Genomic DNA, 40,542 nt, shown 5'->3' with positions numbered 1-40,542 from the left:
GGGCCCGCCCGCACCCTGCGAGGGCGACGCCGGTGGAGTCGTCGCGCCGGGCTGTGGGGGCTCGGTCGGCTGGCCCGGTTCGCGCAGCTGCGGGGGTTGGGCGGCCTGCGCCGCTCCTGCGGGCTGGCCCACGGTCGGGCCCTGTCCCTGGATGTCACCTGTCGAACTCACGATGCTCCACCTTCTCGATGCGGTGTCCCTGCTGGTCCAGGATCGCACGTTCCCCGAGCACCGGGACACCGCGGAGTGGGACCGGAGCAATTCGGGGAGCACGAAAGGCGATGGACATCTCCTCGCGGGAGCCGGGTGACACCGGAGTGTTCCGACGGGCAGACGACACGCACCTCAGCTCTCCGAGGTACTGCTCAACTCCGACGCGTCCTGGGCTGGGTTTGTCGGGGGACAGAAGTGCATGCGTCGCAGTGGACAATGCTCCTACTCGGTCCAGTGGAAACTCTTCCGAACCTGGTACCCTGGGAGCGAAGAGAGGAAGACTGTGGAAATTCCGATGGTGGATCTGTTCGCCGGGCCCGGCGGTCTCAACGAAGGGTTCTCCCGGGCCAGCAGTGCAGTCACGTTCCGCTCGGCCATCTCGATCGAGAAGGAACACTGGGCCCACGAGACCCTGATCCTCCGCGCGGCCGTCCGGTCAGCTGGATTCCCGGACGAGTACTACGCCTTCCTCAACGGTGAGATCACCGAGGAGCAGTTCCGAGCCGTCCCCGAGATCGCAAGCGCGCTGAACGAGGAGCTCGCTCGCTCGCCCCGCATCGAGCTCGGGGAAGCGAACCGCCCCGAGAACGATGCCCTGATCGGAGCGGCGCTGAGCCGTGCTGGCATCGAGCAGGGCTCCGACCGGCCGTGGGCGTTGATCGGAGGACCCCCCTGTCAGGCCTACTCCCTGGCCGGCAGGTCCCGTCGCACCCACGACGAGACATTCGCCGAGGACAAGAAGCACTTCCTGTACCGGGAGTACCTCCACATCCTTGACACGTTCCGACCGCCGGTGTTCGTCATGGAGAACGTCCGCGGAATGCTCTCCTCCAAGAACAAGGACAGTCTGATCTTCCGCCAGATCAAGAGGGACCTGGAACTCGACGATGCCTACACCGTCTTCTCCTTGGTCAGCGACAAGTCTCCCGAGGACCTCGAACCGGCCGACTTCCTGATCCATGCCGACCAGTTCTGGATTCCCCAGGCGCGCCAACGCGTCATCCTGCTGGGAGTCCGGAAGGACGTGCTGGGGAGGGTCCGAACTGTACCGACACTGGTCCCGGGCGCCCACACCACGGTGCGGGATGCCATCGGCGACCTTCCCACCATTCGGTCGTCCGTCAGTCCGCGGCGCGCGGACTCCGATGTCCAGTGGTCGGACATCCGTCAGAGCTCTGCGAGGATCGCCGCGCGTCACCACTTGGGTACCCGGGCACTGCCAGCTTCGGTCCCTCCGCGGGGATCGGTTCGGGTTCCCAGAGGTCCAGCACATGTGGCCGACCCGGTCCTCCGGGAGTGGCTCGAGGACGAGAACCTGACGTGCGTACTCCAGCACGAGGCAAGGGCACACATGCCGTCAGACCTGTGGCGCTACTTCTACTGGGCCCGTTTCGTGGAACTGTCCGACGGCAGGGAACAGCCAAACGTCAAGAGCGTCCCGGTGGAACTGGTCCCCGAGCACAAGAACATCCAGCGGGAGGACACACCGTTCACGGACCGGTTCTGGGTCCAGGCCTGGTCCAATCCCAGCTCGACGATTGTCGCGCACCTGGCAAAGGACGGTCATCACTTCATCCATCCCGATCCCATGCAGATGCGGAGCTTGACCGTCCGCGAGGCCGCCCGGCTGCAGACCTTCCCGGACAACTACTACTTCATGGGACCACGGACCGCCCAGTACCAGCAGATCGGCAATGCCGTTCCGCCTCTGCTGGCCAGACAGATCGGTGAAGCCGTGGGCAGACTCTTGGTCGAAGCCTTCCCGACCACTGTGGTGCCGATGCCCGAAGAACCAGTTGAGAGCGCAACGTCCGAGAATGCGACCCAATCGGATGCAGCCTGAGGCACCAACTGACCAAGTCCGGTCCCGGATGGTCTCCCAGGCCAGGAGGGACACTTCGCCGGAGCTGGCCCTTCGACGCGAACTCTTCGCGATGGGACTGCGCTACCGCATCCAGTTCCCCGTTCCCGGACGTACCCGACGGACCATCGACATCGCATTCCCACGCGCCAAGGTGGCCGTCTTCGTCGACGGTTGCTTCTGGCACGGTTGCCCCACCCATTCGGTTCCTCCGAAGCACAACGCAGACTGGTGGAGATGGAAGCTCGAGTCCAACCGACAACGCGATTCGAACACGACGGCTCTGCTGCATGCAGAGGGATGGACTGTGCTCAGGTTCTGGGAGCACGAGGATCCCCGGGCCACGGCCGCACAGGTCAGAGCAGTGCTCAGGCCGCATCCCAGTACGGATCCCTGAACCCGTTCTCCTTGAGCCGTGCGAGCATTCTCAGAAGAACCCCGGTCTGTGCGGGGGACGGGAGCTGACCCGCGAGGCAACGGTTGACGATGCTCGTCTCCTTGGGGGAGATGCGTCCGACTCCCTGACCGAATGAGAGGAGTGCTCTCAGAGCTCTGTCGTCAGCATTGACGAACTTGAGTTGGTCACCGATCGAGTTGTCCACTGCTTGGATCCGACTCGCATCCCTTCCCTTTTCCCTGACAACGGTCTCATCGACCAGCCAGTCGGACAATGAGTGGTCGACGTGCGTCCGGCCCGCTCGCACCTGGGTCCAGCAGGACTCCTTCTTGGCCCACTCGGTCACGTTCTGGGTGGGCCTGCCGTCATCGGTGAGAACTGCCAGGACATCACGCCCGTACAGTTCCAAGCAGTCGAGGACCTGTTCCGGGGCAGCTTGGAGGTGCCAGATCCTCGCCCAATCGATTGACGCCTTGGAACGCTCCCTGCCCAGGTCGTGTGCCAGCTTTGCGATGGAGTACGTGACGATGTTGGCCAAGTAGCCCTTCGAGTACCAATCAGCGTTGAGTACGCGACGTCGCAGTGCGCGGAAGATGATGGCCTTGCAGACCAGCTGCTTGTAGTACTCCTCATTGACCCATGTGTCATCGCTGCCCAGCCTCCCTGAGACCGAAGCGGCGAAGGCGAGAAAGTTCTTCTGGCCACCGGCACTCACCACGTGGGGCTTCTGGTCCCACGTCAGCAGGTACTTTGCTGCGTCCAGCTTGGTGATCAACTGTCCCTTGGGATAGCGATTCATGAACTCTTTCCCTTTAGCGACCGTCCCGCGGTTGATCTCGTTCTGGTATGCGCCGCGCGTCCGCTCGTAGAACCAGCCGGTCTGGTGAGGATCCCCCGCCCTTGTCGGAGTCAGGATCCTCTTGGAGAGCTCTTCCAGACGACGGTGGAAGGGGCTGTTCGAGAAGAAATCGGCTTCGGAGACCGCATTCTGACTGTTGGTGTACCTCGAGATCTCCGGCACCAGGTCGACGGCGAACTCCGGGTCCACGACGACAATCTTGGCCGGCACCCCCACCAGCGACAGATCTGAGACCCCTCGAGCTGACGACTTCCGTGTGTAGTACAACGATGCGGTTGTCTGCCCACCATTGACGATCTGCAGATCCACGATCTCTCGGAGGTGGCCCTCGGAATCGATCTCGACCGAGCTCGCTGTCGCCGTCACTCCATTGTTGTAGGCAATGAATTTTTCCGGATGTCCCAGAATGGTCTCCTTGACCCTCCGGTTCACCTTGCCTCGAGCGCTGAGGTAGGATCGTACGTTCTGCTCCAGGAGTCGGGAACCGTAGGTCTCGTAGAGGTCCGCGAGCATCGATCCGGGAATGACCGTCAGGTAGGTCTCCATCTCCTCAGTCACGTAAGGCGACCGTACAACTTGGAGTCCTCCCTCCACCCACTTCCCCACGGAAGCGATGATCGGATCCCACTTGCGGGAGGAGACATCCTCCTGATAGCGACGGTCCAGGTCCCACACGTGGTACTCGACAGCTTTTCCACGGAGCATCTCCGAATGGAACGTTCTCTCGCGACCGCTCAGACGTCGGTTGGTGATGAGGAACAACTTGATCTTCGAGAATGACGAGAACTGCCTGTGGAGATCGGACGCGAGTTGAACAGCGGGGTCGCTCTCCTCACGCCCTTCGACGAAGTCACCCTGGACCGCGTCTTCGACGAAAGCGCGCAACTGCGCGAGCACACGACGCACCTCGGATGCGGGAATCGTCGTCTGCCCTTCCCCCTCATCCAGGTCACAGACCATGAACGAGGCCGACTCATCCGGGTCCTCGATGTCGTACCCGTCGATCGCCAGCCGTCGCCCCCGAGTACCGATCCCCATGAACTGAAGCGTGGTCATGTTGTCGACTTGGTCGCGATCGAGCAGGAGAGCAGCACAGCGTTCGGCGAACACGTCATGAGGGCTCTCCCCCACCGCGTATGCCGCCGTTCTGATGTCAGTCAATTCTCCCGCGCGGAAGTCGTCGATTGTCGGTTCAGACACTTGGCGTCCCCTCCATGGAATGTCCCAGCTCCCTGCCCCCGACTGAACGGGCCCCTCGTTCAGCTCTCATAGTCGGTGTCCTCCCCGTAGATCTGACGGACGAGCACCGTGTTCACTTGCATGATGAACCTGTAGTTCTTGCTGTTGGCTTCACCTGGCACCACCATCTTGACCCCCACCATCGGGACCCCTTCAACGAAACCACAACTCGCGACGCCTTCATCGGACTTCGGCGAGGGCTCCAATGGATAGATCATCATCGCGGGACGCGTGAAGAGCCGGTAGAAATCGGTCTCGGACACCTTCCTCTTCTCTTCACCAGGCACCGGTGCCCGCCCGTCCCCCGTGATACGGCAGAGTCTCTCGACGTCATCGCCACCCGCAAGGCGGCTTGATCGTCCTGAAACCCTCAGCTCCCTCCCGTTGCCCGGGTTCTCGTTGTCCGGATCCGTCATTGCCATGTGTCGAACCACCGACTTCAGGGTGACCCCACCCAGGGCTCGGGCTCCGCCTTCGCCCGGAACCAGAGCGACATCCCACTCCCGTGGGCAGGCTTCGTCCCGGACGAACTGCCTCACCGGATCCAGCGTCCCGAAGTATCTGTCGGTGCGTGGAGCCTTGTAGGCATTGAGGAACTCCTCGACGAGGTGACGTCCCACTCCGCTCCACACGATCAGTCGAGTGCTTCGGAGATCGGCCACGCGCGCGGCCTCGGACTCGCACCGGCTCACCAAACGGTCCGCAGCCAAGGCATTCGTCCGCTGCAGGTCGAGATCCGCGCAGAGCCGGGTGGTCTCGATCCGCTGTCCGGACAAGGTCACCACCCGCTCCAGGGTCTTGCTCGAGCGCGCCTTGTTCCGTGCAGTGATCAACAAGGACTCCGGCCGGGTGCTGACCTTGAGTCCGTAGTCCTTCGGCGTCAGGCCCTGCTCACGCATCGACCTCAGATCGCGGCGGAGTTCCTGAACCGACTCGCCGGTGTAGCGGAAGTTGTCGCACAGCTCAGGGTTCATCCACACCGAGAGGAGATCTTGGTAGCCGTCCCTGTACCCGAACCAGCGACCCATCTGCATGAGAACATCAGAGGCCGAGACATTGCGGTAGACGTAGCTGACCATCAGTCCGGGAAGGGTGAGCCCTCGACTGAGCTTGAGTCCTCCCACTGCGATTTGCACCCGACGATCCGACGGATCCTCCACGTGCTCGTCATTCCACTCATCCGCACGGCCGTTGTACAAGCGGACCTGCGCTGCGTTCAGAGTCCCCCCGACTCTCGAGGCGACCTCTTCCCAGGTCGGATATCGACCCGCCTCGACTCCCCGCGCGACACGACGATAGGCCTCGCGAAGCGCACTCCACACGGGTCCCGGTGCCTCGCTCGTGGCACGGTCCGGGTGGAGGTTCACGGCCATCCGGTACTCCTCCACCAACCCGCGCAGGCGGTCCGCCACCGACTCCTGGGAACTGGTGAACCGGGAGACGTTCACGAGCATGGAAGTCCCGCTCCGAGCCACTCCGCGAATGCCCGCGACTGTGGCTGCAACGACGTATGTCGCCACCGCGTTCTCGAGGGAAGTCGGGATGCCGAGAATCCGCTGTCCGTTCCGATGCTTGAGCGGAAGCAGGTCTTCCATGTCCCGGATCTCGTGCACGAGCGAGTTCCTCGGTTCATCCGGAGTCCCGAAGAAATACTCGACCCCGCAGTAATTCGAGGGGGATGCGAGGCAGAGAATGTAGTCCTTCGGGAAGAGGTCCTCCATGACCCCGGAGTTGTCAGACCTGTACTGAGCTTGGTCGTCAATGAAGATGTTGGCGAACGGTGTCGCAGTGACCGCCAGATAGCTCGATCGGCGGGAGGCATGGAGCAACGTCCGGATACCCGCGTTGATCGCGGTCGGGTTCTCGTCCTCCGCGGAGGTGTTCACCGAAGCGTTGTCGGACTCGTCGTCAATGACCACCAACGGCAACGACAACTCTCCCTCCCGATTCTCCGGCGCCAACCAGTTCGTGAGGGACCGAAGTGCATGGACGTTCTTCTTGATCACAGCGACATACACGTATCCAGACTCCTCAGAGGGCCTGGCAATGCCATCCTGTGCAGATCGCACAGCTGAGGTGAAGTCTCGTGAACGCGTCGTCAGTGTCATCGTCTTTCTCGGGATCTCCGGATGCCTGACCCCTATTCCGAACCCGTGCTTCTCCACCCGCTGGTGAAGTGCGTTCTCGCGCGTGCTGGATCCCACGAATCCCTCTTCGACCCGTTCCTGGGTCTGCCTCCGGAGTTCATCCGTGTTCGAGGTGAGAATGACGAACATCCTGTACCCGGCGTCCGCCGCCTTGTTCATGATGGCCAAGTAGTTGATGGTCTTGCCAGACTGGACTGCTCCCAACAGGAGGCCGCGACGCCTCCAGACTCCCGGGGCCGTCGGATCACCGAGAAGGTCCACGACACGATCCGTCTGCGTCTCAACGGTGGCCAGAACCTTCTGGGGGAGGCCTCCAGTGCCGCTCTGCTGCCAGTCCCGAAATGCCCTCCATCGAACCGGGTCCACGCGGCCTTCGGCCAGGGCATCAGCCAACCAAGGTTCGTGCTTGCCTCCTTCGAGGAGTTCTCCTTCGTCCTGCTCCGTGCCCATCACCACATGGAGCTCGTCCAGCATTCTGTCGACCTCACTCGGCTGGAGCTTCGAGAATCCGGGGAGGGCCTCCAGGGTGGGAATGCTCTGCAGGATCTTCTCGTCTGTGAGGGGACCAGTGCTGTTGATCATGGTTCGCATCATGCTGAAGGTCTGATCGAATGCCGAGACAGTCATTGCTCTCCCCCTCTCGCACGGAGCAACAGTTGCTCGATCGATTCCAGGTCCAGTTGGTCGAACGGCTCAATCGTCTGCAGCGTCGCGGCCATCCCTTCCTTCTCGATCCCGAACGACCGGAGCTGACGATTGAGACTCGTCACGAGCTCGAGGAGCGCACCGTCGTCGGGTGTTGATGGGCTTACCTTTTCATCCCCATTGACATGAAGTGCTGCATCGTGGATGGGAAACGTTCGCTCAATGATCCCGACCACGTTCTCGACCTCCCGACGAAGCCCGGGATCGACATCATCGAGAAGAGCCCGAAGTGCAGGATGGTCGCGGTTGATGTCGTACCTGAATGCACCGTCCCTGTCCGCCACGTACTGCCAGACGCGACCGGGCGCGTCTGCCTTCCTGCCGCGGAACGTCTGCGTTCTCCTCGAGGGTGCCCCCATGCGGTCCATGAATACCTTGAGCTGCTCGAGGAGCGCCCGCGGGGGTCGCGCAACTGATTTCTTGATGTCGAGCGACCATGCCGCATCCATGTCGTTCCCGACGTCGACGGCAACTCTCGTGAGCTTCGTCCGGTCGGCCGCCCGTTGTTGACCGAACCACTTTCCTCGGTGCAGGAGCCGATTCGCCCGGTAGACGTAGAACCCCTGGGTGTCGATCAGGTGCTCACCCCTGAGACCCAACCTCTCCCGCTCAGCACGACCGAGCTTGTCCTGGTGCGGCAGGGTCACCGGAGTGACACGCACCGGACCACTCGCAGTGCTGAAGGTCTGCACCGACTGGACCAAAGTTGCACGGTGTCCTCTGAGAAAGGGATCCTTGCCCAACACGGGAGCACCGTTGACACTGATGTTGATCCTCTCGACGTGATCACCGTTGAGGAAGCGGTGGAACACCAGCGACAACCAGTCAATCGCTCCGTCCATTGCCAGGTTGAGCGCCCTCTCCCCCTCTCCCCACGTCATTCGGATCGGTTCCAGATCGGTCCAGACCACGGTCGTTCCTCTGGGAGCGGGCACCCCGAGTCCGTGTTGGAGCTGCTCGTCCACCTCCTCATCCGCGAAGGTCACCAAGGACCAGCGCTGGGTTCGGGCAATCCGCGCCTGGTCCCACTGGGCACCGATGAGACCATCCGGTCCACGCGTGCAGACCGACAGACATCTGCACTGCGAGAAGGAAGCCGTCTTCAATCCGAGGCCGAACCTTCCGAGATCGGTCTCCGAACGTCGGGCACCGGGTCCGGTACCTGCCAATTGCATCGCGACGCGAAGAGCCTCTCTTCCCATCCCACGACCGTCATCGGTCACCGCGATGTAAGGGGACTCCCCACCGTCGAACCGGATCTGCACATTGCGAGCACCGGCCGTGATCGAGTTGTCAACTATGTCAGCCAAAGCCGTCCTGAGCTCATATCCGACAGCACCCAAGGATGCCATCAAGTCAGTCGACGGAGGCACTTCCACCTCATGCAATTCCGTTTCCTCCAGCCATCGCGACCCGAAATGACGCTGCGATTGCCTGCACTCCCATCAGCTGTCGATGGGGATGCCTGCCGTGACCTCGGATCTTTCCTCACCAAGCATTCCAGATTGCGGGCACCCATTCACACGGGTTCATGTGCGAATTGGATCCCGTGGAACATCTTGCGCGCCGCCATGTGCATTTGCGTTCACCGGAATCGACCCACGGTCCGGATCTCATTGGCTCCTGCCGACGTGACCCAAGTCAGTACCGGCTCGGGTAGGAAGGACCAACGGGTCCCCACCGTTCCACCCGCTGCTTCCCGGACCTTTTCTCAGAAACCCACAGGGATGTCAATGTCGTCGACGACCACTTGGACCTCATCCTCATCGAGACTGTCCAGGAGCAACGGTCCCGTGAGATAGGTCGCCTCCTTGTACAGCTCCCGCGCATATGCCGTTCTCTGCGGGCCGTCATAACCCATGACGCGACGGGCCAGTGCACGCACCAGTGCCAGATTTCGGGACAGCGCCGTCCTCTCGAACAACCCCACGAGCTCATCCTCGGAGAGTGGTCGCACAGCGGCCCGTTGGAGATCTCCAATGGCTGCCTCGCGTTCCCAACTCCGGCGGAGGACGTTGCGTTGACCACCGAGCGCCCTTTCCTCGGACATGTCCGAGAAACGTCTGGCGAGCAGATCCGGGAAGACCATGACGGTCAGGAAGGTCCAGACCTCCCGGTGAGCGGCATCGGAGGGCACGATGTCCATCTCCTGATGAAGCGAACGCCCCATTTCCCTGTCGAAAGCGGAAGCCTCCGAGCGTGAGAGAAATGGGCCCTCCATCCTCGCCTCCAGGCTCCCCACGACTGACTGGCGCAGGTCGGAGAGCTCCTGCGCGGTGACGGGCACGCCACCCGTGGCCACGGGAGCTGCTGAGGGGTGGTCGAACCGGACGAGTTCCGGCAGCGAGCTCGTCGGAGCATTGCGGAGCTCGAGCAGGCGCACCCGTCCATCGCTGTCACTGAGCCGCGGGTAGACCTTCATCTGCGACCTCCCAAGGTCGATAACACTCCTGGAGCAACCCTTCGAGCCATTGCGGATCCGAACGGACGAGTTCCATCATTGAGGCGAGGTCACTGTGGAGTGCCGACTCCGCCAAGGTCGAAACGGCATCGCCCAGTGAACCCTCTTCCCATTCATCCTCCAAGTCCTCGACATCCGTGACCAGTGACGAGGCCACTCTGAGCAGATGACGTGCGATGTCGATCTGGAGGAACCTCAGCAGGCGACTGTCGGTGTCAGCCATCAGGAGTCGCTCGGTCTGCGGGAGATCAGTGTTGATCCACAACCGGGTGGAGGCGGCGAAGAGCGAGTCCAACGACTCGGCATGGGTTGACAGTGCCCAGATGGAGGTCGGGAGCCCCATTGCCCTGAAGGAAGCCGCGTCCGCGGGGAACCGAGCTCCGGTTCCCTCCAGGAGCAACGGATGACGTGCCCCACTCGCCAATCGACTGCCGGGCCGGTGCGCCACACCGGGCGTGGACGGGCCAGTCGCACTGCGAAGAACGAGGTGCGCAGAGAGGACAACTGAGTCCGCCAGAGTGCCCGCCGGTACCTCGATCTCCAGCCGGAACGGTCCGGTGCCCGGATCGAGGGGAACACGGGTGCGGAACCGTCGATTCGTTGCCCTGCAGTCCACGAGACCGACGATCTCAACTCTGCTTCCGGGGCCCAACCCTGTGTCCGCGACCAAGGACTCCCGGTCCACCTCGACATCGAGGAAGAAGCGCAGGACTGTGCGGTAGTCCCAGTCCTCCAGAACGTCGCCGACCGGTCTCGGTTCGGTCCCCTGGACCGAGACCGTCCAGTGGCCCCAACTGACTGTGGATGCCCTCGCTGTCCTGTGGGGAAGGACTGTCAGTCTGCTCATCCGGACTCCACGCTCACCCTCAGATCCACGGCCAAGTCCTCACGACTCCGTACGTGGACCCATCGAGAACCGCCACCGGGAATCATGTGCATGGTCCTCGCGGAGGTCGGTTCCTCATCGGGGCGCTCCGACCATCCGAGCAGATGGACAACGTCCTCGTCCGTCTCGCGTCCTCCCCCCTCGACCATGACTCCAGCCGTTGCCCGGACCTCGGTCACCCCGCGTCCCCCGCCCTTCACACGGACCTCTGCAGCAATGTGACGCCATCCGTCCGTCCACGAGACGTCCTGGCAGGCGACGATCTCGGCAACGGGTCTCCTCTTCCCAAGGCGGTTCGCGGATGCGCGACTGACGCGGGCGCCCGCGCGGTTGGAGGGAACCGCGGCGACGAATCCGGACAGACGGTTTGCCAGGTTCACCACGGAAGGAATGTCCCCCACCTCTGGTGCCACCGTGACGGGCGGGGGCGACAGGAACTCCTGCGCGAACTCCTTGATCCTCCTGAGGCCGACATTGACGTAGACGCTGTCAGGTCGCCTGAGTGACGCAGCATTCCACTCGTCATGTGTGGGAGGTTCTGAAGCAGCGAAGGCGGGGTCAGTTTCCCTCGTCGGCTTGAACACCCCACCCCATTGATACCCAGCTGCCTCCAACTCCCGCATCGGCACATACTTCACGACGAGTTCGGCATCGTGACGCATCAGGCACACATGGTGCGCCTCCTCGCCGAAACCGACGTCGTGACTGGCCCCACTCACCGGTAGCCGAACCAGCGCCAAGTGTCCGAGCAGCTTCGCCGGTCGCTGGGAATGGACCTCCATCACCTTGACGGGCCCCGGAGTGGTCGGTCCACCGTCGCTCTGGGCGCTCCGGACCGCCTTGAGGCATTCGACGAATGGCCGCAGGGAGGACTCCTTCTCGGGATCAGGGATCCCGATCGGACGTCCATTGATGCCGAGTTCGACGTCCATGGTGCGCTCGCCACTGTCCCGGATGAGCTTCGGCCACAGGTTCGCGAGCACCGCGTCCCGAACCGCGCTCATGTAGGTCTGAGGATCCACCTCTTCGCCATCCGGCCCGACGTCGAACTTCGGACCGAGAATCAGGATGGAGGTCCCCGTCTCGTCAGGCTCGAAACCGCGCTCGAAGAGGCGCTCACCGAGCCGGTCGGCTTCGGCTCCGACCACAGGTTCAGGTCTGCTCCCGTCCTCACTGGTCCGGCCCCACCAATGGCGTCCTGTGAACCTTCTCCCCTCCTTCACGAAGCTGGGACCGATCCCCGAGGCGATGAACCGGGACTCGAGAGCATTCCCCTCGAGGGAATGGGACCAGTAGATGACCGCACCCGTCTCCCCGGCCTTGAAGGCGGCTGTCTTGCCGAACCCGTAGGTGCCACCCCCTCCTTCGTTGTCCTGTGGGCTCCCCACGCTGAGCACCAGGTCGACGAAGTTCGTCGGGGCGTCCGGCTCGTACCTGAGGTCATTGCGCACGGGACCGTCGAGTCCGTGTGTACCGCGATCGGACACCTCCAGGACCCACAGGGCCTCCTCCCCCAGGGAAGAGCCCAGAGGGAGTTGCCCGGTCCCGCCGCGGAAGACGTGATCCCGCAGGACCTTCATTGCCTCCGGACCGAGTTGACGGAGCCGGATGCCGAACAGTGGTGGTCGTAGTCCAGTACGGGCATCCCAGCTGTTCTGCGCCGTCTCTCTCACGATGACGTCGACGAGACCGACGTTCGAGGTTCCCAGCAGCTTGGCCTCTCCCGTTCCGTCATGGTCACCGCCCCGGAAGGGTTTGGGGAACCAATCGAGCAGAGGCAACGGTCGTGAGTCCACTCCCGCACTCCCAGGAGCAGCGGGGATGCCGACGGGCCCGGGACTGGAGGAAGCCCCGCCCGAAGTGGTCACCCGTGCACCGGACATCACGCGTCCACCCACCTCTCCAACCAGCGGACGGATCCCGGTTCGTCCAGATCCACCGATCCGCTCGGCAGTGCAAGCGTGTAGGTGATCTTCAGCAGCGCGTGCGCCTTGGAGGCCGGGATGTCGGCACGCCTCAGACTGGGGAAGTCCTGCGACACGCGCCACCTGTGGAGACCATTCGTGACGTACCCCCGCCGACCTGCGTGACCGTACGTGTGTCCGACCTTCGCGACCTGCATCAGGAGTGCCCGCGGATTGAATCCCGCTGCCACCAGTCTGTCGATCAGTTCGTCGACCGACTCGCCGACCTCATCCTCCCTGACGTGGACGACGACCAGGTCCAGTCGGTCGAGCCCGGCTGGATCGAGCTGTTCGATGTTGGAGACCTTCACCGTGGACCCGGAGACCGTTGCAGTCGTCTTGACTTCGATGGCCCTTCCGTTCGAACTGAAGTCCCAGGAGGCGCCGTCGGGACCCTTCCACGTGGCAAGCGCGGAGAAGGGATCACGTGCGCCGAGCCTCGAGAGCACCGACAGCTCTCCGAACAGACCCATCTCGGTTTCCCGTCCAGGTCCCGGGTTGCCACCGGCAGTCAGCTCACGCCAGTCCGACAGGACCTCGCGACATGTCTGGACTGCATCGACGTGGCCCGCCTGACCGAGACGTGCCGCCAAGTCGTCCAGGACGTACCCGAACACCCCGAACAACTCCGGATCGTCACACCTGAGATCCGCATGACGCTGGACACGACCATCCGGCATGGTGAGTTCCTGTTCCTCCAGGACGAGGTGCCGGCTCCTCCTGTCCGGCACGAGCCTCCTCGATCCGATGGGAATCAACAGATGGTGGGCACGGTCCTGGCTGATGCCCACCATGAAACCGGACGGCATACCTGTAGCTGCAGCGGTCTTGAACTGGGACGGTCCGGGTTGCACGGCAGCATTCTCGAGGATCAGCAGCCTGTCGGAGAGTTCGCTCATCGAATGAGCTCGGCTTCCGAGTCGAATTGCAGGTCAGCGGAGTTCTCCGTGTCCTCGGGCAGCTCCACGTCATCAGTGATCGCTGACCAATCCGGTCGCACCGAGTAGAACGCCTCGTACCGTGGAGCTCCGTCCTTCACCTCGGGGAAGACGACACCGACCCCGATGACGGGCTCGACGGCTTCCATCTCACGGCGAGCATTGGTCCTGCTCTTGGCACCTCTCGGCTTGGAATGCGGATCGACGGGGAAGATCATCAGCAGACCGTCCTTCGTCAGATCCGCTCGGATGGATTCGTACCCGAGATCGGGCTCCTTGCGCTCATTGACGACTTCCGGATCGAGGTCGGCAACCCAGTCGGACTGGGAGAGCAATGCCTTGATGTTCGCAGTGCCCACTGCCTGGGAGCTCAGGGGCGCACGGGTGACGTAAGGACTCTCTTCCCGGAATCCGAGGTCCACGCCCTCCTTGGTCCTCCCGGTGGATGCACCCGGGCCCATGACAGCCACACTCCACCGGGTGCCGACCGCAGCCTTCCGGAGCCAACCACTCACCAACGCGGAGTTGAGAGTGGGTTGGTCCTCATGGAACCGATAGCGTTCGAAGAAGTGCAGGACCGGATCAACATCCACGTCGTGGGCAATCCACCTCACGCCGGCTGCCCTTCCTTCAGTGAAGGTGCTCGGGTCGATCTCGCTGACCAGGTCCCTGGCGGCTTCCAAGTTGGAGCTGAGGACCTCACGATTGGTCTCGTCGAATATGAACGTCTGCTTGCGTTGGCCCGAGAAGGACATTCGAACAGGCTTCGCCACACCCATCTTGCTCGTGATCTGCAGACGACCCGGGTGCGCTCGGACCCGCACGCCGAACTCCTGAGGGGTGAGTGAAGCCGTCTCCATCACCCGCATGTCGGAACGGATCTCTTCCTCGACGGCGGCCAGGAAGCGGAAGTCCTTCGCCAGATCCGAGGTCGTCCAGATTCGCGGTAGGTCCTCGTAACCCGTTCGGTAGCCGAACCAGCGACCCATCTGGAGGAGTGTGTCGTAGGTGTTCGACGAACGGTTGAAATACGAGACGACGAGCCCTTCGAGAGTCAGTCCTCTGGACAGCGTCGCACCTCCGATGGCAATCACGGTCTCGACGACGGGCTCACCGTTCTCGTCCGTCCGGTGGTAGGTCAACCGCTCGTCCGACGAACCGTTGTCGACGACAACACTGACGCAGCGAAGCACGTCCTCCAGTTCGATCTCGACCTCTTCCCAAGACGGGAGCGGTCGACTCGCAACCTCCGCGGCCCGGGGCGCCTCATCCAGGTACGACTTGTGGAACTCCGGATCGCCCACCTCAAGGCCGTGCAGGAACGACTTGACACTGTCGCGCATCGCAAAGTGCGGCTGCGTGTAGTGGGTGGTGTGGATGAGCATCGACGAGTGCTTGAACTGACCTCGAGCCCGCCTGATCGCGGTTGCGACCAGGAACCACCTGATGGCTGCCAGGAGGGAGGCTGGCAGAGGGGGGTTGAAGACTTCCCGCTCCTCCTTCGCGGATGGCGGCCTGAGGGAGTCGGCCTCCGCGTCACTGACCGTGCGGACCACGTCAAGACCCAGGTCCGGTTCTCCCGCATCATCCAGGACGTCCTTGCCGAAGATCTTCTCTGCACCGAAGTACGTCTCAGGCCGTGGGAGGTCGATGAGGAAGTCACTCGGGTACAGCTCAGCGGAGTCGTCCGGATCCATGAAGACGTTCGCGAACGGCGTTGCCGTGTATCCGACGTAGGAACCGCTGGGAATGGCAGACCATATCTCCCGGATGAGCACATTGATCGCGGAACGTTCTCTCCCCGCCGTCGACAGGTCGAGACTGTTGGGTGTCGCTTGGTCCGCCTCGTCGTCGAGGATCATGATCGGGCACTTCCGCCGCGTCGTCTCGTCCACGCTCCGGAGGAACTGCTTCAACTTGTCAAGTCTCTTGGCGTTCTTCTTCACGACGGCGATGACAGGCAGATGACTGGTCATGAGGGCCGCTCCCCCGGCGACCGATCCGAAATCAGCCTCATCCGTCGTGAGCTTCTGCCACTCCCGGCCCGAGATGAGATCGGACTCCAGCCTCTCCTGGGTCTGCCGGCGCAGGTTGTTGTGGAGACCCGCAAGGACGATGAAGAACCTGTAGCCGGCGTCGGCGGCCTTCGCGATGACGGCGGTGTAGTTGGCCGTCTTGCCCGACTGGACGTACCCGACGACCATCCCCTTGGACTTCAGTCCCTCGATCGTCGGGTCGGCGAGATGTGAGACCACTGATCTCGACGCCTGGTCCACGGCGTCCACGTAGTCGGCTCCTTCTTCGACCAGCTTGCCCTTGTAGAACGGCCAGTAGCGGTCACCGGGTTCCACTCCCGTGTACCACGGACTGAGCCGCGCCTCACTCTGAAGACTTCGCTGGTAGGAGGTACCCCGCATCACGGGCGGGACGTCGAGCAACTGAGCGTGCTCACTCTCCGCCATGATGATCTCCACCGCTCTGCCGATCGGGGATCCCTTGATGGGAATGCCGAGACCACGGGACATGGCCCTGGACGCCTCGTCCAAGCTCTGCCCGCGATGGCGCATTGCGGTGATGAGCATTTCCCGGACGTACGTCGGATCCATCCGCAGACCAACTCCTGACCATGGTGATGCGATAGCTGTGTGAGGCGTTACTCATTCTGCACTCAGCCGCAGATGTTTGCGAAACACGAGAACCTGGTCCGCCGCTGTGGCGTCCGCGGAAACGGCGACCCGGCTCGGTGCGGAGGGCGGGAGCAACTCCAGAGCAGAGGCACGCACCGGAGACAACGTACGACGAATCGGGGTCTTCCAGGCGGGAGAGCAGAGAACTCAGCCACCGGAAGACCCCGACTTCCACGCCGGCCACGAGAGCGCCAGCCGGCCCCGGCCCCAACAGGCAGGTCCAGCGAAGAACCCTCTCCGGGAGGGCCAGCAACGGCTCGTGGTGGACACCGCTCCTCGGCCCCGGGCTAGCCCTTCACGGCACCCGCCAGGGCGAAGGAGTTCCCCGACACCTTCTGCATCACCGCGTAGAGCACCAGGACAGGCGTCGAGTACAAGATCGAGAATGCCGCGAGCTTGCCGTAGGCGATCGTTCCGTACATTCCGAAGAAGTTGTAGATGGCGACCGCAGCAGGCTGCTTCATCGAGTCGAAGGTCAGGACGAAGGGAACGAAGAAGTTCCCCCACGCACCCGTGAACACGAAGATGAACACGACCACGAGGCCCGGCTTCATCAGTGGCAGGACGATCCGCCACAGGGTCTGCATGGCGCTCGCTCCGTCAACCCAAGCTGCCTCCTCCAGGGAGATCGGCACGGAGTCCATGAAGTTCTTGAGCATCCACACGGCCATCGGCAGTGACGTGGCTGCCATGAACAGGATGATCCCACTCATCGAGTCGAGAAGACTCAGGCGCACGAACAATGAGTAGACCGGGACCATCATCGCGGTGATCGGCAGGCACGTCCCGAAGAGGATCGTGTACATCAGTCCGCGGGTGAAACGCATCTTGTACCGGGACAGCGGATAGGCCGCCAGTGCGCCTGCGACCACAGTGAGGAGCGCCGTTCCCAGCGAGAGGATGGCTGAGTTCCAGAGGGGCCGGAAGGTCTGGTCCATGTTGAACACGGCCGTGAAGTTGCCCGTCGTCAGGCTCTCCGGAACGGACAACGACACCGATGCCTGTGGATTCACCGAGGACAGGAGGATCCACACCAAGGGGATGATGAAGGAAAGACCGACAAGGCCGAGCGCCAACCCCGCGAACAGCCGGCTCGGAGCTCTCTTTGGTTGGGCGATCGAGGGCACCGGCGCCCGACGACTGGATGTCTGGACAGCGGTCGACATCATTCCACCTCCGGCTTCAGGACCCGGATGTAGACAAAGGCGAATAGGGCGCCCAGGAGCAGGGTCACCGTGGCGATCGCCGTGCCGTATCCGACTTGCGAGAACTTGAACGCCTGTTGATAGGCCAGGACGGGCAGCGTCGAGGACTTCGTCCCCGGCCCGCCTCCGGTCATGACCCAGATCAGGGTGAATGTGGCCAGTGTCTGGAGGGTGGTCAGCAGGAGGTTGGTCGAGATCGAACCCTTGATCATCGGTAGGGTCACGTAGAGGATCCTCTGCCGCCCAGTGGCACCGTCGATCATCGCGGCCTCGGTGACATCCGGAGGCACGTCGCCGAGCGCGGCACCGTAGACCATCATGGAGAACGCGGTACCGCGCCAGATGTTCGCCATGATCACCGAGAACATCGGGAAGGTGAGCAGCCAGGTCGGGCCACTCAGTCCGAACACCGCGAGCATTCTGTTCAACGTTCCATCGGTGGAGAAGAACGCATACAGCGCGAATGCAGCGACAATCTCAGGGAGCACCCACGCAATGACCACGATCCCACCGACGATTGACGAGATCTTGGGTGGCGCCGCACGCATCAGCATGGCGATGGCCATTCCCAGGATGTTCTGCCCGACCACCGCCGAGAAGAACACGAAGACGACCGTCAACCAGATGGACTTCCAGAAATCAGAGCTGGAGAACAGGTTCACATAGTTCTGGAGTCCCACGAACTGTGGGTTTGCGGCCTTGTATCCAGTCAGCGCCTGGTTGGTCAGGGATCCGTACAACGAGTACAGGATCGGACCGACCAGGAAGATCAACATCAGGATGAGGGCCGGAAGCATGGGGACGACCCGACCCGCCCGGTGGGCGGCACTGCCCTTCTGCAGAGCAGGCCGCCCACCGGGGCTGGCCTTGCGCCCCGGTTCCTGGAGAACCGAGGCAGTCATCACTTGCCAGCTTCTGTCGCGTCCTCGCCAACGATCGAGACGAGACCACTGTCGTACGTCGAGGCTGCATCCTCAGGAGTCGCCTGCTTGGTCACGACCGACTCCGTTGCGACCTGGATGTTCGAGGAGATCTGGCTGTAGTCAGGCGTCGCCGGCCTGAAGTGCGTGTACTGCACCAGCTCCGAGAAGAACTTGAACGACGGGTTGTAGTTCAGGTACTCGGGATCCTCGGCCACATCGGCGCGAACGGCGATCTGGGAGTTCGTCGTGTCGTAGGTCAGGGAGTTCTCCTTGTTCAGCGCCAGCTTGATGAACTCCATCGCGAGTTCGGGATCCTTCGACTGGGAGCCGACCGACAGCAGCCACCCTCCTGACATCGAGGTGTAGCCCGGTGCCTGTCCGTCCTGGGTGGGCATCTTCGCGAAGCCCAGCGTCTTGTCCCAGTCCGCCCACGCGTTGTCACCGGAGATCCATCCGCCGGGGAGCCAGGATCCGTCAATGGCCATGGCGAGCTCGCCCTTGGGGAGCAGCTCGGTGGACACACGGGACCCGATGTTCGCGTCCAGTGCCACGTCCAGGGACGGAGCGAGCCCCTCGCCGTAGACGGTGTTGTAGAAGTCGAGTGCATCCTTGAAACCCTGGGAACCAGTGACCCACTTCTGCGTCGACTCGTTGTACAGGGTGGAGTCCGTGCCGTAGAGCAGCATCTCGAACCCCTGCATCGTCGTCCCCTCACCATTGGCCTTGCCGGCGTAGATGTTGAGAGGAGTGACGTCGGGGAGCTTCTCCTTGATGGTGCGAGCGGCACTCAGGATGTCATCCCAGGTCTTGGGCTGCCAGTCAGTGGGAAGACCGGCCTTCTCGAAGAGGTCCTTGTTGTAGTAGATCCCGCGGGTGTCGGTACCCATCGAGACACCGTAGGTCTTGCCGTCGACACCGAGTCCGGCCTTCTTGGCCGCATCCTCGAACTGAGACCAGTCACTCCAGTCCGCGAGGTAGTCGTCAATCGGAGCCAGGTATCCCGCCGCTGCGTCAGACATCACCTGGAAGGTGTCCTCATAGATGATGTCGGGCGCCGTCGACTTGGACCCATTCATCAGGGCCAGCTTCGTGAAGTACTGGTCCTGCTCCGCTTCGATCGGCTGGAGCTTGACCGTCACGCCCTCGTGCGCGGCCTCGAATGTGGGCTTGACGCTCTGGAGCAGATCGTCGAGCTGGTGGAACGAAGCCGTCTTCTGGTAAGCGATCGTGATGGTCTTCGCTGACGCATCACCGGACTCACCGCTCTGCGACCCTCCTGATGAGCATCCCGCCAGGGCGAACGCGCCGACCGCCGTGACGGCCGCCGCGGTGATAGCTGACTTTCTCATGTGCTGACTCTCCTTTGAACCGATGAGACTTGTTGTCGAACGGGCGACTCCCTCGGGAATCCGCCCCGGACTGCCCGGAGGTCCGGGCAATCGCGATGGGTCATTCGGGATTCGACCACCTCCCGACGAGCCTGAGTGTGACCACCTGGAACGGAGAGAGGGACAGCGACACGGTCCCCTCCTCCACGCTCACCTCTGCGGCCTCCTCGAGCGGACGCTCGAGGCCGTCGGTCAGGCGCGCTTCGGACACCGGCGCATCGACGTGCAGGAGCACTTCGGTCCGCCCACCCAGCGTCTCGTGCAGTCGCACCACCAGGTCTCCGCTCGCGTCGTCGGCGATCTTCACGGCATCGACCAGGGCGTTCCCGCTCCCGACGACCACCAGTGGCGAGACCTCGCGTCGGCCATGGAGCGTGCGCACCGGCACATTCACACGGATGCCCTCCCGGACCGCGTCCGGGACACCTGCCCCGACCACGACAGTGGTGCGCAGGAGGTGATGTCCCTGATCGGCATCGGGGTCGGGTGCCATGGGGGCGCGCAGCAGGGACTCCCCGATCCGGACGGACACCCCGTCCTCACCCTTCTCGCGCACGAAGGAGTGCCCATAGGTCTGGTCATTGGTCACCGCGATCCCGAAGTCGGGCTCCGCCACCCGCACCCAGCGCAGGCCCACCGTCTCGAAGCGGGCCCAGTCCCAGGAGGTGTTCGTGTGGATCGGGCGGTCGACATGGCCGAACTGGATGTCGGACTGGGCGTGGTCGGTGTGGACGGCAACGGGCAGTTCCAGCTTGAGGAGCTTGTGCCGCTCGTGCCACTCGACCCCGGTGGTGAACTCGACCCGTGGCTCCCCCACGGGCACGCGCAGCGTTTGGACGTACCTGCTCGCCCTGTCCGAGCGCGACACACGCACCCATGCCGATCCGTCGACCTCGTCCGTGCCGACTTCGATGTCCTCCACCGAGTCGATGACACGGGTGTGGGCGAAGTGGTCGAGGTCGATGTTCCAGGCGTCCCAGTCGGTGGGGATGTCGCGGTGCAGGACAAGTTCTCCCAGGCGCTGTCCCGCGGGGACGACCTCCCGCTCCCGGGTCAGGTCAACCAGGGACGTCACGAGCCCGTGCAGGTCGATGCGGAGACGGATCACGTCGTTGTCGATGATCCACCCCTCCTCGTCGCCGGTGACGGTGACCGCCGCTGCCCCGCCTGTCACGGATGGGACCACCGCGCCGCCGGGGACTCCCGCAACGGCAAAGGCTCCTGCGTTCGCCACCATCTCCTGCTCACCCTCACCGGCGAGGGCGGCCAGGGACCCAGCGATCAGCTCCTCCAGACGGGACTCGACCTCCGCGTACGTCTGCTCCGCCTCACGGTGGACCCACGCGATAGAGGAACCGGGAAGGATGTCGTGGAACTGGTGGAGCAGGACCGTGCGCCACAGCTCGTGGAGCTCCTCGTGCGGGTACGCAACACCCAGTCGGACAGCAGCGGTGGCTGCCCACAGCTCCGCCTCACCCAGCAGGTGCTCGGTCTTCCTGTTGCCACGCTTGGTGCGGTGCTGGGAGGTGAGCACGCCGCGGTGGTTCTCCAGGTACAGCTCCCCGAGCCACACAGGAGCCTGCGGGTAGTCAGCCTCCGCCTCCTCGAAGAAGGTCTCAGGTGAGGCCATCCGCACCCGCGGAGAGCCCTCGAGATCGGCCTGCAGGTGAGCGCGTTCGATGATCTCGCGGGTGGGACCGCCTCCACCGTCGCCGTACCCGAAGGGAGCGAGCGTCATCGAGGCCGCACCCCCGTCACGGAAGCCGGCCTCACTGTGGTGCATCTCCTCCGGTGTGAGCATCGAGTTGTAGGTGTCCACGGGAGGGAAGTGAGTGAACAACCTCGACCCGTCGAGTCCTTCCCACCAGAACGTGTGGTGGGGGAACGTGTTCGTGTCGTTCCAGGAGAGCTTCTGGGTGAGCATCCAGCGGATGCCGACGTGGGCGGCGATACCCGGAAGGTTCGCCGAGTATCCGAAGGAATCCGGCAGCCAGACCTCCTTGGCCTCCACCCCGAAGTGTTCACGGAAGTAGGACTGCGCCTCGGAGAACTGCCGGATGAAGGCCTCCCCACCGATCATGTAGGGATCGGACTCGACCCACTGGCCACCGACGATCACCCACCGGCCCTCGGCAACACGGGCCTTGATGCGTTCGAAGACGTCGGGATGCGTCTGGCGCACCCACTCGTACTGTTGGGCGGAAGAGGCAGCGAAGACGAAGTCCGGGTCCTCATCCATCAGTTCCAGGGCATTGGAGAAGGTCCGTACGACCTTGCGCATGGTCTCCCGGATCGGCCACAGCCAGGCTGAGTCGATGTGGGCGTGTCCCACCGCGACGACGTCGCCCGCCGACGCGACAGCAGGTGAGGCGAGTGCAGGACCGAGGGCAGCGCGCGCCGCCTCCACCGTCCCGGCAACGTCGTCGGGATCCAGCGCGTCAACTGCACCCTGCAGCGCTGCCAGGATGCCCTCACGGCGCGGGGAGTCCGACGCAAGCTGGTCAACCCACCCGTCGAGGAGCTCGGCCTCCGCCAGGAACCTCTCAACGACGGTGTCGACCCTCTGCAGTTCAATGGTGCGGACCCAGTAGATCGGGTCCGTGCCAGCCGTCTCCTTCAGACCGAGCTCGGAGGGGGTCGTCCAGTCCTCCTTCATGACCTGGGGGTTCGATGCGGCCTCGACGTAGAACTCGAAGGTCTCCCCCGGCCCGGCGTCGATCGGCACCCAGCAGTTCAGTGGCTCCAGGCCCTTCACCACGGAACCGTCAGGGCGGTAGACGGTCCCCTCGGCCTGGAAGCCGGGTTGCACCGGTGAAAAACCGAGGTCGACCACGAGTTCGTGGCGAGTCCGGTCCGACCGATCCGCCCACGCCTGCGGGACCACTCCGCGCAGGTGGAACCACGATGTCCCCCACGGCCTGGACCAGGGGTCACCCACGGTGAACGCCTCGAAGTCCTGACCGGTCGCGACGTCGAAGGACACCGGTTCATCCGGGACATCCCACTTCGTCACCTCGACATCGGCACGCTCGAGAACGCGGGCGGGACGCACCCACTCCCGCTCCAACCGTGCCAGTCGCCTACGGGTTGCGTCGTCGTCTCTGAACACTCGACAGCCTCCTTGCTGTGTGACGTGTGTCGCCCTGTGCGATCTTTATTATGACACCCGAAATTAAGCGGGTGAGGGTTCCAGATCTCATTCGGGTAACGATTGACTCCGCCCAGCACCGGCCGAAGGCCACCACTGGGGCGCACTGCACTGCGGAGCGTTCAGACGGGGCGCACTCCTCCTGGAGCCGTCCCACCCCGGGGCAACAGCCGCCACCGCCACCTGCTCCCGGTGAGCCGGGGGCACTCACACCATGGGCCAGACCCTGGAGTCTCAGTCATCGACTGCGAGCATCGCCGCCCGGGGTACGTACCGTTCGTCGAGGACCATCGCAGCGGCCCCGATTGCTCCCGCACTCTCGCCCATCAACGAGCTGGACAGGGTGAGCCTTCTCCGCACCTGTCCACGTCGACGCTGCGACAGACGTTCCCGGATCTCCGGTTCGTAGAAGGACTGCACACGTCCCCAGTACGGACCACCCATCACCACCGTGTCGACATCCATGAGGTCGGTCAGGACCTCGACCATCCTGGCGACCTTGGCACCAGCAGCCGTCATCAGCTGCAGAGCCCGCGGCTCACCGGAGTCCGCCTCATCACAGAGCTCACTGAAGGCGTGGTCGATGTCGGCCAGCTGCGGAAGGGAGCTCCTCTTCACCGCGGGGTCCCCGGCGACCTCCGCCGGTTCCACGACACGGTCCTCCAGGATGCCGAGATCTCGGGCCCAGGCCACCAGGTAGGAGGGATCGACGCTGGACGACGCCGCCGTCACCGACGGGGGAAAGACCGGTTCATCGGCAGCAGGCTCGAAGAACCCCCCGATCTCACCGGCATTGCCGGTCGATCCCCGCATGACCTCGCCCGTGGTGGTGACTCCCACACCAATACCGACACCGACGTACACGAACAGGAGGACGTTCACATCGCCGTCCTCGCGCCGCAACCAGGTCTCCCCCACCACTGCCGCAGTCGTGTCCTTCTCGAAGAGAACACTCATCTCGAGGCCCTCTTCGAGTTCCTCACGCAGGGCCACTCCCTGCCATCCCGGCAGCCACGGTGGATCCACGAGCCGTCCTCCGGTCAGATCGATGGGACCCGGACTTGCGACTCCGGCACCCACGATCCGTGAGCGGTCGACTCCCTCGGCGGCGATCATCGAAGCCGTCGACGCAACGATGCGCTCGATCACCACGTCGGGCGGGTCATCGAGCGCACCCTGTTCCAGGCGCGTGGAGCGGGCCCTGCCCGCCAGATCCAGCAAGGCGATGGTGATGACGGTCGGGTCCAGATGGATGCCGACGCTGAACCTCGCCTCGGGGACAAGGGCAAGCCTCGTCCTCGGTCGCCCTCGCTCCACCCTCTGAGTGCCGATCGCTGAGACGAGTCCCCTCGACGTGAGCTGCTTGAGCAGACCGGAGACCGTCGGAACGGCCAGCCCAGTGGTCGAGGACAACTCGGTCAGACTCTGGCCGGGCGCGCGCCGCAGCGCATCCAGGATGACCCGCTCGTTGAACGTGCCGATTCGCGGTTGGTTCGCCCCCAACCGCATGACGCGTCACCTCCCCGTTATGACCCACTCCCGTGTGGTACGTCCTGTCCACCTTATCGGTACGCGCTCTTCTCCGACGCCGACCCCGGGACGGAAATGTGATGAACTCCCACTTCACGTGAGGGACCGAGTTCATCGTCGGAGTGTTCCCGAAGCCGATCAGCATCCCTTCCGTGCGCCGACACTTGGCCGGGAACGGGCGGCATGCTCGTGCGGGGGATCAGCCGGCCACCTTGCCCCGCCGCCCGACCCGCGCCACCTTGTGCACGACCCAGAGCGCGGCCAGTCGCACGGCCTCGTACAGGAACGACCCGATGCCGACGCCCACGCCGATGCCCAGCATGATGAGGGCCGCCTGCCCGAACCACGGCAGGCCCGACCCCTGCCCCATCTCCTGGAGGATCCCGAAGAACACCGGGATCCCGGGCAGCAGGGCGCCGGTGATGCCCATGAGGGCCAGCACCTGCTGGGGATACCCGGCCCGCACGGCATAGATGCCGGCGAGGATCCCCAGGACGAACGCGGAGATCGTGTTCGCCGCCAGGGTAGGCAGGCCCACGACCAGCAGCAGCACCTGGTTCACCCCGGCGGTGGCGAAGCCGGTGACCGCTGCGGGGACCGCCAGGGAGAATCGGCCGCCGTTGGCGAAGGCATTGCCCACGGCCGCGAGCGCGGAGAACACCAGCACCAGGTACCACGGCATGCCGGGCAGGGTGTCCAGACGCGGGTGGGCCATCCCGAGGGACTCCCCCAGCAGGAACGTGAAGGCCCCACCGATGACGAGGCCGCCCACGGCAAGGGCCACACGCGAGAGGCGCACGAGCGCCATGCGCCGGTCGAAGCTGAGGAGGTCCATCACCGCGTTGACCATCTGGGGCAGCGGCAGGAGCAGCAGCCAGTTCACCGCGATGGCGGCTGCGGCACCCACCGGGTCGACGAGATCCATCTGGACCAGCGCCGTGGCCAGGGCCCCTCCCGCGCAGGCCTGCGCGGCCACCACCACGAGGCGGGGCGCGCGCAGGGGCGCGACCGCGAACCCGACCAGGGACGAGGCGACCTGCACCACGGCTGCCGCGACCCAGGCACGCCAGTTGATGCCCACCTGCATGCTGATGAAGAACGCCAGCAGGGTGAGCCCCAAGGTCACCACCCACCAGGGCGTGCCCCGACTGCGCAGTCGGGGAACCTCCTCCCGCCCGTTCGCCAGGAAGGACTCCGCCTCCGGTCCGGTCAGGGGCTCGGCGTCGGGGCGGTCGACCTCCTCGACGAGGCGGGCCAGGTCCCGCGCCCTCGTGCAGTCGATGACGTCGAAGGTGTTGGCCGGGGCGGACAGGATCCGGGGGTCCCGTCGGGTCCCTGGGCACCCACGCGGAGCATCCGCCCCCGGGTCATGGCCTTCATGCCCTGGAGGCCCAGCCCCCTGCCGCAGGTGGCCACCAGGTAGCGCGTGCTCGCAGCCTTCTGTCCCGACTCCAGCAGGCCGCACCCCAACTGCAGGAGGAACTCCAGGCGCTCCTCCAGGGGGTCCTCCAGTCGCGGGGACACCTGTCCCTGCTCCTCGTGCGGACCGTTCGGCACCTCTCCGGTGTCCCTGCGCACGGACTCCACTCCCGTTCCCTCATCAACCCTCGTACCGGAAGAGCCGGCGGTGGCAGGATCCACCCCCGTCGACCCTGCGCGCCACTCGTGGACCCACCGGGACCCGGAACGATCCACAGTCTCCCTCAGAAGAACTCGGTGCGGGTGAGGAGGTCCAGCCTGGACCTCAGCGGCCCAGCGATCAGGTGGTCCCGGGCGGCACGCCAGTCGAAGTCCGCCCCCTCCTCCAGGCCGTCCCCGAGGTGGTCGTCCACCGCGCCCACCAGGTCCTCCAGGCAGTCGAACTGGCGCCTCCCGGCCACGCCGACCCCCAAGGGGCGCAGGACCCGGGCGACCTCGGACAGCCACGACCCACGCGCCACCTCCCGCAGGTGGACCCGACCGTCAGGGATCCTCGGCCACGAGTAGTCGGCTGACACCACCAGGATCCGCAGGGCGGAGGGCACCCGGGTCGCGAGGTCCTCCAGGAGTCCCCCCGCATACCGGGGATGGTGCCGGTCGACCCGGGACACCGGGGCCGTCGCGCCGCTGACCGCGACCTCTCCGCCGAGGACCCCGACCGCAGCCTGCATGACCTCCAGGGCGGCGATCAGGACCAGGACCGGAGTCGGGAGACGCCGCCCACGCTCCGCTCCTCGGGCACCGGACAACGCCCCTCCCGCCGTGCCTCCCGCCGTACCCACCGCCCCGTCCGCGACCCCGTCCCCGTCGAGGACCTCCACGAGTCGCCCATGGCTCAGGGGGTCCAGGGAGACGGCCAGTGCGAGCCCCTCCGGGGTGACCTTGAGCCCGCAGACCTCCACGTGGTGGGGTGTCAACGGCGGACCGGGGAGCTCCGCGCGACCGTCCGATCCTCGGACAAGACCAAGATCACACCGGACCCTCCGCAGTGTGCTCTCCGACACCCCCAGGTGGACCGCGAGCTCGCGTGCGGTCTGGGGGTGAGCAGCGCGGTCGTTGCGCCCGATCGCCTGGATGACCTCCCCCAGTGTCAGTCCCGGGATCGTGCCCCGACGTCCCCGACCCTGTCTGACCTGCCCGAACCTGGCCAGACCCTCCGCCTCGAAAGCGCGCCGCCAGGCCGACACCGTGCCCACCGACACCCCGTGGCGGCGCGCGTTGTCGGCGTTGGTCGCCCCCTCGGCGGCGGCGAGCAGCACCCGGGCGTGGACCGCGTCACGGGCCGACACCGCCGGATCCGCCGCGACCTGCGCGATCACGGCGCGCCTGGGTGCCGAGACCTCCAGGGGAGGTGCGGTGTGGCTCACGATCCCACCTCTCGGAGGCCAGCGGGATGCCCCGAACAACCAGTTATTTGAAACGACGCCAATCGTAGCATTCTTGACGTGCGCAGTTCCACGACCTCCCTCCCCGCCCCCGACCAGCAGTCCTACGATGCCCTGGCCGCAGAGATGACCGGCATCGGCCGTCTCGGCGTCGCCTTCTCCGGCGGCGTGGACTCGGCCCTCCTCCTGGCCGTCGCCGCCCGCGAACTCGGCACCGACCACGTGGTCGCGCTGCTCGGGGTCTCCGCCTCTCTGGCCTCCCACGAGCGCGACATCGCCCGGGACCTCGCCGCCGACATCGGCGTGGAGCTCCTGGAGTTCGACCCCGGCGAGACCGACCTGCCCGCCTACCGCGTCAACGCGCTGGACCGCTGCTACCACTGCAAGTCCGCCCTGTTCCGCACCATCGACGACTCGGTCGTGGCCCAGCACCACCTCGACGCCGTCGCCTACGGCGAGAACGCCGACGACTCCCTGGCCCCCGACCGCCCCGGTGGGCGGGCCGCCACCGAGCACCGCGTCCTGCGCCCCCTGGCCGAGGCGGGCCTCACCAAGGTCCGCGTGCGCTCTCTGGCCCGGGCCCTCGGGCTGTCCGTGGCAGACAAGCCCGCAGCACCGTGCCTCGCCTCGCGCATCCCCCACGGCCAGGAGGTCACCCCCCTCAAGCTCCGCCAGGTGGAGGACGCGGAGTCCGTGGTCCGCGCCCAGGGCTTCTCCGACTGCCGCGTGCGCCACCACGGCGACATCGCCCGCATCGAGCTGCCCGCCGCCGAGCTCGCCCGCCTGGCCGACGAGGACCTGCGCCACCGGATGCTCACCGGCGTCCGGGAGGCGGGCTTCACCCACGTCACCGTCGACCTGGCCGGCATCCAGTCCGGCCTCTTCAGCCTCAGCCTGCTGCGGGAGGGCCTCCATGCCTGAGGACCGGATCGCCGACCTCGACCTCGACCGCCACCACCGGCGCGGATACCCCGAGGCCGTCTACTGCGAGGGCAAGTCACCCGAGGACGTGGCGACCATCGCCGCGCTCGTGCGCGACCACCCCGAACAGACCCACCTCTTCACGAGGGCGGACCCCGAGCGGGCCCGGGCGGTGCTCTCCCAGCTGCCCGACGCCCACCACGACCCGGTCGCCCGCCTGCTCGCCTGGCCACCGGAGCCGCCCGAGCCCACCGGTGAGTCGGTGGTCGTGGCCTGCGCCGGCACCTCGGACCTCCCCGTCGCCCGCGAGGCGCTGCTCACGGCCCGCTACCTGGGCCGCCGGGCCGAGCTGGTGGCGGACGTCGGCATCGCCGGCGTGCACCGCACCCTGGACAGGCTCGACACCTTCCGCGCCGCCGGAGTCGTCGTGGTCGTGGCCGGCATGGACGGCGCACTGCCCGGCCTCATCGCGGGCCTCGTGTCCGCACCCGTCGTGGCGGTGCCGACCTCGGTGGGCTACGGCGCCGCCTTCGGTGGCCTGGCCCCGCTGCTCACCATGCTCAACGCCTGTGCCCCGGGCATCGGCGTGGTCAACATCGACAACGGCTACGGCGGGGGCCACCTCGCCGCCCAGATCACCGCCCCGCGGACCTGAGGACCCGACCCGGCCACCGGCCCCGCCCTCGTCGGCGACCGCCGCACCCCCGCACCCCCCACCCCCGACCCCTGACCCACCAGCCGACTCCCACCAGCACCAGCCAGCACCAGCCAGTACCCCAGGAGGAACCCATGCCCACGTTCTCACTGCCCTACGACCACGGGACCGTCGAGGCCACCATCCCCGAGCGCAACTTCGCCGGCCTCCTGGTCTCCCGGGCCGAGGACTTCCACAACCCGCTCTCCGAGGAGGCCACCGTCGAGGCCTCCCTGGACAACCCGATCGGGTCCCCCACCCTGGAGGAGCTCGCCCGGGGCAAGAAGGACATCGTCCTGATCTCCTCCGACCACACCCGCCCGGTGCCCTCCCACATCATCACGCCCATCATCCTGCGCCGGATCCGTTCCGTGGCCCCCGATGCGCGCATCCGCATCCTCGTGGCCACCGGCTTCCACCGCCCCTCCTCCCACGAGGAACTGGTCAACAAGTACGGCCAGGAGATCGTCGACAACGAGGAGATCGTCATGCACGTCTCCACCGACGACTCCTCCGTGGTGAAGATCGGGCAGCTGCCCTCGGGTGGGGACTGCATCATCAACCGCATCGCCGTGGAGGCGGACCTGCTCCTGGCCGAGGGCTTCATCGAGTCCCACTTCTTCGCCGGCTTCTCCGGGGGCCGCAAGGCCGTCCTGCCCGGCGTCGCCTCCTACCGCACGATCATGGCGAACCACTCGGGGGAGTTCATCGACTCCGACAAGGCCCGCACCGGCAACCTCGCGCACAACCCCATCCACGAGGACATGCTCTACGCGGCGCGCACCGCGAACCTCGCCTTCATCGTCAACGTGGTGCTGGACGGGGACAAGAAGATCATCGGCTCCTTCGCCGGTGACATGGTCGAGGCCCACAAGGTCGGGTGCGACTTCGTGGCGGGCCTGGCCCACGTGGACCGGATCCCCTCCGACATCACCGTCACCACCAACGGCGGCTTCCCCCTGGACCAGAACATCTACCAGGCCGTCAAGGGCGTGACCGCGGCGGAGGCCACCAACAAGGAGGGCGGCGTCATCATCATGGTCGCCGGTTGCGCCGACGGTCACGGCGGGGAGGGTTTCTACCACAACCTCGCCGACCTGGCCGACCCCGCGCAGTTCCTCGAGGCCGCCATCAACACCCCGCGCCTGGAGACGGTGCCGGACCAGTGGACCTCCCAGATCCTGGCCCGCATCCTGGTCCACCACCACGTCATCATCGTCTCCGACCTGGTCGACCCCAAGCTCGTCACCGACATGCACATGGAGATCGCCCCCACCTTCGAGGCGGCCCTGGCCAGCGCCTTCGCCTCCCAGGGTGAGGACGCGAAGGTGACCGTCATCCGCGACGGGCTCTCCGTCATCGTCGAATGAGCGCCGGGGCGCAGCGGCCGGGACCCGGTGGGGCGATGCCCGCCGTGTCACACACCCACTGACCGGGGGCGGTGCGCGCCCATCGCGCACCGCCCACCAGGCTCCCGGAGCCGCCCTCGTGGACACACCGCCACCGCCGACGCGCGGCAGCGGATCACGGGGCCCTCCCCGGGCACGAGCCCGACCTGCCACCCCGGCGCCCACCCCCCACAGACCCCCGGCACCACGCCGGGCTGCAGGAAGCACACCCGATCCCACCACGCACGAGACAGGCAACACTCCCCATGTGGCAAGCAACGCTCTACGAGTTCCTCGGCACCGCCCTGATGATCATCTTCGGTGTCGGCGTCCACTGCGACGACGTCCTCAAGCACACCAAGTACCGCGCCTCCGGGCACATCTTCGCGATCACGACCTGGGCCTTCGGCATCTCCGTGGTCCTGTTCATCTTCGGCGGGGTCTGCATCAACCCCGCCATGGCGCTGGCCCAGGCGATCCTGGGACTCATCCCCTGGTCCTACTTCGTGCCCTTCGTCATCGCCGAGTGCCTCGGCGGCGTGTTCGGCGCGTTGGTCGTCTACGTCATGTACGCCGACCACTTCAAGGCCTCCGAGGACGAGGTCGACCCCGTCGCGATCCGCAACATCTTCTCCACCAACCCCAACCTGCGCAACCTCCCGCGCAACTACTTCGTGGAGACCGTGGCGACCTTCGTCTTCCTCACCGCCATCCTCGCCGTCGCGAAGTCGTATGAGTCGTTGCTGCCCATCGGGGTCGGCATCATCGTGTGGGCGGTCGGCATGGGCATGGGCGGTACCACCGGGTTCGCCATGAACCAGGCCCGCGACCTCGGCCCGCGCCTGGCGTACCAGATCCTCCCGATCCGCCACAAGACCTCCAACGACTGGCAGTACGGCCTCATCGTGCCGGGCACCGCCCCCTTCCTGGGTGGTCTGCTGGCGGCGCTCTTCGCGCGCTACGTGCTGCACATCTTCTGAGCAGGAGGAACACCCACATGCCCACCGCATGGATCGACGCGACAGCCGGGGTGGCCGGGGACATGCTCCTCGGCGCCCTCATCGACGCGGGTGCGCCCGTGGCCGGGATCCAGGAGGCGCTCGACGCCGTCCTGCCCGGCGCGTTGCAGGTCAGCACCGAGGAGGTCACCCGCGGCGCGGTGCGCGCCTGCCACGCCCGGGTCCTCCAGGTGGGCGACCGCTCCCTGGAGCGCACCTGGCCGACGATCCGCGCACTGCTGTCCGACGCACCCCTGGCGGCGTCGACCCGGCGGCGGGCACTGGCCGTGTTCGAGCAACTGGCCCGGGCCGAGGCCCGGGTGCACGGGGCCACGACAGAGTCGGTCCACTTCCACGAGGTGGGAGGGCTGGACGCGATCGGTGACATCGTCGGCGTCTGTGAGGCGCTGCGGTTGCTGGGGATCGAGGGCCTGTCGGCCTCGTGGGTGGCGCTGGGCAACGGCCGCATCCACGCGGCTCACGGGCTCATGCCGGTCCCCGCCCCGGCGGTCCTGGAGCTCTCCCGCGGATGGCAGGTCCGGGCGCTGCCCGGGGTCGTGGATCCCTCCGCGGCGCACCACCACCACCACGAGCACACGCACGACGCTGAGCACGGCGGGGGCCAGCACGGGCACGGGCATGAGCACGGGCACGGGCATGAGCACGGGCACGGGCATCTGCCCGCTGCTGGCGACGCACACACCCATGAACATGACGAGCGCGGGCACGGGCACACGGACGGGGCCGACGGGCCGGACCACGCGCACACGCACACGCACACGCACGACAGTCATGTCCACGCACATGACCACCTGGACACCGACCACGTCGACCACGCCGGCCACGACCACACGCACTCCCACGACCACCACCACCACGGCGTCGAGGAGGCTCCGGCATCCACGGGCGACCCCCGTGACGTCGGGGAGCTCGCCACACCCACCGGCATGGCGCTGATCCGTGCCCTGGCCACCGAGTCCGACTCGATGCCCCCCATGCGCCCCGGTCGAGTGGGCATCGGCGCCGGTGGGCGGGACATGCCCGGCTGGGCGAACTGCGTGCGCATCGTCCTCGAGGACGTCACGACAGTCACCGGCACCAGCGACAGCAGCAACCCGGACGCCGGGAGTGCCCCCGGCGTGGGCGCGGGCGACGTCAGAGCAGATCACGACAGTGCGGAGGACGAGGGCGCGGAGCACGGCAGCGTCGACGACGGCACCGACGACGACGGCATGGTCGAGCTGCGCGCCAACCTCGACGACTTCGACCAGCGGCTGATCCCGGGCGTCATCCAGGCATGCCTGGACGCCGGGGCCGCGGACGCGTGGGTGACACCGATCCAGATGAAGAAGGGGCGCCCCGCGGTCATGGTCCAGGTGCTCGTCGACGACATCCACCGCGCGGAGGTCGTCGCCCTGCTCCTCACCACCACCCCCACCCTGGGTGTCCGGGAGTCCCCGGTGACGCGCACCGTCCTCGACCGGGACTTCGTCCGCATCGACCTCGACGGGCAACCACTGACGGTGAAGATCGGTCTCCGCGACGGCCGCGTGGTCCATGCCCAGGCGGAGTTCGCCTCGCTCGCCGAGATCGCGCGCACGACAGGTCGCAGTGAACTGGATGTGTCCCAGCGGGCCACGGCCGCCATTGTCGCCGCGGGTCTGACGCCGGGGGCGCCCTCGTCGACCCACTGACCTCCACCCACTGACCACTTCCCCACACCCCCACCCACCACGGTCCCCTTATCGGACCCCTTGGAGAACTCCCGTGCACCTTCCCCGTCACTCCGTCACGATCGCCGTGGTGCTGGCCATCCACGTGCTGGCCGCAGCGCTCCTCCTGGCCGGACACGCCGCGGGCGCCATCCCTCCCGCGCTCGCAGGCTTCGCCTACACGCGCGGGTTGTTGCATGCCCTGGACGCCGACCACCTCTGCATGATCGACGGCTCGACGCGCAAGCTGCTCGGGGAGCGCCGCAACCCCAACGGCGTGGGGCTCGCCTTCAGCCTCGGCCACTCCACCGTGGTGCTCGCTGCGGGGGCGGCCGTCGTGCTCGGCGCCTCCTGGGTCAGCACGGTCCTCGACGCCGAGTCCAGCCAGGCCCGGATCCTCGGACTCATCGGGGCCGGCGTCTCGGCGCTGTACCTGCTCGCGGTGGCCGCGGCCAACATCCCCAACCTCACCCAGCACCACGACCACAGCGAGCCCAAGGGTCCGTGGGCGCGTCTCCTCACCAAGCCGCTCGGGCATGTGCGCCATGCAGGGCACATCTACCTCTTCGGCATCCTCTTCGGCCTCGGGTTCGACACCGCCTCGACCATCAGCCTCCTGATGATCACCGCGCTCGCCTCGTTGTCCGGGTCCAGCCCCATCGTGCTCATGGCCCTCCCCCTGTGCTTCACTGCCGCGATGACGCTGGGCGACTCCATCAACGCCAACCTCATGCTGCACGTGTACTCCCATGCCGCCGCGTCCACGCGGGCGCGCTTCAACACGGTGGTCACCGCCATCTCGATCACCTGCGCGGTCCTGATCGCCTCCGCCACAGCACTCGACATCACCGCCGCCGTGACCGGGCGCGCGGCTCCTGAGCTCGACACCGCACCCATCGGGTGGGGGCTCGTGGCCCTGGCCGTGGTCGGAACTGCTGTCATCGCGGTCCTCCGGCAGAACAGGGTCCGCCACCACGCTGCCTGACACGGCGCGTGATACGGCGGCTGATTTGGCGGCTCGCGCGGCGCTCTTCACCGTCCAGGTTCGTCACGGAGGGGTCCGTGCAGCAGCAGGATCCGCTGTCCCACTCACGGGCCACGTCCAGATCCGTCATCCGCACGGATCCCAAGCCCTTGGCACGCCGAGAAGGCATGGGAAGCACCGTCTCGGCCCCGTGGAGCACCCGGATCCACTGCCAGGCGCTGCGAGAGGTGCCGAAACCCTTGTTGTCGTCGCTGCGTGTGCGCGAATGCACCCAGTTTCCCTCTTGATGCCATCGAGCTCAGACCCGGCGGGGAGCATTCGTGCAGGTCAGGGACCAGGCGCGTTTCTCGCAGCGCCACACTTGGGTCCCTGTGCCGAGAAACTGGGTGCATTCCTGCACACCGAACCGGCACACCGACTCGGGACACCGCCGCTCCGGTCCGCACCGCAGTGTCGATCGACGCGAGGACGGACCTCACGGTGGGAACGGCGCTGACCTCAACCCCTCAACTGAGCAGCGGGCCTCGCGGTGGGAAGGGAGCGGGCCTCGCGGGAGGGATGTTCAGATGCTCCAGATCCCGCCCAGGGTCGTCGCCCGCAGGTGACGCGCGGAGTCAATGTCGGAACCGGCCACACCGGGCAGCCATTCGTAGGCTGCTGGTCGCAGCTCGTCGATCTCGTCGAAGAAGGACTGGGTGACGTCCACGACCGTCCCCTCGTCCAGGCGCAACTCCGAGGCACCGTGGGCGATCTGGCGCCGCGACTCGATACCGGCCACCAGCATCAACCGCCAGGAGTCCCGTTGGGCGACGGCGAACTCGACCTCGTCGGCACTCAGGCTGATCGGAGCCCCGTTCTCCACGACCACCTTGACGTAGACCAACTCGTCGCCGTCATCGGCCAGGATGTCGAAGGGAGCCACGTCCACGCTGGTCACGTCCCATCCCTCACCCAGGTCGATGCGCAGCTGGGTACGCGTCAGCGACACAGCATAGGCCCGCTTCGCGGCCTCGACGGCCGAGGCCCTGCGCCCCTCACCGACGGTCGGTTCAGGACTCGGCCCGCCCTCCAATGCCTCCAGCAGGATGTCGGCGACATGGTTGGACAGGCACAACACGGGAACTGCCGTGTCCCACGCAAGACCGGGGAACTCCTGCTCGACGACATCGAGCGTGAGGGGGTGTCGCCACGGGAGCATCGTGTCGACGGCGATGTCGATCCATGAACAGTCAGCTCGCTCGTCCTCCGGGTCGGAACCCCAGTAGGTGTCGCCCACTGCCGAGCCCGTGCCGAGGACCCCGGGGGGTCCGTCCTCGCACCGCCAGAAGACGACGCGGTCGCCGTCACGGACACCCAGCCCACTGTCGACCCTCCACGTCCCCACGTGTGCCCACCCATCGGCGAGGTCCTCGCGCGCGTCCTCCCACTGGTCCTCGTCCAAGGACGGCTGGGGACTCCAGCGCAGGAGGAAGGTGGACATGGGCGACTCCTCAGAATGGTCAAGGACTCATCAAGAGTACCGCCGTCTGTGACCGGCGTCTCCCTCAGATCAGCCTCCAGTGGCCGGGGAGCCGGGCACCACAGCACCACAGCACCACAGCACCACAGCACCACAGCACCACAGCACCACAGCACCACCACCATGACCCAGACCGCGACACCGCGACACCGCGATGCAACCTCTCGACGACATGGGGTGCGCAGACGGAGGACCCCGCTCGGCCGACACGCCCCACAAACGCTGGGTGCCTCCGATCCCGAAGGACGGAGGCACCCAGACGGTGGACACCCGAGGCGGCGGGGCCCACACCCTGAATCTAATCGAGCAGCCGGAACCGCACACCTTGAGAGTGCCGGATGACCGAGGGGTGGTCCCGAACGGGATCGGCGCCGGTCGGCGGGGGCGTCGTCACAGGTACGGCCGCGTGGAGCGACCCGGTTACCGCGGTTGCCTTCAGCCCACTGAGCCTTGACCTGTGAACCATCCCACAGCCGGGAGCCGACCGCCCCGGATCCTCACTGGCCGTTGTAGGACCAGACCCTCACGTAGTCGATGTCGTAGGTGGCCGGCAACTTGGTCTCCTCCGGGTGGGAGGGATCCGTGAAGCCCATCCAGCTCTCGCCGACCTGGGTGTTGATACGGATGTTGGCGCCGGCATCGGTGAACGCCGTGTTGAACCACGGGTTGTCCTTCGTGGTCGCCTTCCACACGGCCTTCCCGTCGAAGAGGAACGTCATCCCCTCCGGAGTCCACTCCAGCGCCCAGGTGTGCCATCCGGCACCGACGTGCTCGGGATTGGTCACGATGTTCTCGATCTTGACCGTGCCGGCTTCGTGGTTCGTGGACTGGTGGATGGTCGAGGACCAGGACCCGGCTGGCTGGTACTTCAGCTTGGTGTTGGGGTCACCCATGGCCTCCATGATGTCGATCTCGCCCAGGCCCTTGGAGTCGCGCAGCCAGAAGGCCGGCCAGATGCCGCGGGACGCACCGGGGGTCACTGGCAGTTTGGCGCGCATCTCCCACCGGCCGTAGCGCTGGAAGTGCTTGCCGATGGAGTCGATGTAGCCCGTCTCGAAGGCGCGGACGCGCCCTCCGGCCGTCACGGGGTTCGTCAGCCGGTCCGTGACGATCTTCAGGGTCCCGTTCGACTGCGAGACCTGGGAGGCACTGAGCATGGCCTCGTCGTAGGAGAGGTAGGAACCGTCACGCACGTTCCACTTGGTGCGGTCCACGCTGGACCCCGTGAACTCGTCACTCCACACGGGTGCTCCCCAGCCCGCGATCGTTCCCGCCGGGGTCGTCGGCGTGGGTGCCGGCGTGGTCGGCGTCGGAGTGGGCGCAGGCGTGGTCGGCGTGGGTGCCGGGGTGGTCGGCGTCGGCGCTGGCGTGGTCGGCGTGGGTGCCGGGGTCGTCGGCGTCGGAGTGGGCGCAGGCGTGGTGGGTGTGGGCGTGGGCTTTGCCACCGGGGTCGAGCTCGCGCCCGTGGCGACCAGCTCCGCATCGAGGGACAACGAGGGCGACGCCGTGTAGTTCGGTCGCACCTCTGCGGAGACGATGTTGCGCCCCGCCACCAGGTAGGAGGGCGACACCTGGAACTCGGCGACCCCACCGTATGTGCTCTTGGCCCGCGTGGAGGCGGTCAGTGTCCCGGAGGGCACGTTCGCGCGTCCGACCTCGTGCCCGTTGACGAAGACCCGCAGGCCGTCGTCGACCAGGGCACGCAGGGTGACGGAGCCGTACGTCGTCCCCTCGGGAACGGTGAAGGTCTGCTGGGCGAGGAGCAGTGCGCCCGCCTGACGCTGCACGGTGGTGGCGAGGTCGGAGGCGCCGGCACCCAGGGGTGCCCGGCCACTCGCCCACGAACCCTGCTCGGTGGTGGTCCACGAGGCCGCAGGAGTCGTCGAGGGCTGCGTGTAGCGCCAGCTCGACCCGCTGGCCACCAGCGTGGCCTCACCCTGACTGCGGGCATGTGCGCTGACCTGGGCGTCGAAGGAGACCATCGGTGACGCCCGGTGGTTGAGGTGCGTGGACACGGCGATGGTGTTCGAGCCCCTGCGCAGCACGGAGTCGGGAACGGTCAGCGTCGCGGTTCGACGCACTCCGTCCTTCGCATTGACGTCACGGGAGAAGGCACCCGGATCCACGTTCACGCGCCCGATCTCCGTCCCGTTGACGAAGACGACGGCCCCGTCGTCGACCACGAGGTCCACGGCAACCGAGGTCGCCAGGGGATCGGGAACCCGGAAGGTCGAGCGGAACTGCACCGAACGGGCCTGGGTGCCCGTGGTGGAGATGTCGGTGACGATGCCGTCGCGTCCCCACCCCAGGGGAGCGCGGCCGCTCTTCCAGGAGGAATCGGAGTAGTAGGTGGTCCTCCAGTCCCCACCCGACGGGTCAGCCGGAGCGTTGTACCACTTCCAGGTCGAACCCCATCCGATCAGTGTCGAGGCGTCCTTGGCGGCCTGGGCGATTCCCGTCAGGCCGGTTGCCGCCAGCAGCACGGCAAGGATGGACACGATCACGGCGCGCAGCCCGCGCGAGGGATTCGGAGTTCTCGTCGATCCACGGTTGGTCACCGGGGACCCCCTTTGTTGGTCGTCGGGCGGACCCACCTGTCCACCGGGAGGACCGACCGCCCCGCCCGGGGACGACCCACCGATTCTTCATACTGTCAACTACACCAAAGCCGCGCAAGGCGTCGGGTGTCAACAGTGTGGCTTCAGCTCACACGGACATGGCCATCATCACAATCACACGCTCCGCCCCTGTCCGCCGACGTCAGAGTGGGTACACCGTGAGGACCGCGGGCCCCCACGGCTCCACAGGGTGTCCCGGATCACGACACCGGGGACGCGGCCGGGACCCGACACCACCTCGCGCCCGGGCGTTGCACGAGGACTCCCGACTCGTCACCTCCGTGTTACACAACAACCGTGGCCAAGGGTAGCCACACCCCCAAAGAGTGCTCGCTGACCTGCACTTTTACCAGATCGAGACCTTTCGTTACCCGAATGTAACACCCACATGGTGGCCTCTAGAAGCGATGGGCCCGACCTGCGGCTACAGTCTTGAGCGCATCTGGCGAACCCCATCCCCAGAGCCGAATCCACGTGCATCCCAGGAGGCACCATGAATCTGAAGCGATCTTGGCTGGCAGTGCCCGCCGTCCTCGCGCTGACGCTCACCGCATGCTCCGGCGGCGGTTCCGAGTCGGGCGAGTCCGGAGCGGCCAGCGGCGACGCTGCCGGTACGTCCACGGGCATCGTGACCATCAATGGTTCCGAGCCCCAGAACCCCCTGATCCCGACCAACACCAATGAGGTCGGGGGCGGCAAGATCATCGACCTCCTCTTCGCAGGCCTGGTCTATTACGGCGCCGACGGTGCCACGCACAACGAGGTCGCGGAGTCCATCGAGTCGGATGACAACATCACCTGGACGATCAAGCTGAAGTCCGGGCAGAAGTTCACCGACGGCACTGACGTCAAGGCCTCCAACTTCGTGGACGCCTGGAAGGCCGGCGCGAAGAACGCCGACCTCTCCGCCTACTTCTTCGCCCCCATCGAGGGTGCGGACGACGAGGGCTCGGGTGACCTCTCGGGCCTGACCGTCGTGGATGACACGACCTTCACCGTCAAGCTCAAGCAGGCGGAGTCCGACTTCCCCTCGCGCCTGGGCTACTCGGCCTTCTACCCCCTCCCGGACTCCACGCTCGCCGATCCTGAGGCCGGCGGCGAGACGCCCGTCGGCAACGGACCCTACAAGCTGGCCTCCGACTCCGCGTGGGAGCACAACGTCAAGATCTCCCTGGTTCCCAACGAGGGCTACACGGGTGACCGCCAGGCGCAGAATGGCGGAGTCGACGTCGTCTTCTACGCCGAGCTCGATGCCGCCTACCAGGATCTGCTCTCCGGCGTCCTCGACGTCCTGGACCAGCTGCCCGACTCCGCGATCGCCACCTATGAGCAGGATCTGGGTGACCGCGCGGTCAACCAGCCCGCGGCGATCTTCCAGTCCTTCACGATTCCCCAGGACTTGGAGCACTTCTCCGGCGACGAGGGCGCACTGCGCCGCGAGGCACTCTCCTACGCGATCAACCGCGAGGAGATCACTGAGAAGGTCTTCTCCGGCACCCGCACCCCGGCCAAGGACTTCACGTCCCCCGTCATCGACGGATACAACGACGCCATCCCCGGCAACGAGGTCCTCACCTTCGACGCCGACAAGGCCAAGGAACTGTGGGCCCAGGCAGATGCCATCTCCCCGTGGTCGGGCACCTTCACCATCGGCTACAACTCCGATGGGCCGCACAAGGCGTGGGTCGACGCAGTGTCCAACCAGATCAAGAACACGCTGGGCATCGACGCCGAGGGCAACCCGTACCCCGACTTCAAGTCCTTGCGTACCGACGTCACCGGTCGCACCATCACGGGCGCGTTCCGTTCCGGATGGCAGGCCGACTACCCCAGCAAGTTCAACTTCCTCGCCCCCCTGTACGGGACGGGTGCCGGGTCCAATGACGGCGACTACTCCTCCGCGGAGTTCGATGACCTCATGACCCAGGCATCGGCAGCCACCTCCGCCGATGAGGCCAACACACTGCTCGACCAGGCCCAGGAGGTCCTGTTCAAGGATCTCCCGGCCATCCCCCTGTGGTACCAGAACGTCTCCGGCGGCTGGTCGCAGAACGTCGAGAACGTTGAGTTCGGCTGGAACTCCGTGCCCCTGGCATACGAGATCACCAAGCAGGGCTGACATCCGCTGACCGTCCCTGACGGGCCGGAACGCATTGCACGCTGTGGCGGGTGGGGATTCTTTCCCACCCGCCACAGCGTGTGTTCAAGACCGCCGCGGAGTCCGTCGCGTCCAGCGATCCTCCGCGCCTGCCACCACTGTGTCCGGGACGTGCTCCGGGTGGGACACTGCCA

The 40,542-nt window shown here is 65.9% G+C and carries 27 protein-coding genes; 9 read left to right on the top strand and 18 right to left on the bottom strand.

What is annotated here, in order from left to right; genetic code table 11:
• The first annotated feature begins 496 nt into the window (after positions 1 to 496).
• Both BQ9890_RS12850 and BQ9890_RS12845 read left to right on the top strand, forming a co-directional pair.
• Positions 497 to 2,056, top strand: coding sequence for a DNA cytosine methyltransferase (locus BQ9890_RS12850; protein WP_230297947.1), 1,560 nt, complete (start codon positions 497 to 499; stop codon positions 2,054 to 2,056).
• Positions 2,031 to 2,471, top strand: coding sequence for a very short patch repair endonuclease (locus tag BQ9890_RS12845; protein ID WP_326844916.1), 441 nt, complete (start codon positions 2,031 to 2,033; stop codon positions 2,469 to 2,471). The genes BQ9890_RS12850 and BQ9890_RS12845 overlap by 26 nt, the downstream gene beginning before the upstream one ends.
• On the opposite strand, the gene BQ9890_RS12840 is transcribed toward BQ9890_RS12845, so the two are convergent.
• The 16 genes from BQ9890_RS12840 to BQ9890_RS12765 all read right to left on the bottom strand — a co-directional run bounded on the left by BQ9890_RS12840 (position 2,443) and on the right by BQ9890_RS12765 (position 27,397).
• Complete coding sequence (locus BQ9890_RS12840; protein ID WP_143226351.1) at positions 2,443 to 4,530, bottom strand: AIPR family protein; 2,088 nt, start codon at positions 4,528 to 4,530, stop codon at positions 2,443 to 2,445. The two genes, BQ9890_RS12845 and BQ9890_RS12840, sit on opposite strands and share 29 nt — an antisense overlap.
• Positions 4,531 to 4,589: 59 nt before the next feature.
• Positions 4,590 to 7,298 (bottom strand): Z1 domain-containing protein, encoded by a 2,709-nt coding sequence (locus BQ9890_RS12835; protein WP_195907682.1) that lies wholly within the window; start codon positions 7,296 to 7,298, stop codon positions 4,590 to 4,592.
• Positions 7,299 to 7,339: 41 nt separating this feature from the next.
• The gene (locus BQ9890_RS12830; RefSeq protein ID WP_143226350.1) at positions 7,340 to 8,773 is read right to left on the bottom strand and encodes an ATP-binding protein; all 1,434 of its coding nucleotides are present in this window, start codon (positions 8,771 to 8,773) and stop codon (positions 7,340 to 7,342) included.
• Between the two features lie 359 nt (positions 8,774 to 9,132).
• Positions 9,133 to 9,843 (bottom strand): DUF6339 family protein, encoded by a 711-nt coding sequence (locus BQ9890_RS12825; RefSeq protein WP_043534914.1) that lies wholly within the window; start codon positions 9,841 to 9,843, stop codon positions 9,133 to 9,135.
• Complete coding sequence (locus BQ9890_RS12820) at positions 9,818 to 10,729, bottom strand: hypothetical protein (protein WP_075892012.1); 912 nt, start codon at positions 10,727 to 10,729, stop codon at positions 9,818 to 9,820. The genes BQ9890_RS12825 and BQ9890_RS12820 overlap by 26 nt, the downstream gene beginning before the upstream one ends.
• Positions 10,726 to 12,549: a hypothetical protein gene (locus tag BQ9890_RS12815; protein WP_195907681.1), complete on the bottom strand. Its 1,824-nt coding sequence runs from the start codon at positions 12,547 to 12,549 to the stop codon at positions 10,726 to 10,728. The genes BQ9890_RS12820 and BQ9890_RS12815 overlap by 4 nt, the downstream gene beginning before the upstream one ends.
• A gap of 101 nt (positions 12,550 to 12,650) precedes the next feature.
• The gene (locus BQ9890_RS12810) at positions 12,651 to 13,631 is read right to left on the bottom strand and encodes a PD-(D/E)XK motif protein (RefSeq protein ID WP_075892008.1); all 981 of its coding nucleotides are present in this window, start codon (positions 13,629 to 13,631) and stop codon (positions 12,651 to 12,653) included.
• Complete coding sequence (locus BQ9890_RS12805) at positions 13,628 to 16,276, bottom strand: Z1 domain-containing protein (RefSeq protein WP_075892006.1); 2,649 nt, start codon at positions 16,274 to 16,276, stop codon at positions 13,628 to 13,630. The genes BQ9890_RS12810 and BQ9890_RS12805 overlap by 4 nt, the downstream gene beginning before the upstream one ends.
• Positions 16,277 to 16,644: 368 nt before the next feature.
• Positions 16,645 to 17,526, bottom strand: coding sequence for a carbohydrate ABC transporter permease (locus BQ9890_RS12800; RefSeq protein WP_230297946.1), 882 nt, complete (start codon positions 17,524 to 17,526; stop codon positions 16,645 to 16,647).
• Positions 17,523 to 18,464 (bottom strand): carbohydrate ABC transporter permease, encoded by a 942-nt coding sequence (locus BQ9890_RS12795; protein ID WP_043534907.1) that lies wholly within the window; start codon positions 18,462 to 18,464, stop codon positions 17,523 to 17,525. Before BQ9890_RS12795 ends, BQ9890_RS12800 begins: the two co-directional genes overlap by 4 nt.
• Positions 18,464 to 19,834 (bottom strand): extracellular solute-binding protein, encoded by a 1,371-nt coding sequence (locus BQ9890_RS12790; RefSeq protein ID WP_075892004.1) that lies wholly within the window; start codon positions 19,832 to 19,834, stop codon positions 18,464 to 18,466. The genes BQ9890_RS12795 and BQ9890_RS12790 overlap by 1 nt, the downstream gene beginning before the upstream one ends.
• A 100-nt stretch (positions 19,835 to 19,934) precedes the next feature.
• Positions 19,935 to 22,982, bottom strand: coding sequence for an alpha-mannosidase (locus BQ9890_RS12785; RefSeq protein WP_075892002.1), 3,048 nt, complete (start codon positions 22,980 to 22,982; stop codon positions 19,935 to 19,937).
• A gap of 273 nt (positions 22,983 to 23,255) precedes the next feature.
• A complete protein-coding gene (locus BQ9890_RS12780) occupies positions 23,256 to 24,530 on the bottom strand; it encodes an ROK family transcriptional regulator (RefSeq protein ID WP_075892000.1) in 1,275 nt (424 codons plus the stop codon).
• A gap of 220 nt (positions 24,531 to 24,750) precedes the next feature.
• The gene (locus tag BQ9890_RS12775) at positions 24,751 to 25,707 is read right to left on the bottom strand and encodes a threonine/serine exporter family protein (RefSeq protein WP_268258661.1); all 957 of its coding nucleotides are present in this window, start codon (positions 25,705 to 25,707) and stop codon (positions 24,751 to 24,753) included.
• 53 nt (positions 25,708 to 25,760) lie between these two features.
• Positions 25,761 to 26,129 (bottom strand): hypothetical protein, encoded by a 369-nt coding sequence (locus BQ9890_RS15990; RefSeq protein WP_195907679.1) that lies wholly within the window; start codon positions 26,127 to 26,129, stop codon positions 25,761 to 25,763.
• Positions 26,130 to 26,254: 125 nt separating this feature from the next.
• Positions 26,255 to 27,397, bottom strand: coding sequence for a helix-turn-helix domain-containing protein (locus BQ9890_RS12765; RefSeq protein ID WP_075891994.1), 1,143 nt, complete (start codon positions 27,395 to 27,397; stop codon positions 26,255 to 26,257).
• Positions 27,398 to 27,475: 78 nt separating this feature from the next.
• Here BQ9890_RS12765 and larE point away from each other — a divergent pair, with 78 nt between their 5' ends.
• From larE to BQ9890_RS12735, 6 genes are all read left to right on the top strand, one after another.
• Entirely contained in the window at positions 27,476 to 28,336 is an 861-nt protein-coding gene (larE, locus tag BQ9890_RS12760; protein ID WP_075891992.1) for an ATP-dependent sacrificial sulfur transferase LarE, read from the top strand.
• Positions 28,329 to 28,991 (top strand): nickel pincer cofactor biosynthesis protein LarB, encoded by a 663-nt coding sequence (larB, locus tag BQ9890_RS12755; protein ID WP_075891990.1) that lies wholly within the window; start codon positions 28,329 to 28,331, stop codon positions 28,989 to 28,991. Before larE ends, larB begins: the two co-directional genes overlap by 8 nt.
• Positions 28,992 to 29,125: 134 nt before the next feature.
• Complete coding sequence (gene larA, locus BQ9890_RS12750; protein ID WP_075891988.1) at positions 29,126 to 30,400, top strand: nickel-dependent lactate racemase; 1,275 nt, start codon at positions 29,126 to 29,128, stop codon at positions 30,398 to 30,400.
• A gap of 284 nt (positions 30,401 to 30,684) precedes the next feature.
• Complete coding sequence (gene larD / locus BQ9890_RS12745; RefSeq protein ID WP_075891986.1) at positions 30,685 to 31,398, top strand: D/L-lactic acid transporter LarD; 714 nt, start codon at positions 30,685 to 30,687, stop codon at positions 31,396 to 31,398.
• 17 nt (positions 31,399 to 31,415) lie between these two features.
• On the top strand, positions 31,416 to 33,110 hold the full coding sequence (gene larC / locus BQ9890_RS12740; RefSeq protein WP_075891984.1) for a nickel pincer cofactor biosynthesis protein LarC: 1,695 nt from the start codon (positions 31,416 to 31,418) through the stop codon (positions 33,108 to 33,110).
• 73 nt (positions 33,111 to 33,183) lie between these two features.
• On the top strand, positions 33,184 to 34,113 hold the full coding sequence (locus tag BQ9890_RS12735; protein WP_075891982.1) for a HoxN/HupN/NixA family nickel/cobalt transporter: 930 nt from the start codon (positions 33,184 to 33,186) through the stop codon (positions 34,111 to 34,113).
• Positions 34,114 to 34,675: 562 nt separating this feature from the next.
• Here the strand turns inward: BQ9890_RS12735 and BQ9890_RS12730 are convergent.
• Both BQ9890_RS12730 and BQ9890_RS15530 read right to left on the bottom strand, forming a co-directional pair.
• Positions 34,676 to 35,593 carry a protein NO VEIN domain-containing protein gene (locus BQ9890_RS12730; RefSeq protein ID WP_075891980.1) on the bottom strand — a complete coding sequence of 306 codons (918 nt, stop codon included), beginning with the start codon at positions 35,591 to 35,593 and terminating at the stop codon, positions 34,676 to 34,678.
• A 536-nt stretch (positions 35,594 to 36,129) separates the two neighbouring features.
• Positions 36,130 to 38,190, bottom strand: coding sequence for a glycoside hydrolase family 16 protein (locus tag BQ9890_RS15530; protein ID WP_143226349.1), 2,061 nt, complete (start codon positions 38,188 to 38,190; stop codon positions 36,130 to 36,132).
• A gap of 553 nt (positions 38,191 to 38,743) precedes the next feature.
• On the opposite strand from BQ9890_RS15530, the gene BQ9890_RS12710 reads away from it, so the two are divergent.
• Positions 38,744 to 40,369: a peptide ABC transporter substrate-binding protein gene (locus BQ9890_RS12710; RefSeq protein WP_075891978.1), complete on the top strand. Its 1,626-nt coding sequence runs from the start codon at positions 38,744 to 38,746 to the stop codon at positions 40,367 to 40,369.
• Positions 40,370 to 40,542: the final 173 nt, after the last annotated feature.

It is taken from the genome of Actinomyces provencensis, from assembly GCF_900155435.1.
In the GTDB taxonomy this organism is placed as follows: domain Bacteria; phylum Actinomycetota; class Actinomycetes; order Actinomycetales; family Actinomycetaceae; genus Pauljensenia; species Pauljensenia provencensis.
This window is presented reverse-complemented; position numbering and strand designations above follow the sequence as displayed.

What these genes read in the sequence shown, in the direction of transcription:
- BQ9890_RS12845 (WP_326844916.1), top strand. Translation starts at nt 2,031, where the DNA reads ATGCGACCCAATCGGATGCAGCCTGAGGCACCAACTGACCAAGTCCGG.
- BQ9890_RS12835 (WP_195907682.1), bottom strand. Translation starts at nt 7,298, where the DNA reads ATGATCAACAGCACTGGTCCCCTCACAGACGAGAAGATCCTGCAGAGC.
- BQ9890_RS12830 (WP_143226350.1), bottom strand. Translation starts at nt 8,773, where the DNA reads ATGGCATCCTTGGGTGCTGTCGGATATGAGCTCAGGACGGCTTTGGCT.
- BQ9890_RS12825 (WP_043534914.1), bottom strand. Translation starts at nt 9,843, where the DNA reads ATGAAGGTCTACCCGCGGCTCAGTGACAGCGATGGACGGGTGCGCCTG.
- BQ9890_RS12820 (WP_075892012.1), bottom strand. Translation starts at nt 10,729, where the DNA reads ATGAGCAGACTGACAGTCCTTCCCCACAGGACAGCGAGGGCATCCACA.
- BQ9890_RS12810 (WP_075892008.1), bottom strand. Translation starts at nt 13,631, where the DNA reads ATGAGCGAACTCTCCGACAGGCTGCTGATCCTCGAGAATGCTGCCGTG.
- BQ9890_RS12805 (WP_075892006.1), bottom strand. Translation starts at nt 16,276, where the DNA reads ATGGATCCGACGTACGTCCGGGAAATGCTCATCACCGCAATGCGCCAT.
- BQ9890_RS12800 (WP_230297946.1), bottom strand. Translation starts at nt 17,526, where the DNA reads ATGATGTCGACCGCTGTCCAGACATCCAGTCGTCGGGCGCCGGTGCCC.
- BQ9890_RS12795 (WP_043534907.1), bottom strand. Translation starts at nt 18,464, where the DNA reads ATGACTGCCTCGGTTCTCCAGGAACCGGGGCGCAAGGCCAGCCCCGGT.
- BQ9890_RS12790 (WP_075892004.1), bottom strand. Translation starts at nt 19,834, where the DNA reads ATGAGAAAGTCAGCTATCACCGCGGCGGCCGTCACGGCGGTCGGCGCG.
- BQ9890_RS12780 (WP_075892000.1), bottom strand. Translation starts at nt 24,530, where the DNA reads ATGCGGTTGGGGGCGAACCAACCGCGAATCGGCACGTTCAACGAGCGG.
- larB (WP_075891990.1), top strand. Translation starts at nt 28,329, where the DNA reads ATGCCTGAGGACCGGATCGCCGACCTCGACCTCGACCGCCACCACCGG.
- larA (WP_075891988.1), top strand. Translation starts at nt 29,126, where the DNA reads ATGCCCACGTTCTCACTGCCCTACGACCACGGGACCGTCGAGGCCACC.
- larD (WP_075891986.1), top strand. Translation starts at nt 30,685, where the DNA reads ATGTGGCAAGCAACGCTCTACGAGTTCCTCGGCACCGCCCTGATGATC.
- larC (WP_075891984.1), top strand. Translation starts at nt 31,416, where the DNA reads ATGCCCACCGCATGGATCGACGCGACAGCCGGGGTGGCCGGGGACATG.
- BQ9890_RS12730 (WP_075891980.1), bottom strand. Translation starts at nt 35,593, where the DNA reads ATGTCCACCTTCCTCCTGCGCTGGAGTCCCCAGCCGTCCTTGGACGAG.
- BQ9890_RS12710 (WP_075891978.1), top strand. Translation starts at nt 38,744, where the DNA reads ATGAATCTGAAGCGATCTTGGCTGGCAGTGCCCGCCGTCCTCGCGCTG.